Source organism: Mesorhizobium sp. M0701 (assembly GCF_040320365.1).
Classification (GTDB): Bacteria; Pseudomonadota; Alphaproteobacteria; order Rhizobiales; family Rhizobiaceae; genus Mesorhizobium.
This window is the reverse complement of the sequence record NZ_JAMYPO010000025.1, coordinates 1-57671: the sequence shown is the minus strand read 5'-3', so window position 1 is coordinate 57671 and position 57671 is coordinate 1. Positions and strand designations below refer to the sequence as shown.

Sequence of the window (57671 nt, the reverse complement as noted above, 5' to 3'; positions counted from 1 at the left end):
GCAGGGTTTTCAGCGTGGCGTTGGTGTCGAGCACGCCGCCGCAGCCGGGGCACAGAACATTCCAGGAAATGTCGAAGATGCCCACCCGCGCCGCATGGAGAAAGGCGCTTATTGCGCGCTCCTCGTCGAGGCCATGCTTGCTGGCGAAGGCTGGCGCATTGATGCGGCAAAGTTCGCGGTCCTCGCCCTCCGCGATGGTTCGCTTGATCGCGTCGATCGCCTGCGGATCGACATCGGCCGATTGTCGCAGAAGTGAGAACAGATCCTGAGCTTCGTTCATCGTGCAGGCTCCGGAAAATGCACCCCGAGGCGTTTTGACCGGACCGGTCTTTGGTCCGAGTGCTCCATCTTACTTCGAAACGGACCGTACGGCCATTCGAATGGATAAGCCTGGTGACCGTTCAATTTCCATTCGGCGGATTTTAACCGGCCGCAAGCAGCACTATGATGGTCCATGGCGCATTCATCTTTGGGATTTTCTCCCATGCCGACATCCGACAATCCGCCATTTCCCGCGGCCCTGCGCCTTTTTTCTGCGGTGGTCATCATCGTCCTGATCGTAGGCGCCGGCCTGTTTTTCATGCCTGCGCTGGTGAAACCGGGCTGGCCTTGGGCCGTCACGCCGTTCAATGCGCGCTTCCTCGGTGGCTTCTACACCGCCGAAATGGTCGTGATGGCGGCACTGCTGGTCTGGAATCGCTGGTCGCCCGGCAGGCTCGTGCTCGTCATGGCCTTCATCTTCACCGTCATCGTGTCGGTGGCTTCGTTCATCAATCTCGGCTATTTCAACTTCGAGCGCAAAGCGCCCTGGCTGTGGTTTTTGGTCTATCTTGCTTCGGTCGCGGTATCCGGGCTGTCCCTGTGGCGGGCCAGGGCCCGTCCTTCTGCAAAAGGCGTGACCTTAAATCCCGCATGGCGCGGCTACATGCCGGCGGAATCCGCGATCCTTGGGCTCTATGGCGTCGGCCTGTTGCTGTTTCCCCTGACATTCAGTGGCATCTGGCCATGGCCGATCGATGCCTTCCACGCTCAGGTCTACAGCGCCATCTTCCTCGCCGGTGCGGGCGGTATATATCTCGTCTGGAGAAGCGCGCCGCGCGAGGAACTGCTGGTGCTCGGGTTGGCGCAGTTTCTGGTTGGCCTGCTTGCCATCCTCGGCGTCGTCATCACCAACGCTGCGGTGCACCGGATCGACTGGACGGCGACCGTGACATTGTGCTGGCTCGCCCTTTTCGGCTGGATAGGCATCAGCGGCGTCTTCAAACTCTACGCTGCCTCCCGGTATTTTTAGCTCGCAATCGGCATCATAGGTCAGAGACGGCTGGATTTTCAGGTGGCGTCCGGTGCATCGTACCGGGCCGATTGCCTTCGCCGGGAACGCCATGACCAGCACGACCTCGCCACCCTCCGAGAAAATCGAGCCGCTGCTGCGGTCCGTCCGGCCAAGCGATGCGGAGGCGCTTTGCGCTATCTTCAACATGCCGGGCTTCCGCTGGGGCACGCTCAGGATGCCTTTCGAGATGGTGGAGCAGGTGGCGCGGCGCATTGCCAAGTCCGGCCAGGAAACCACCTGGATCGTTGCCGAGCTGGACGGCAAGGTCGTCGGCCATGGCAGCCTGGTCGTGCAGGGTTCACCGCGCCGTTCGCATATCGGCGAGATCAATATTGGCCTTGACGATGCCTTTGTCGGCAAAGGTATCGGCTCTGCCATACTTGGCGCGCTGCTTGACGTGGCCGACAACTGGCGCGCCCTGAAGCGGGTCGAATTGACCGTCTATGCCGACAACGAAGCGGCTCTCCGTCTCTACAAAAGCCACGGCTTTGAGGTCGAAGGCCGGCATGTGAAGGCCGGCTTTACCGACGGGCAGTACCACGACCTCCTGAGCATGGCCCGGCTGCGGTTCTAAGATCCGCTGTTTGGCGTTAGCTGTTTAGCCAGTCTGACAATTCGTGCCGAGCGAACAGGTGATTGCTCATGGAGAGCTGCGTAGGATACGGCCATTTCGTCTCACGCCATCTTAATCGAGTTGACGATCTATGTGTGGGCCGGCCGCATCCAGCAAGTCTGGTCTCGCTTGGCGTTTGCACCGCAAGCGGCTAGACGGGACCAATGACCGCCGTCTTTGATCCTACCCCTTCCCCTACCCCTACGCCTCCGGTGGAAATTCTGACTGTGCTGTCGCTGCTCTGCCCGGAGGTCGTGCGCGACATCGAGCAGAACTGGAATGCACCGGTTTCCGACTACGCCCGCCATCTTTGGCGGCCGGTGGCAAGGCCTGCATCGGGCCCGGCGATCGCTGCTCGCTCGATCCTGCGCGAAGTCCTGCACCAGCGCCTCGGTATGATCATGCAGCCTGACGAGATCGGCAAAGCCCTCGACGAGTTCGAGCACAGACCGGTGATTCAGTCCGGCCTGCACTGCCTGCTTCTGATGGACCGGATCACCTTCGATGCCCTCCTGCTTGCCTGGCTCGGCGCAGTCGAAAACGGGCTGTCGGCCTTCGTCGGCTTCATGGGAACGACGATGACCATGGAGACAGTTGGCCGGGAGGGGCCGGGATGGCTCGATGTCGGCGACGACAAGGTCAACCTGTTTGGCATGGGGCGCCACAAACTGTGCCGCAAAAGCGCCTGCGTGGCCGGTCCCGTCTCCCTCAACAAGCGCGCGCTCGAAGCGGTGGGCGATGAAACGGATGCCAGCCGCTGGCTGGGCACACTGCTTGCCAGCCAGGACAAGGTGTTTGAAACCGCCGCCGATGCGCTGACTGCCCTGAACCAGGATCTGGTCGCCAATTGGGATCGTGCCGGCATGGCCCTGCCGGTTTTCATCGATGATCGGGCCGCCGCGGCTGCCATGGCGCGGCATCTGGAATATGACGGCAGCCTTCTTTCCAGGCTGCTCATTGAACCCGCAAGACGCCAGCGTCTCGAACATGCCTGGCAAGAGGCCACATCGAGCCCATTTGGCAGATTCCTGCCCAATGCCACGGACTATTTCTGGGGCATCCGCGAGGAGCGCGTGCGCAAGCTCGTTCTCGAGAACGGGCACCTGATCGAGCCCGACAGGCCGCAAGGTCTTTCCATCCCGTTCGAGCGGCCGTATCTCAGGCAGGCGCTGCTGGACGGCGTGCTGCTGCCGAACTTGTTCCTGACGTTCCTCGTCCTTGCCATATTGCCGCGCGTGCGGGTCGTGGGGGGCCTGAGACAGATTGGCTATGTAGCGCTTTTCCACTCGATCCTTCTGGCCGTGCTAGACGAAAACGCGCCGGAAGAGCGCGATCTGGCTGCGGAGCTGCAGGTTCGGGAAAATGCCTGGGGCATGCGGGTCATCGATGAAAAGATCTCAGTCCGCGAGCAGCTTGCCGGCCTGCCGGAAGGAGCGCTCTTCCCGGACCTGCTCCGGCAATACCGATTGCGGACATTTGCCGAGACGACCGACGACCTGAAACTGGTTCGCGAAAACGCCAGATGGCGCAAGATCGGCCAGGCAGAGATCAAGCCGACCTGAGCCTAATTCGCAACCGCAAGCCACGGCGATCTATCGGGGAGCCTCTGGCGTCTGATCCGGCCGCATAGGCCTCACCTGTCATTGCACCGCACCGCCCCTTGCGGAGCCCATCCACCACGTGTTCGAAATCGACCGGTTTCTTGTAGGGCAAGACTTTGCGACGGTATTCCAACGAATAGTCGGGATTGACGCGAAGCGCCTCCTGCCATGCCGCGCGGGCTTCGGCGAAACGGCCCAGATGGCCGTAGCTGCGGGCCGGAAGCACGCGAGACGTCGGTGACAGCGTTGCGAGTCAGCCCGTTGCATCAAGAGGTCAACGGCCTCCTCATCTTCATGATAGCAGGAAGACGGAGGGTAAGAGGGAACTTTCGCAGACGACGGCCACGCAGCCGCCCGAATGGGCAGCGCTCTGCCACCGGACCCACACGGATCGCTCGCTGCCGCTTGCCCGTCGACGACTATCGGTGCATCCTTGTGAATAGCCTGGCCGTGAAGTGCGGGCGAGATCACGCCGTCACGGCCACTAGTGAGGTCTTGTTCGATGGACTGCTCGGGCTGCGGTTTCGAGATTGAGGGCGGTTACGCCTTCTGTCCGAGGTGTGGCAGGCGCCAGCCCGTGCCATGCGCCAGTTGCGGCTACACCTGCGCACCTGATTTCGAGTTCTGTCCGAAATGTGGGGCAAGCGTCGGTGCGCCCGCAAAAGCCGTCGAACGGCCTGCTCCGGCACCAAGCCGGACCATTGTGCCGCCTTCTCGAACTCCGTCGCTGCTTTCGAACATGGAAAGCGAAGAAGGGCTGCATCCCGTCTCTGACGCCGATCGCCGGACGGTAACGGTCCTGTTCGCCGACCTTTGCGGCTTTACGACACTCAGCGAGCAGCTCGACCCCGAGGTCATGCAAGCGCTGCAGAACAAACTATTCAAGGAATTGACGGCGGCCGTACGAAACTTTGGTGGTTTCGTCGACAAATTCATCGGCGATGCACTGCTCGCTTTGTTCGGTGCGCCGGTCGCGCATGAGGACGATCCGGAACGTGCGCTTCGCGCCGCTCTCGACATGATCGCCCGGACGGCGCGGCTCGGCGAAAGCACCCCCCACTCCGGCTCGCCTCTGTTACTCCACATCGGCATAAACACTGGTCCGGTCGTTACTGGCGGATTGGGCATCGGCACCGCCAGATCCTATTCCGTGACCGGCGACACAGTGAATACGGCGCAACGCCTGCAATCGCTGGCCGCACCGGGTGAGGTGCTGGTAGGCGAGCTCACTCACAGGCTGACCCGGCATGCCTTTTCTTACGAGTCGCTGGGTGATGTCGTGTTTCGCGGCAAGGCTGGCAGCGTGCTCGTTCATCGACTGGACGCACCGCTAGCGGTGCCGCGTGCAGCGCGCGGGCTCGAGGCGCTCGGCCTCAGTGCGCCGCTAATAGGTCGTGGTGCGGAGCTCAATAGAATGATGGCGAGCCTTGACCAGGCGTGCGGCGGCTCGGCCCAACTTGTCCGCCTCGTCGGAGAAGCCGGCATCGGGAAATCGCGGCTGGTGAAGGAGTTCGTCGCCCGCGTCGGCGACGAGGAGCGTTTTCGCAACGTCGCCGTGCGGCAGGCCACGTGCTCACCGCTGGGTGAACAATCTTTTGGCGCCTTGGGCGCAGTGGTGCGCAGCGCTGCCGGGATGATGCAAAACGACAATGGGGACGAAATGCGGGGGAAGCTCGCAGGCTTGCTTGCCGATCTCGGCCTGCAGGGCGAGGAGGCGAAGCGGCTGATGCCTTTGCTCTACCATGTGCTTGGCCTTGGCGACCCCGATGCCACCTTGCAGCATGTCGAGCCCGAGCAGCTGCGGCGGCAAATTCTCTACGCAGTCCGCACAATCATCGAACGGCGGCTTGCGTTGTCGCCGTTATTGATTGTCGTCGAAGACCTGCACTGGGCCGACGCCGTGTCGCTCGAGGCACTACGTTTCGTGATGGACAGGTTGGAACGCACGCGGTTGATGTTGCTGGTCACGCATCGTCCGGCGCCGGACAACGACCAGCTCGACTCAAGTCGGGTCAGTCACACAGCGCTCAGGCTTCCGCCACTCAACAATGATGACGGACGCAGCTTGCTGGCAGCGCTTTTCGGCGAGAGCTGGGTAAGCTCCGCGGGAGGGCTTCTCGACCAGATCCTCGAGCGCGCGGGCGGCAACCCCCTTTTTGTAGAGGAAATCGTTCGCGGCCTTATCGATCGCGGTGTACTGATGCGAGACGGCCAGCGATGGCGGACTGTGGCAGGCGAAGTCGCAACCGGCATCCCCGCCACTATCCAGGCAATGTTGCTTGCCCGCGTCGACCGGCTGCCCCAAGAGGTGCGCCGGTTGGCCCAGGAGGCCGCGGTAATCGGCCCGCGCTTCGATGCCACACTTCTGAAAACCGTGACAGCCGACCCCGGCCGGCTCGAAGCCGGCTGCGAACTGCTTTGCGATGCGGAAATCATCGAGGAAGTTGCCGGATCAGGCTCGGTCTCGTCTCAAAGCTACCGATTTACGCAAACATTGCTGCAGGACGTGATCTACCAGAATCTGCTCCTGCAACGCCGGACCGAAATCCACGGGCGGATCGGTGCTGCCTTGGAGCAACTGTGCGGCGACGAGCCGGAACGGCTCGAGGATTTGACCGTGCTCGGTCATCATTTCGCACAGAGCGCCGAGCGGGAGAAGGGCGCGCATTACCTGCAGGCGGCAGGCGATCGCGCTCGCATGATATATGCCAATGACGACGCCCTTCGTTTCTACGAGCGAGCACTGACTGCGTTGGGCGCGATCGGGCAAACACCGCTCAAACTGGCAATTGCAGAGCGCATTGCCGATTTGAGCGGCCCGGCAGGCCGCCGCGAGATCGCGCACCACCACTACGAGACGGTGTTGCAGGCATACCGCGAGTCGGCCAATCGCGTCGCCTCGGCGCGAGTTTTGCGTAAGATCGGTCGGCTACTCTGGGATGTCGGCAAGCGGGACAAGGCAGAACCCCGCTATGCTGAGGCGGCAGCGCTCCTCGATGGAGCGGATGCCCCGATCGAGCAGGCGCATCTGTGGCAAGAACGTGGCCGACAGGCGTTCCGTAGCGGAGATCACGCTCTCGCGGCAAAATGGGCAGACGCGGCGCTGGATTGCGTAGGCACACTGACAACGGAGCATGTCTCCGAGGTAAGGTGTGATGCCACTCTTGTGACCGCCGAGGCACTCAATACCAAGGCTGTCGCGCTGGCTCGCCTTGGGCGAAACCGTGAGGCCGTGCGTCAGGTTGAGCGTAGCATTGAATTGGCCGAAGCCGCCGGTCTGCTGGGCGCGGCCTGCCGCGGCTACACCAATCTCGGCGTGCTCTACACGACCATCGATCCCGCAAAGGCGATGGAGGTCTGTCGACGCGGTCTTGAAGTGGCGCGCCGTATTGGTGATTTGGGTTTCCAGGCGCGCCTCCTCGCCAATCTGGCGGTCGCTTGTTGTACTTTCACGGATCGCTGTCCAACGGAGGGCGTGCCTGCTGCCGAGAAGGCCATCGAGCTCGACCGGGCGCTCGACCAGCGCGAGCACCTGCCGGTGCCGTTGATCGTGCTTGGGCAGATCCACCAGTGCAACGGCCGTCCGGACCTGGCGGTTGGGTTGTTCCACGAAGCACTGGACGTAGCTCGCGAAACGGGCGAACCCCAACTGCTGTTTCCGTGTTATGATGGTCTCGCAACGCTTAATCTCGACCTCGACAATCTGGCCGAGGCCGAACGCTACTTTTCCCTGGCGCAGGGTATATGCGCCCAGCACGGGCTCGACCCGGAAGCGCTTGTGGTGCTGCCTTTTCTCGACTAGCCGGGGTTGGAGGTTGGAAATGTCCGCGCGTAGTGACTTGGTGCCGCTTCAACCGGGCGACCGTGCGCCAAACGTGGTACTCGACGCCATTACCCAGGAAGGCAAGATCGCGCTTGACGATTTTCGCGGCCAAAAACCGGTGCTGGTCGGCCTGTTTCGAGGTCTGCATTGCGCGTTTTGCCGACGCCATATCGCCGCCCAGGCGCGGCTTGATCCGGAGCTGCGCGAAAAGGGCGTGGAGAGCCTGACGGTGGTCAACACGCCGATCGAACGGGCGCGTCTCTATTTCCGCTACCATCCGATGCCGAATCTGCTTGCGGCCTCCGATCCTGAACGCGCTTCACATCGTGCTTTTGGACTGCCCAATCTCGAATTCACCCAAAACGAGACGAACTGGCCGTACAAGGTCTCGATGGCAGCGGCAAAGGATATGCGGGTCGACATACCAGGCGAGCTGCCCGGTCCTATGGATCCTCTTGCGGCCAGTGAAATCCTCAACAAGAGGGACCATTACGAGCTGACCGAAGCCGACGAGCAGATGCTAGCAACGGGACACGGACAATTGGTCGGTCAGTTCCTGCTGGACCGGCAGGGGATCGTCCGCTGGAGCTTCACGGAGGTTCCAGAGGGTGGGCGATACATGTTTGGGGCGCCAAGCCCGCAGGAGCTGATGTCAGCCGTATCCCAGGTCGCCCAATAGACTTGCGAACGAGGTAAGCGGAGCGGGACGCTGAACAAAACGCGGAACCAATTTGTTACGAATCTAGACACTGACAAGTTCACGGCTCACGCGAGCACGGCCTCGACAACGGCAACAAAGTCATCGAACGAACGATCCCCACGAATCTCGATGCGCGGAAGGTCGATGGGATCGCAATCGAGGTCCGCCGGCCCGTGTCTGCCGCCGAAGCCGATTCGATAGCCGCACTCCTTGGCCAGCCTGCCAAGCCGTCGGTCGGTGACAGAGAAGGGTGCCGCGAACGCCGCGGTTGGCCGACCGGTCCACCGTTCGATGAACATACGAGAGCGCAGGAGCTCGGCGGCCAAGTCAGAGCTCGACAGACCATCGATCGCGCGATGCGTCGCCAGATGGCTTCCGAAGAACGCACCTTCGCCGGCGAGGCGTCGCACCGTCCCGGCGTCCATAAGCTGCGTCGGCGGGCCGCTGTAGGCGTCCCACTGTGCACTTTCACCCACCAAGTCCGTCACCAGGAACACTTCCGCGGTCAGGTCGTTCGCGCGCAAGGCCGGCCAGGCATGGTCGGCAAAGTTCTGGAAGCCGTCATCGAAGGTGATGAGCACTGGGCGGCCAACGAAAGGCTGGCGCTTGGCGATGAACCATTCCAGCTGCTCGGAGCTAATCGCGTGAAAGCCATTGGCGCGCAGCCATGTCATTTGGCTGGCGAATGCGGCGGGCGCGAGCCGAAAACGGGCGAGCGCGGCCGGACCTTCATCGGAGACGCTGTGATACATGAGGACAGGGATACGCTGCCGCCGCTCGCTATGTGCGACGTCGCGGCGCAAGGCCCGCGCCCCGCCCCAGACGATATTTCGCGCGACTCCGATTTCGACGGGGGCGCGGATTGGCACATGATCTATCGTCGGTTCCGTCGCCACGTCGCCTGGTGACAGGCGGCCGAAGCGGTCTATGCGGTAGAGCTCGGTCTGGATCGATTGCTCGAGAACGAGGCCGTGGGTCGCTGCCAGCGTCTCTGAGATCGCTTGTGCACCGAATGTGTTCCAGTCGAAGCCCGTCCTTTCAACATTGTCTCGTAGCACGAATGCGTGTGCGCTGATGAAACTGCCGCCAGGCGCCAACGCCTCAACGAGTTTTTTGGCGATGCGCCGCAACTCGGTGAGATCGTCCAGGTAGTAGAGCACTTCCGAACACACGATCAGATCCATCTCGCCCGGCAGCGTGTCCGCAGAAAAATCCAGTACGCCGAACTCAACGTTCGGCTGATCGCTGCATCGCGCGCGCGCCCGCCCGACGGCTACGGCGGAGATGTCAGTTGCGGTCAAATGGCCCACGCGCGGCGCCAGCTGCCGCGTGAAGTGGCCCTCCGCGCAGGCCAGCTCAAGCGCCCGTCCGATGGGACCGGCAGGCAGAATTTCGAGCTGCCGCTCATATTTTTCCTGCTCATAGGGCGAACCGTAGTTCCAGGGATCCTCGATCGCAAAATGGCGATTCCAGAAAGATGTGCGATCATTGTCGCGCCCATCCGCGGCCCGTGCACGGCGCGGCGCTGCAAAAGGCTCTTTAGTTTCGGCGCTCGACCGAACCAGCGCCTGCGCTTCCGCGGCCAATCCCGCGAGTTTGCCGAAATGGCTGTCCCGATCAGACCGGCGTCCCGCCATGGACAACAATGCCTCGGCTGCAGACATGTTTGACTTGTCGGCACCGGCGCCCTTTTGCGGTGCATCTACAGGCGATCGCCTCGCAAGTCGCGCGGCACTGTGCATAGGCCGCTCAGAGGGCAGGAAATTCAGGATCAATTCAATCCAATGACGCCTCGTCACTCTCCCGAGTACGCCGAACTGCACGAGAGCCTCGATCTGGCCATCCATCATCAGATGGGCATAGATTTGATCGATTCCTTCCGGTACTTCGATCGAGGCCGGATTTCGCGCGTCGACACGAATTCCAAGTGTCCGCGCCAGCCTGCGCGGCGCGGCAAGATCGTCGACATCGAGCAGCATTTGCTCAAAGTGATACTGCACGCGGCGAGCCGCGTCGGGATTATTCCAGACCTTGCCGAGTTCGAGGATCAACTCGGTGAGGGAAGCGCCGAACCTGTCCCACCTGGCAGCCAATTGCGCTGGCACCGACAGGCTTCCTACCATAAGGCCATCGACGGCCACCTTGGCGATCTCACGCGCCCACTTACGTCCTGCCGGGAGCGCGCGCAGGGACTGCGGGTTGATCGAGCGCGAGCCGCAGCCGCAATCCGATGCGGCGTTCCACAACGCGAACCACGCGAGTGCTTCTGAAGCGGTGTGGCCGTTCGCGTCGGTCGCTCCATTGGCGTGAGCCGATGCCGGGTGTTTGACCCTCGGATCGGCGGAAAAGCCGCGAGCGATCACGACTTCGCCATCTGCCAGCATCTGCGCCGAATTGCGGCTGAGCGCGTTGGGGCTGGCCCGATAGAAAGCGAGCGGCGCGTCGACCATCACCCAATTTTTGCCTAGACGTGCGAGGCGCTGCCACAGATCCCAGTCCTCACAGGTGCGCAGCGACACGTCGAAACCGCCTAACTCGACAATTATCTCCCGATCGACCAGCAGCGCGTGAGTGCGGACGGCACACCGGCGCGCGAATGTTTCGAAGGGTTGAATCGCAACCTCCGTTGCGATGCTCGACGCCGTGAGTTCGCCATCGGGCATCACGCGTCGGGAACCGCAATAGGCAGCCACTGCATCGGGAGCGGATTTCAGTGCGGCCAGCATTTTGGCAAGGAAGCTGGAATCCACCCAATCGTCCGCATCCAGAAACATGAGCCAGTGGCCGCGCGCCGTCGACATCCCGCTATTGCGCGCGCCGGCGGGGCTATGCGCGCAAGAGCTCAACATCCGAAATCGGGCATCGTGCTCCACATAACCGGCGATGATCGCAGGGGTGCGGTCCGTGGAGGCGTCGTCGACGATGATCGCCTCCCAATCCATTATTTCCTGATCGAGAAGGCTATCGAGTGAGCGCGCCAGCGTTACCTCCGCGTTGTGCGCAGGAACCACGATTGAAACCAAGGGATCATGCGCCACGCCGTGTAACCCGCGCGTTGGTTCGAAGGTAGAACAAGAGTCCCGAAACATAGCCGGCGATTTCCTGCCAAAGGAAACGGTCCTCAGGGACGCTGCGTCCAAACAGTCTCCTGCGAACTCTTCCGAGCCGCCGCGACGCCGCCATTTGGCTGCAGAGCGAGCTTGCTCCTGTCGTGCTACCGAAGTTGGAAGCCTGGCGCAGCATTCGCATCCGTGCCGCCGAGCTTGGGCGCCAGCTGTCGCAGATGCACGTCAAAGCCAAGCATGCCGCATATTCATGTCGATCCCCGGAGTCGGCGCCATGACCACAGGCGGCGGTCCCGGGCGCCGTATGAGTGCAATAGCTATGGCAACCTGACGTCTTTTGCAATTGGGGGCGCAACAAATGCCGCCCACTGAAGCTTTGGTGTGAATGACTGCAGTTATTGGGACTTTCGCTCCCCTCCTATCGACCGAAACGCCTCGATTCCGAGGTGCATTCTCGAACAGCCATTCTCCGTGCGAAAGAAGACCTTCCTTCTACCGTGGAGCCCGCATCGGAAGCTGATCGTCGCAGTATACAGCCGGGTGCGAGACGGTACGTGCACCGCCAGACTAGCTACTTTAGGCACTTCTAATGAATCTGCGCTACTTAATTGCGCTCCAGTAGCTATAGCCTGACATTGTATTACTCATTTCGATAGTAGATTGCGTCCAATGATCGATTAGATTAGCCGGTTATGGCTGCTATCACAAAGAGATGCGAGAGCGACATCAATCGGAACTCGTGCATTTGCTGCTAGTTCAAGAGATGTAAAAGGGAGGCACGAATTGGCTTACGTCAAGAAGATTCCGGCTTGCGAGCCGGGTATTTTGCTGGCATGCTTGCTGGTTTCTGAGTGATGCACTGTGGCAATTGTTCAAAGAAGGGGGCATAAAGATGGCCAAGGAATCTTCGAATACCGCTTCTTCAGCAAATAAAGCGGACGCAAATCTGATAAGTAATGCAGACGGAAGCGGGCTGACCTTCATGGCGGGCCAGGCTCGCGAGAGCGGGGCCCCCGGCGACGCTGTAGGTGTCGACAAGATACGTGATCTGCTGTTCGGCAACCAGATGCAGGACTATGACCGCCGCTTTTCCAAGCTTGAAGAACGGGTCTTGCAGCGCTTCAAGGATGTCGAATCCGAGGCCAAGCGCAATCTTGAAATGTACGAGTCAAATGCAAAGAAGCAGGTCGACTCGCTTGCGGCGCAATTGCGGAACGAAAAAGACGCGCGAGCCGACGCCGATAAGGAGATTGATCGGAATCTTCGCGAGCAAAATCAGGCGCTCGAAAAGCAGGTGCGCGCGTTGTCGGATCAGTTGAGCGAGCTTGAGCGGGAAGTTGCGGACCGGATAAATCGAAACGATCATTTGCTGCGTGAGGAAATCAAGCAAAAGAATGAAAGCATTCAGATGCTGATGGAGAAGATGTTTTCCGATCTCGGCAATGTCAAGACCGACCGAAATCTTTTGGCTGGCCTGTTTGTCGAGGTTGCAAAATGTCTAAATCAGGATCCCGTCGGCAGCAAGAACAACTCGGAGCGTACCTGGAAAGTGAGTTGATCGGAACTTGACGTCGACTGTCGACCCAACCAGCCTCCCTCAAAGAGCAGCTTCGAACGATACAGAGATTGATCGCGAGGCTCTGGCTCGCCTTTTGATCGAAATTGCCCGGAACGTTGATCCGGACTATCGTGCGCGTCTCGACGGAATCCCAACCGCCGACCCTCGCATGGAAACGCTGCGCCAGTTGCTGGTCGGCCGCGAAATTTCGGAGCTTTCACGAGTTAGGCACCTGCTCGACGAACCCGAGCAGCTTGCGGCTGCAGTGGGGAGCGTTCTCCCCAGTGCAGCCGCACGTGCGCCTCATGCGCAACTCGGAGAGGCCCTTGCGCCAGCTGTCGAGAGGGCCGTGCAACGGTCCATCCAGAAGAGCCCGCGCACACTGACGGATATATTGTACCCGGTGTTTCTGCCGGCTATTCGCAAGTCGATCGGCGAAAAGATCGATCAGACCTTTCAATCGCTGAATGAAACTTTAAGACATATATTTACCTGGCATGGGCTCAAGTGGAGATTTGAAGCTTGGAGAACAGGTGCAAGCTTCTCAGAAGTTGTTCTTAAGCATTCTCTTGTCTATCGTGTGGAACATGTGTTTCTCATCAATCGCAATTCCGGGCTTTTGATATCGCATGTAACTGCCGATAATGCAACTAGCGAAGATCCGCAACTAATTTCTTCTATGCTTAGTGCAATTCAAGATTTTGTAAAAGACTCATTTAACGAGAAAGAGCAGAGTGGCCTGGACACTATTCGTTTCGGAGAGCTTCGTCTCTGGTCGGAAGTTGGACCGTTTGCGACCTTGGTTGCGGTGATCCGGGGAAATCCGCCGGAGGAATTACATGAAATAATTCGCGATGTATTGCTTCGCATCCATGGTGAATGCTCACAGGCTCTAGAGCAGTTTGACGGCGACAGTTCGCAGTTGGCCGGCGTAGAGACGCAGTTGCAGACCTGCGTTGAACTGAAGCAGGAGGAATCAAACCAGGGATTTCCGTGGCTGGTAGTCGCTGCAGTCCTGCTGGTTTTGATTCCGGCAGGCGGTTGGTTCTTTCTTTCCTGGCAATCCGGGCAGCGCTGGCAGGCCTATGTGTCGCGACTGGGGGCCCAGCCGGGCATCATCGTTGCCGAACAAAAGGTGCGCGATGGCCAATTCTATATTGCCGGCCTGAGAGACCCGCTTGCCGTCGACCCGCAGGTTCTGCTGTCCGGAACAGGTGTCGACCCCGCCCGCGTTCATTCGCAGTGGCAATTCTATCAGAGCCTTGAGCCGGAGTTCGTGTTGAAGCGCCTGATGGCGTCGCTGGTTCCTCCGGATTCAGTACGACTTTCGATCGTCAATGATCGCATCGTTGCCGAGGGGGAGGCTCCCGACACCTGGATAGATCGCGCACGTGCAGCGGCCCAACAACTTTCGGCAGGCGGACCGGAATTCGACATTTCCAGGGTTCGTGATGTGAGCCCCGAAGCACGCGCGGCGGAGCACTGGCAGGCCTATGTGTCGCGACTGGGGACCCAGCCGGGCATCATCGTTGCTGAACAAAAGGTTCGCGATGGCCAATTCTATGTTGCCGGCCTGAGAGACCCGCTTGCCGCCGACCCGCAGGCTCTGCTGTCCGGAACGGAGGTAGATCCCGCCCGCGTTCATTCGCAGTGGCAATTCTATCAGAGCCTTGATCCGAAGTTCGTCCTGAAGCGGCTGATGGTGTCGCTGGTTCCGCCGGATTCAGTACGACTTTCGATCGTCAATGATCGCATCGTTGCCGAGGGTGAGGCTCCCGACACCTGGATAGATCGCGCACGCGCAGCGGCCCGACAGCTTTCGGCAGGCGGACCGGAATTCGACATCTCCAAGGTTCGTGATGTGAGCCCCGAAGCACGCGTGGCGGAGCACTGGCAGACTTATGTGTCGCGACTGGAGGCCCAAGCGGGAATCATCATCGGCCAACAAACGGCGAGGGGCGGACATTTCTATATTTCCGGCCTGAGAGACCCGCAGGCCGCCGACCCGAAGGCTCTGCTGTCCGGAACAGGGGTCGATCCTGCTCGCGTTCATTCACAGTGGCAATTCTATCAAAGCCTTGATCCGAAGTTCGTGGTGAAGCGGCTGATGGCGTCGCTGACTCCGCCGGATTCAGTACGGCTTTCGATCATCAAGGATCGCATCGTTGCCCAGGGTGAAGCTCCTGCCGCCTGGATAGATCGGGCGCGGGTCGCCGCCCAACAGCTGTCCGCGGACGGACTCTCTCTAGAAATCTCCGAGCTGCGTGAGTTGACCCCTCCGCAACTCACTCATTTGAGGGAGGCTATTCAAGCGGTCGACATTTTGTTCGATTCTGGCAAGGCTGTACCGGGACCAGAGCAACTGCCGGTTCTCGACAAATTGGCGAATCAGTTGAAGGAATTGGCCAAGGACGCCCGCAAGGCAGGCGTAACAGCACAGTTCATGTTGACCGGCCATTCGGACGAGACGGGCCGTGAAACGGCCAAGTTGTCGATCAGCGCCGCGCGCGCGGAAACAGTTCGTGCGCTTCTCAAGAAGCGCGGCGTCGATCCGGAGTTGCTCTTGGTTCGCGGCGCGGGCACCTTTGAGCCAGCGGAGATTGAAAATAGCCGAACCGGGAACTCCGCCAACCGCAGAGTTTCGGTTACGGTAAACTTCCACTAGGCGGAGCCCAGGATATTGCAAAAGAAGATCTGCATGTTGGGCGGGTTCGCTGTCGGAAAGACCAGTCTGGTTCGCAGGTTTGTGCAAAGCATCTTTTCAGAAACCTACTTGACCACGGTGGGAGTGAAAATCGACAAGAAGAGTGTCGCATTCCCGGACAAAACCGTGGATCTGATTTTGTGGGATTTGGCCGGCGAAGACGATATCGGCTCATTCCGCGTCAGCTATGTGCGAGGTGCGAGTGGGCTCGTGCTTGTCGTCGATGGAACACGCGCTGCTACTCTTGCCGTGGCGCTCACGTTGCGCGAGCGGGCCGAGGCTGAATTCGGCGCTATGCCGTTTGTATTGCTGTTCAACAAATCCGATCTGGCCGATCGGTGGGCAATATCGGATAGTGAAATTGACGAACTGAGGCAACTTGGATGGCAAATCTATCTAACAAGTGCGCTTTCGGGTGAACATGTTGATGATGCGTTTCGTCAACTTGCTTCGATGGTTAGCAAATAAACCATGCATATCTTGCCAAGAGAAGTTAGAAGCTGGATTTACGACTTCTTCTACAACGAGCGCTCGGTCGCATATCTGAAAATCGACGCCCAGCTTTGCATAGCTGCGAAGGGCGGTAACGTTAACCATTACGGACTCTCGTCCGTTCGCATAGGTGAGCCTGTTACCGAGCAGCTTGAATTCATGGAAGGTTTGTTGCCCTGCCCGGAGCTTCCATATGACATGGCCATGGTCGAACTGCCCAGCGGACGTGTCGCGGACCTCCATCTTTTTGCTGACAATGCCTGCGTGTGGCTGCTCTTTCTTGACGCCAATGCCGAACGCGACAATAGGCAGCGGCTTCAACAGAAGGCTTATGAAATGACGCTCCTGCAAGAGAGGGAGCGTCAACTCAACGAGAAATTACAATCGACAAACGAGGCGTTGAGGGCGAGCCAAGAGGGATTGTCGCGTGAATACCAGCGCGCCGAAGCCCTACTCCTCAACATTCTTCCGGCGTCGATCGCGGAGCGGCTAAAAGCGCACGAACAAATTGCAGACAACCACGCGGAGGTGAGTGTGCTTTTTGCCGACATCGTCGGTTTTACGGAAAGAGCGCGGAGCGTCGGAGCCGTGACGACGCTCGCTATTTTAAATTACTTCTTCAAGGCGGCGGATCTGCTCTCGGAGCGATACGGCTGCGAAAAGATCAAGACAATCGGCGATTGTGTGATGGTGGTCGCTGGCCTGCCCGCCGCGCGATCCGATCATGCGGAAGCCCTTGCGCACTATGCACTTGAACTGCGGAAGGCGGTTAAGCGCGAACGCTTCGCAGGAGAACCGATAAGACTCAGAATTGGAATTCACTCAGGACCAATCGTGGCGGGCGTCATAGGCAAAAGGCGGTTTGCCTATGACCTATGGGGCGACACCGTTAATCTCGCCGCACGTATCCAAACGTCCGCGGAGCCCGATGAAATCCGTATTTCGGATGCAACTCATCAACTGCTTGGACCAAATTTTGCTTGCGACCCGCTCGAGGAAACGGAATTGCGTGGTACAGGTCGTGTGCGAATGTGGCGGCTCCCGGCCTGATTTGCCGCATGGTAGTGCCGACCCGGAAGCGCATTGCATCTCAAGCAACATCATGGTTTCGAATGTCGGCAGCGGTGCGCGAAGCAGTTGACCACCGAGCGACCGCCAAAGGTCTGTCCTGGTCAACTCAGGAAATCAGTTCCTGAGATTTAACGTCGATGCCCAGTTCATAGAACGGCCGGAGGCTGGGCCGAGGTCGGAATGCCCTGCCCCCGCGGCTAAATAAACACCGCCAAGTACCCGGCGCAACGGTCTGGCTCGGAACGATGACGTCTTGCACCGCAACATCGGTTTCTTCAAGGTAGGGCAACAACGGACATAGATGTCGTTGCTCGCCGATCTGACCGGAAGGTTAACAGCACGATGCCACTTATGACTCGACGATTGGGAGCCAGGAACCTGGCGCGCCCGGCACGGCGTCTCGGAGACCTGACTGCGATGTTTGCCCTGATTGCCAGGCCGCTCGTCTTTGGGATCGCCCTTTTGTTGGCTGGTCAGGCGCAGGCGCAGGCGCCGGCGACCGTCCCGCCTGAAAGGGTCAAACAGCTGTTCGAGGTTCTCGACGATCCGTCAGTGAAGGCCTGGGTGGCCGAACAGCGAAATCAGGACGCCGGGTCAACGGGAGCGCCCGCCGAGAGAGGGGCTTCGCCGACCGACGCATCGTCCGGCGCCGTGGCCGCACCCGGCCAGATGAATACGATGGCATCCTCGACGCTCGATGGGATCAGGCATCATATCGAAAGAATCGTGCGAACTTTGCCCTTGCTGCCAGGCCAGTTCGCGCGCGTTCGGGCAGAGACGATGGAGGATATGTCCAGCAAGGGGCCTGCCGGCGTATTTGTGCTGATTGCAATGTTCATCGCTGCCGGCCTGGCACTCACTTGGGCAACGTTCAAGCTCACCCGTCCATTTCGTCTTTGGATTATCGCGCAACCGAAGGATACGCCCGTTGGGCGAGCCAAGAAGATTGGTGGCCGCCTGCTTTATTCCAGCATGCTGATAGTCTCTTTCGCACTGGGCAGCGCCGGCGCGTTCATGTTGTTCGACTGGCCGATGCTTATCCGCGAGATTGTACTGACATTTCTGATGGCGGCAGTCGTTACATGGGGTGTGCGCATGTACGTCATGGCCATGCTCGTCCCTTCCTTCATGAACGTCGAGAACGCCGTCGAGGTTCGTGCTTTGCCGATCACCAACGAAGCGGCTGACCATTGGTCCTATTGGCTACCCCGGATCGTCGGCGTCTTCGCCTTCTTCGGCGCCGCGTTTATCCTCTTGCCAGGTCTCGGCATCGATCAGGACGGAATGATGGTCCTGTCACTGGGCGCCGATTTCGTGCTGCTGTTGCTCCTGCTGCTCGCCATTTGGCGTCGGCCAAGAACGCAGCGAGACGGTGCGCGCCACATCGGTCACACAGAAGCGACATGGCTATTGACTGCTTATTTCGTCGTCCTGTTCCTGCAGCGTATCGCCGGCCTTTATACATACTTCTGGTTCACCTTCGCCGCATTCTTCCTGCCTTTGGCAATCGTGGTGACGCAGCGCGGGGTTAATTTCGTTCTGCGGCCAGGTTCGGAAGATGTCGGCCGGCCCACGATCCCGGCGGTGACGATCGCTGTCATCGATCGCGGAATCCGAATGATTTTCATCCTGGCGGCGGCTTACCTTCTCGCACGTGTCTGGGGTCTGGACATGCAATCCATGCGGGACAGCGATACGACGACGACGTTCATATTGCGCGGCTTGATCAATGTCGTGGTCATTGCCCTCGCCGCCGACTTCGGCTGGTCGATCATCAAAGCTTTGATCGAACGAAAGCTGGGCATCGAAACACCGCACCCTGTGATCAGCGACGAGGACGTCCCGATCCTCGATCCGCAGCAGGCACGGCTGCACACGCTCTTGCCGATCCTCCAGAATATTCTGCTCGCATCGATCATCGTGATGGCGGTGCTTATGATGCTCGCCTCGCTGGGTATCCAGATCGGCCCATTGATCGCCGGCGCTGGCGTCGTCGGCGTCGCCGTGGGCTTTGGGGCACAAACCATTGTCAAGGACGTCATTTCAGGCGTGTTTTTTCTGCTCGATGATGCGTTCCGTGTTGGCGAATACATTTCATCGGGCAATTACAAGGGTACTGTGGAAAGCTTTTCGCTGCGCTCGGTGAAGCTGCGCCACCATCGTGGTCCGCTGTTCACAATACCTTTCGGTGAACTCGGGGCAGTCCAGAACCAGAGCCGTGACTGGGTTATCGACAAATTCAACATCACCGTTGGTTATGACACCGATATCGACTTCGCTCGCAAGCTGATCAAGCGGATCGGCCTCGAACTGGCGGAAGATCCCGAGTTCAAACACTGGGTGCTCGACCCGATCAAGATGCAGGGCGTACAGGAGTTCGGCGAATACGGCATCGTATTGAGGGTCAAGGCGACAACCAAGCCGGGAGGCGCCTTCGGTATGAAACGCAAATTCTATGTACGCCTCCGCCAGGTCTTCAAGGAGCAGGGCATCGAACTCCCATTTCCGACCGTCCAGGTCCAGGGGCTACAGAACCAACATGGGGCAGAGAATGCACCGTTGGAGATCACGCCCGAGTTGAAAATGGCCGTCGCGCAGTCGCACACTATTCGGCGCAGAAAAAAAGCTAGCACAACGGAATAGAAAAGCTGCGACACCTGCTGGTCACAGCGCGGCTTTCCGCGCATCGCCATGGCAGGGACACTCTTTTCGCCACGTAAGCAGGCGCCCCGAAAGGCGCCTCTTAATCGCTTGATTCCCCTCAAGGAAACTGGAGCGGGTGAAGCGATTCGAACGCTCGACCCCAACCTTGGCAAGTGTATGCTCCAAGGGTCACCCACGGTTAGCGAGGATTATGGAGGCCCGCAATGGCGCGGAAAAGCAATGGCTTAATGGCGTACTGCGGGTTATAGTGGGGTACGCCGGTTCACGCAATCGGTGCTGCCCATGTGCTGCCCCGAGAGATACCCGTGCTTTCCAAGACCAAGCTGACCGACGCCGTTGTTGCCCGCGCCACGCTGCCGCCTGGGAAATCGGAGGCTGTCATTTGGGACACCGAAGTCACCGGGTTCGGCCTGCGGCTCCGTGGTGGCGCCCGCACCTACATCGTCGCATATCGGCCAGCCGGACAGGGCAGGGCCGCCAACACCAAACGCATCAGGCTCGGCACGCCCGAAACCATTCGGACGGCTGCGGATGCCCGGAAGCTTGCGTTTGCGACGTTGGGCAAGGTGGCAGCGGGCGGCGATCCCGCAAAGGACCGTGCAGAGGAAAAGCGCCGCGACAAAGCGCGGGTGTCGACGCTGCTCGATCGCTATGAGGCCGATTTGAAGCGGCGCAACTATGTCGCCCACAAGATGGTCATGAGCCTCCTGCGGCGCCGGCTTAAGAAGCACGCCGACAAGGACATCGCGGAGCTTAAGGGCACGGATTTCGCTGCAGTCATTGAGGCGCTGGAGCGCGCCGGCATGCAGGGCGCAGCCGACGAATTCCGCTCGAGGTGCCGGGCGTTCCTAGCCTTTTGCCAGGTGAAGGCGAAGGTGATCGATACCAACCCGCTCTACGGCTACCGCCGGCAGCGAGCCACCCGATCTGACCGCCTAGCAACGAAGCAGCATGGCCGGGCTCTGCCAGACGACGAACTGGTGAAGGTTTGGAACGCGGCGAAGCCCGAAACGGTGTTCGGGCGCTTCGTTCGTTTCCTGATCCTCACGGGGTGTCGCCGCGGCGAGGGCGCGGGGCTCGAGCGAAAAATGGTCGACCGGACGGATCCAAAAGACGCCGCCATCAATCTGCCCGCGATATTCGTCAAGCAAGGGCGTGGGCACTCCATCGGCGTGGCGAAGCAGTTAGACGCTCTGTTTGCCCTCTGCCCGGTCGACGCGCGGTCCGACCTGATGTTCCCATCTATGCGCACGGGCGGGGCAATGAGCGGTTGGAACAAGATGACGGCGGCTCTCGTGAAGGATAGCGGTGTCGACTTCAGCTTCCACGATCTGCGCCGGACATTCCGCACCGGTCTGAGCCGCCTTGGGATCGACACGGAGACTGCCGAATTGGCGCTAGGTCATGCGCGGGAAAACCTGATCGAAATTTACGACAGGGACAACGGTGCGGAGCGGGTTCGCACGGCGTTCGAAGCATGGTCGAATCATGTCGATCGCGTCGTGAGGGCAGCACAAGCAGCAACCGGAGCATTTGGTTGATGGTCAGCTTTGGTGACGCCGTTCGAAACAAGAAGCTGGTAGATCAGCCCCCGACCGACGGCTTCGACATGCTGGTTGCGCTGGCCGCGCGCTACGAAGTCGATCCGGCCGACCTTTTAGAACGCCTTTCCGGATCGGACGTGCTGGCCAAAATCTGCCGGGATGTGCTCGGCCTTCCTGGCGCGGAGAAACGTCGCGGGCGCTCGCGGGACGAGGGCACGAACTGGCGGCTGTTCCGCTTCGTGGTCGAGTATCGTCTTCGGCACAATGCAGGTCTGAATGAGGCGATTCGCGAATGGGTAGCGGCCAATGGCGGCGACAACGAAAAAGGATCTGCCGAAGGCACCTGGCTAAAGCGCTACAAGAGACAGGCGAAACGATGGAGTGGCATCAGCACACTTCAGATGTTGTACATGGAGCGGCCGCCAGAGGGGACATAATTCAACGGGATTTGTGTCTCTGCTACTGAGGGTTCCCGTTGGCTACCGTTGATCAATCAACAAACGATCAACTGGACCGCCTCCATGCCATCTCCATCACCAAGCACTCCCAATCTCGCCGTCTTGCCGCCGGATGCCTTGCTGACCCGCAAACAGATGTCGGCTCTGTCAGGTTTCACGGAACAGGCATTTAAGAAGTGGGCCCGCGAACGTCGCGGCCCCCACATCACCGTAATTGAAGGCCGCCCGCGCTATCGCGTTGCCGATGCACGTGCCTGGCTCGGCGCCAGCCAATGAGCTTGCTGCAACGTGCGCTCACGGACCTTGATCGCGGCCCCGATGACATCGTTGAACTATTCGGACCCGAGAGGGTGCGTGATATCGCGATTGCCATGCTTCGCGGTTGCGGATGCAAACTCGACGGCTCTACAGTCGACGTCGAGCGCCTACTCGGATACGCAACGAAAGTCGATGTCCAGCCCTGGCTGCGGGAGTGGCGGAAGTCCTTTGAGCCGGCTAAATCCGGCCGCCCAACGACCAATCTGTTTGAGATCATGCTCTACACGGCCGCGCTCTACCGCTTCAGGGGCAAGGTCAAGAATCCGGCTGCAGCCGCAGCGAAGTGGCTTGGCCATCCCGCGACCAAAGACAAGGTCGAGAAGCGCGACAAGGCTTTCCGCCGTATCTTTGGGCGGGTCTACGAGCATATCGGCGTACCGCGTGCCATCGGCCTGGAGCGGTCCGCTGAACTCTTGGTCGACGTGACCCTCGACCTTGAGAAGCTGGACGCCAAGATGGCCGAAGAGCGAGCCGCTGGGTTTCGCGCCAAAAAGGGCACCCGACACGCGTCTTTTTCGGCGCAACTATCGCCGGCAAGTTGATCGCCCTCAACAAGGAAGGCGACCATCATGCAGATCCAAAAAACCGAATATGTGCCCTGGCGCGATCGCGCTTTCGTCTCGATCGTGGAAGCCGGCGAGATCGTCGCACGATCTTCCGATTGGGTTCGAAACCGTGTTGCTGAAGGGCGGCTCCACGGCTGCCGCGTGACAGCAGGCGGGCCGCTTGTAGTGACGGTGCGAAGCCTCGTCGTTCTCGTTGACACTGCCTTGCTAGCGGCACCGGCAGCCCGCGGACCTCGCCTCTATCTCGCTGTCGACAACACCCTAGAAATGTAAAGGCCGGCCCCGCGCCAACGGGAACCGGCCAAGAAGGTATCAGCCCCGTGAACATAGCCCAAAAGCCGCCTTCCGCGCAACCGAGTGTCTTCGGCGATATCCTGAAGGCGCACGCCCCAGAACGGCAGCAAGACAAAATTCGTGAGTTGTTTCCGGCTGCTCTCGCTCCCATTGAGCAGAAGGAAATCTCGTTCTCGGTCTTGGAGAGCAGCGGTGCGCTGGCGAAAACGTTCAGCGTCGATCCCGCGACTGGGAAACCTGTCAGTTCGCGCAGCCCCGGCGTGACAACCGGGATCGCCCGCCGCATAACGCTCGCCGGCAGCGCGCCAGAGATCGCCGCTGCATTTGCGAAGCAGTTGACGACGCTTAGCCCTCGCGAAGCCCTCGTCTTAGTTCCACCGCCGGCGGGAGCGGAAACCGCGCAGATCGTCACCGCGGCGATGCTGGACGCCCGGTCAGATGCGATCTCGCGAAGCAAGAGCTTCTTCGTGCACCAGGACGGTCCGGCCGTGCTCGGTCTAGACTTCGATGTGAAGGACTGGCCCGCCACGATCAGGGACCGTGTGGCCACAACGCCAGGTCAAATTACCGGCGTTCTCGCGTCGGTGTTTCCCGAGTTCGGAGCAGTCTGCACTGTTCTTCGGCCTTCATCATCGACGGGGGTCATCAACTCACAGAATGGTCAGACGACCGGCGCCAACAGCGGCCAGCATCGCTACATCGTCGTTACCGACGGTTCCGACATCGCGCCTTTTGCGGACAGGCTCTTTGCCCGACTGGTGCTTGCCGGATTTGGCTTTCCCTTCATCACCAAGAATGGCGCTGTGTCGGTCCGCACGCTTATCGACAAGGTGGCGACGAAAGGACCGGAGCGGCTATGGTATGAGGCAGACGCCCTGCTCGACGATGTGCGGCTTGCCTATCAGCCAGGCGCTCGCGAGCCCCGCTTAATCAATCCCAACGGAAGTTTCTTGGACACTCGAAAATTCGCGGCGCTCTCCCCGGAAGAAGACGCGGAGTTTGCTCGGCGGGTCGACGAGATCAAGCGATATTGCGCGTCAGAGGCTCAGGCAATTGCCGGCCGCTATCGCGCCGACGAGGTTGAGAGGTACGTTGACGCAGGTCAGACGCGCGTCACCGCAGAGAGAATCGTTTCGGCCGCGTTGGAACGGTCGGACCTGATAGGTTGCTTTCAGATCAATCTTGACGAGGGGCGGCGTGTCACGGTCGCCGACATTCTGGCAGATCCTGAGCAGTTCCACCGCAAGACCTGTGCGGACCCGATCGAGCCCGAGTACGGCGGCGGCCGGAACAAGGCGATCATTTATACCGACGGTGCCTACCCCCACATTGCCAGCCAGGCGCACGGTGGCGCGGATTATCGATTGGTGCCGGACTTCGCCGCGCTCTACTTCGAAAAGCCCGCTCGAGGCGGGCTGAGCGTCGTCACAGGATTGGTCGATCCCAAGGCCCTACCGGTGCGCGCTTTCCTGGTTGAGCCGCGATTGCCGATCGGCGACGTGACGCAGTGCGTGGGCGAACCAGGCATCAGCAAATCAACCTTCGCTATTCGGGACGCGGTGATCGTGGCGACAGGCAAGCGTGATGTTCTTCGCGGCGCCAACGGCGAAAGCCACGAGTTGCTGCACAAGGCTGGCGCCGTCCTGGTCTACAATGCCGAAGACCGACTGAGCGAGATGGAGCGCCGTCTGGCGGCTTGCCAGCAATATCTGCGCTTGAAGCCCGAAGACATGAAGCACCCAATTATCCTGTGGTCTGGTGTTGATGGCGAAACGCTGACGATCATGCACAAGCCGCATGATCACAAGCCGCTATGCCGCGCGCCAGGTGCGGATCTGTTGGAGGCGAGAATTGTCGAGCACAAGCCGCTTCTTGTGGTTCTCGACCCGCAGGTGAGCCTGATGTCGGGCGGCACCGAAAACAGCAATGACGACGTCAACGCGCTTTTGCAGGAGATCGCCAACATAGCCGCCAAGCACGGCTGCTGCATTGAGATACTGCACCATACGAGCAAGGCCAGCCGCGATCACCGGGGCGACATGGGTGCCGGCCGTGGCGCCTTTGCTGCCGTCGGCAAGGTGCGCAGTGCCTTCACGCTGACGAATGTCACCGGCGAGGACGACGAGAAGGTTTGGGGCGTGTCGTCCGCCGATCAGCTGATCCGGCTCGACTACGCCAAGGTGTCTCACAATCGGAAGCCAACAGAGCCAACTGTGTTTCGCCGGTTGAGCATGCCCGTGAACAATGGATCGGGTATTTCCAGCGGTGCAGCGGCGGAGCTCTTTCAAGACGACCCGGCCGAACGCCTGAAGGCCGAAGGCGACTTTGCCCCGGTATTGGAATTGGTCGACGTGAAGAGTCGCGTTGGCGCGGTACGCGACGTTTCCGACGACGAAGCGATGAATGTCGCCCGAATAGTTGACTCGGTGATGGCTGGTTTCGACGAGTGCAATCTTTCCGGCATCTGGGCGACGGTTGGCGAACATCTTCGGCGGGAGGGCCTGATCAAGGCCAAACAGCGGCCGGCTATTATGGGGTACGTGACCGCAATCATTACGGGAGCCGGGCGCGTAATCCAGCGCGGTGGACAAGATGTCCGACTTCGCGTGTTCAAAAAGAAGGATGGCGATACAGCCCCATGGTTTGTGCGCCGTGAGCCCGTCGAGGCGGGTGCGCGATGAAGATGCTTGTCGGTCCTTATCGCCAGCTTATAGGCGACAAGCAAAACAAGCAGCGAAATCAAAGCCTTAACGTATATGTCGCCAGCTTATCGGCGCTTGTTTTCTGGAAACAAGAAATAAGACGCCGAAAAACCCAACGATTTCAATGCTTGTTTGCTTGTCGGTGCTTGTCGCTACTACGTAGGGGGTTGTCGGACCGACAAGCCCGACCCCCGTACGGTAGACGGTCGGTTCTCGGAATACCTCATGAACGCTTCATAGGAATCCAGCCATGAAGAGAAAGCGGCCACAGAAGGCGCCGACAGCGTGGCAGTCGTCCGCGCAGTGGCGGGCGATCGGGTCGGCGGCCATCCGCGGATGGAACGCCGGACGTTCCAATCTTCCGAAATGCAATGCCGCTCGGAAGAGCGACCGTCAGCCGTGCCAGCAAGTTGCGATGGAAAACGGCAAGTGCTTCATCCACGGCGGCCGGACGCCGCGCGGCGAGCACTGGCATCGAACGCAGTGGCCCGACGGGAAATCGCCAGATGCCGAAAAGAAGCTCCGGCGTAAGCTGGCCGAAGGTGCACGGGCAGCGAAGAAGCGCGACGCTCGTCTAGCTGCAATGTCGCCCGAGGAACGCAAGCGGCATGAAGCCTGGCAAGATGCCCGCAAACCCGGCAGCGCAGCGGCGCGCCAGCGCACGCGGAGTGAACGGATGCAGGCTGCAGAGGTGCGCGCCATGTTGTCAGCGCCCCGGGCGGCGCCGACCGGCGAAGCGTCCGAACTTGAAGGCCAGATAGCGGCGCTGCGTGCCGAGCTCGAGGCGCGCCGCCTAGATCAACAAAAACCGACGGGAGCATTCGCATGAGCGAGTTCGACGACGATGAATTCGATGATGACGAGCAGCGGCGCCGCGCCGACATCATCAGGCGCGCTCGCGTTGAGGGCATAGAAGCCGCTTTCGAATCTGCTCTGATCGTCTGCCGTGACCTAAAGGCGCCGGCGCAGGCGCGCGCCAGCGCGCAACGAACGTTGCTTCAGATCGGCGGCATGCTCGACCGAGCGGATCGGAACGCCAGCGTTGCAAAAGACCCGGCAGAGATGGACGGCGCAGAATTGCAGAAAGCTGCCCAGGAGGCGATGCGTAAGCAGCGCCGCGCAAAGGCCGCTTCGTCAAAGCCGACTGGCGGCGCTTTCGATTAGTTCGGTTCCTACGCTGCCACGCTCCAATCGCGTAGGTAGGTTTTGATCGACGTTTCCATCAGAGATGCAGGCAGGATCATCGCAAAGATGTGGAGCGCGGACGGGCTCGGCGGGTTCAAGCGATGATCAATCCTTGCGTCCCAAATCCGCGCGAGATCCATTCCCGGCGTGTCCGAAAATTGGGATCTGAACTCTCTCGCCAGCCCACGATAGCGCGCAAGCTGGTCCGCAGAAAACACTAGCTGCACCAGCATCATCGGCACGGCCGCTTCAGGGACTTGGGACGGGCGGAGCAAGTCCCATTGAGCCGTTCCGGGTTTATGCATCACGAGACGTGATAACTCAGGCATTTTGGTACTCCCCACGCTTACAAACAACGTTGAGGCCCGCTGCGAGAAGCAGCGAGCCTTTGGGCCTTTTCTGAAGGGTGCTGGACTAGCTCGCAGCATTGGCCATGCGCTGTGTTGCTGCCTTCTCAGCGCGGCACCGCTGGATGAATTTGTCCCATGCGAAAAACCACTGGTCTTCCAACCCCGCGGCGGCGCTTGCCTCCACCACCATGGTGATTTTCATCATGCCCGAGAAGTCGGGGTGTTGCTCCGCAAAGCACTCCCAATCGCAGTCATGCTGTACAGGTGCCGGTGTTTCGCGGAGGGTCCGGCGGGTGGCGAAATCAATGATCTTCGACATCGGTTGCTTTCCTTCTGCCGTTTTCAGCGGCGACTAGAGGATTCCGGGATTGAAAAGATCGAAAGCATGATCCTCGCTGATTTTAGAGTTTCCTCTTGGACATCGCAGCGAACCCCGGAAATGTGAAATCTTCGATTGCTTTCTAGCTATTCAGACTAGGCTCATGACGAGCCGTATACCGATGTCCGTCAAGAACTATTTTGTGTTGATTTTGTTGACCGTTCTTGATTGTGCCATACGATGCAATCGACACTTACAAAGTGCTGATTTCAACGCACTATTCCTGATCGGCAGTGGCTAAATGTTGATCGTGGTGCTAGGTCGTTGATTGCAGTTGTTGATCGGGGGATACCTTGGCCGTCACGGAACCGACTTTTTACGTGCCGATAGGGCTCTGCGTCGCGTATGTGGCGTGGCGATTCTTCGCGCCGTCGTTCTTCATGAAGCGCGAGCTCGCGCGCTACGCTCGGATGGATGCGCGGCGCGAATACGAGCGCGGCCGGCTGGCTGAGGCGCTGGCGCCACTCGAGGCAAAGGTCGCCTCCGGCGAGATCGAAGCGGCGATCGAGCGCTATCTGGACGGGCGCTAAGCGTCCATTTTAGGCCGAAAACAGGGTGCCGCTTGCAAGTCGCTACCATGCGGACCAGCTAAGCCGCTGAGATCATTAGCCCGCGAACAGTATCAATAATGCAGTGGACACGCTTTTGCCGCCCCCTTGGGGCGGAGAAAGCAGCGCCCGGCTAAGCCCTAACTATTATGCGGGAGCGAAGGGACGCGCGCGGAGCCCGCAGCGCTGGCGGGCTAGACCCTGGCCGACATGAAGCCGCCGACCCGGTACCCACCCCGCGGCACACTCGCAATCGTGCGGCCGAAACCCCGGCGAACGCGCGTTGGAATTTGCGGCCGTTTCAAACTTTGGACCGCAAAACCCCGCCGAAAGTCGCCCGAAATATCAGATTTTTCCGCGCCGCCGCGCGCCGTACCGTCAGCAACGACGAACTGGATCCGCGCCATGCCGACCGAATTCCTGATGCCCCTCGCCGATGAGCACTACGACGTCGATCCGCCGACGCAGGCGGAAATCGACTTTGACGGTGAGATCGATCGCTTCATCTTTGCTTTTTGGAAGGTCACGCTGTCGCACATCGACGTCACCTTCGAACTGCCGCTGGCCTTGGGCTCGCTTCGCAAGTTCCGGCCTGCGTTCCAACTTGACGGTGAGCGGCGGGACAAGCTGATCAGGTCAATTGCCGACGCCGCGGTCGCCGTAGTTCAAAAACTGCCAGCCTACAGTCCGCCCATGGTCGTGATCTGCCTGAGTGCCGCGACGATCATCGTGCGGCATTGGGCCCAAGACGAGCAGGAGAGGGCTGCACATCACCCTCACCGCCTCGTAGACGCCAGGATGTACGTGCGGATGCTCGAGCGCGATCTGCGCAACATCTCTGACTTTACATGGCTGCAGCAGCGCAAGGCGCAGCGCCAGCAGGAAGTCGTCCGTTCGATGCTGACGCTGCCAGACACCCTCGCGGCCGAACAGGTGGCCGCATGATGCTGGTTTCCCGTCGAGCACCGGTGTATATTCGCATCGCCGGAACACACGCGGACCTCGGGCAGCCGCTCCGCCACGGGCTCGCCCGCAAGTTCAACCGAACACATCCAGATCGCGTCTTCCGCAGAGCATTGCTCGCACGCGCCGATGGTTCGATTTGACGGAGTGTCCCCGTGGCCGGTCCTTGGGAAAAATATCAAACGACGCCTGCCGTGCCGCCTGGCTTCCGCATCATATCGCAGCCCGCGCAAAACAAGCCGCGATTCCCAGGTGTCCCTGCAGAAGATCCATGGGCCGCTTTTCCTGACGCCCCGGCACTCAGCCAGCCGCCCGCGAGCCCGATAGGCCCTTTTCCCGGCCTGATGGAGCGGGGCAACATCGACCTGAACGCGCGCCCGATCGTCAAAAATGAAGATGGTTCCTACAGCACCGTGCGGTCGATGTCGTTTGAGAACAACGGCGGCCAGGAAGTGCTTGTGCCGACCGTCTCACCAGACGGCAAGATCATGGATGATCAGGCCGCCATGGAACTCTACGGCAAGACCGGGCAGAACCTTGGCAAGTTTGACAACCCGGCCCATGCCGACATTTACGCCGAAGCGCTCCACAAGGCGCAGGACCAGCACTATGGCGCAGCAGCGCAGTCGACTGCGGCACCGGCGATCCCGCCAGGCTTCAAAGTAGTGCAGCCAGCCATCATGTCAGCTAAGGGCGACCGAGTAGGGAAGGGTTCGTTTGGGGCGCCATCCGCCCCGGCGAATGGACCTTGGACGAAATATCAGGCCGCTGCCGCCCAATCTCCGAATGTCTTCGATCAATTCGATCAGCCGGTGGAGAATGGTCCTTGGGCCGGTTTTCCCGACGCAAGCCCGATCGAAGTCAACGCGCCTGATGGGACGACCGTAAGGTTCCCTGCGGGAACGTCCGATGATGTGATGACCAAAGCTATGCGAGAGACGTTCGGTGGTCCGGCCGCACCGGCACTGCCGCCGGGCTTCAAAGTCGTGCCGCCCGCTGGCGGCAACAACATCGAAAGCCTGATTCGCGGCACGGAACAGGCGCCCGCCGACCAGCCGTCAGCCGCGAAAGACTTCGTCTACTCGCTCGGGGCCGGCGTGCCGCGCGGCGCTGTCGAAATGGGCATGCTGCCGGTCACGGCGGCCCGTGCCGTCAAGGAAGGCGGTCAGTGGCTGCAGGGCAAGGTCGAAGACCCGATCCGTTCCGTGTTCGGCTACGACCCCGTCACGCCAGAGGAAAAGGCGCAGCGCGAGGCCGACGACAAGGATTCCTATCTCGGCGGCTTTCTCAATCGCATGTTCGAAGGCCAAGACGCCATCCGCGGCAAGATGGATGAAACGCTGTATGAGCCGCGCACCCGCGCCGGCAAGTTCGGCCGCACGATCGGCGAGTTCGTCGCGCCTGGCGGCTTGGCTACTGAGGCCGGCGCAGCGGCAACGACCGGGCGCGAGATTGTCCGCAACGGCGTCGAAAACGCTCTTGGCAACGTCGTGCTGCCGGCTGTCGCTTCGGAAGGCGCCGGCCAGTTGGCGGAAGGCTCGAAATACGAGGGCCTGTCGCGCTTTCTCGGCGCGCTGTTCGGCAACGCAGGGACCGCTTTCGGCCGCTCCTACAACGCGCCTGAGAGTGTCGTGCGGCGCGCAACCAGCGAAATGAGTGACGACGACTGGCGACGTGCGCTCGGGCTTCAAAACAACACGACCGGAGTACGGCTCACCGGGCCGGAGGCCATCGCCCAAGCCACCAATGGCGCAAGCGCGCTGCCAAACATCCTCCGGGTGGTGGAGGGCTCGGTAGATGGGCGCGCGCGCACCGCGCCGTTCCTTGCCCAACGCCCCGCCCAGGTCGACACAGCCGTCGGCAACGTCCTCGACCAGATCGCACCGCCGAGCGCGCAGCCATCCACACTTGGCCCGCGTGCCGCAGAAGTCGCCAGCAATGTGATCGGCAGCACACGGCAAGACATCAACGCACAGACACGCCCGCTCTACGATGCCGCGCAACATGAAACCATTCCGCAGGCACAGTTCGGGCCGATCGCCGCCGATCCCCGATTCGTCGCCGGACTGGCGCGGCTGCGCGGAAATGCCGAGCTAGCCCCGGATTACGCGCATTTGCCTGACAATTCAATCGGCGTCGTTGATGCGGTGACGAAGGATCTGAACGCACGCGGCGAAGCGCTTTCTAGCGTCGCGAACCCACTCTACGGCCCGGAGCTTGCCAGCCGCAGCACAGGCAGCGCTGTAGCCGCTCGCAATGCGGCAACAAACCATTCGCCTGCCTATGCCCAGGCGCTGGCCGAGCAGGAAGCGTTACGCCGCTCGCAGTTGAACCCACTCGAGCAAGGGCCGGTGGGACGCGTCGCAGCCGCAACGGATACGGCGGGAGCAGGAAACGCGATCTTGCCACAGAACCCGCTCACGGGCTCCGCTGGCGAGGCAACGGTAGCTGCCCGGCGCCTGGTGGCAGAAGATCCGGCTACGACGGCCGCTCTCGTGCGTCAGAACTTGGCTGACAGGTTTTCCAAAGCCAACACCGAAACGCAGGAAGGGCTCCGGGATTTCGCCGGCGCCAAGTTCCACAAGGACGTTGCCGGCAACGACGTTCGGCAGGAGGTGCTCAACGCGGTGCTGCGTGAGATCCCTGGCGGGCAAGCGGCTGCATCAATGCCGGAGTTGCTGGACGTGCTTCAGGCCACCGGACGGCGCAAGCAGATCGGGAGCGCCACCGAGTTCAATCGCTCGATGAATGCGGACCTGGGCGGCGCCGCGTCGCCTGTCGGCGTTGCCGTCAGTCTCGTGAAGTCGTTGGGGACTTCGGTGATCAAGGCCGGCGACGTCGCCAAGCGTGCTGCGCTGCGCAGCAATCTCAAGACATTGGCGGATATGTTCATCGATCCGCGATCGGTCGAACTCATTCGAGATGCGAACGGCCGCGGTTTCCGGAGCGGGTTGGGCGAAGCTTTGGCGCGGACCGGCGCCGAGACGGGCGGGACGCTTTTTGACCCCGCGGGTGGTCGCTACTCGGGCTTATGATTCAGTATGTGGCAAATGGGTCCTTTTGAGCCGGAGCCGCAACATCTCCAGCGAACGGATCGCTTCCGGTCCCACCTCCATTCTTCCGCCCGAGATATGCGTCAACTTGGTTTTGGCAGTTGCCCATCTCCAGAAGAGCTGCGTTGGAACCGCGCAAGCTCAAATTCAGGATCTGATTTCCATTAAAAAATACGCGCAGGGAGTGCTTCCGCATCAGTTGGTCAACAAATGCCGTCTGGTTCGTTCCGACGATAAGCGCAGGCATCGAGCCGAAGCGATACCCGGTCGCGGGCGACGGCCAGCCGGGCTCGTTGTCAACCTGTAGGATCAGATCGTAGTCTTTACCGGCTTCTATTGATGTCCAATTTGAGTTTGCTAAAGCCACATAAAGGCCAGCTTTGGAATTCGGCGCCTCGAAGTCAATCCTGAATATCGTATTATCTTCATACAGCGTAGTGATAAAACATTGATACTTAGTAGTCTTATCGACGTAGACCGCCCAAGTACCTACGTTTCTCCATAGGGCCGTCTCCTGATTGGATTCCGACATCGCTTCTGTTGTCGGACCAAGCAGCAGTCCCGCGACACTCAAAGCAACAACGCGAAAGAACATCACCGCCTCCCCTAATCCCATCGGGATGATTGCGCTTTTTGGGAGTTGTGTCGAGGGTTTAGCGGGTCCGATCTACGCCATGGTTAGCAGAAGCGCCGTGTTGGTTGACTCTATGCATTCCGCGGCAAATGAATTATAAACACACCGCCGGAACAGAGCAGAACTCGGGCCTCTGCACCAACCGCTTCGGATCCCACCGGGGCTGACGTCAACGGTCTTCCAATCAGCATCTGATCCTGTGCGCGCCGATGCTATCTGGAAGACGACGTTCTGGTGCATCAAATGGCTGCTCCCGAAAAGCCCGTCATCGATTTCAGCTACCAGTACTACCTGCCCTACGGCACGCAGCTTGACAATGATCTTGCCGAACTCGTCACCAGCATCGACGAGACAATCGACGCTTTGGCCGACGTACGCCGCAGTGACGGCGCGCTGCCGAACGAAAAGGTCACGCTCGACAGCCTTTCCCCTTCCGTCCTGGCGCTGCTGCGCGGCGACGGCCCAACCGGACCCACAGGGGCGACCGGCCCGACTGGTGTCGGGGCCGCCGGCCCTACAGGGCCGACTGGCATCACCGGTGCTACCGGCCCCACGGGCGTTGTCGGAGCGACCGGCGTTGGCGAGACAGGTCCGACCGGCGTCACCGGAGCAACCGGTCCGACAGGTCCAACCGGCGTCGTCGGCGCAACCGGTCCTGCTGGTGGCCCGACCGGCGCGACGGGTGTCGCAGGCCCGACTGGACTTACGGGTGCAACAGGTCCAACTGGCGTTACCGGAGCAACGGGCGTGACCGGCCCCACTGGCCTCAGCGGCCGCGATGCCGGACTGCGCTTTCTGTGGGACACTGGCACGACAGCGGCCGACCCGACGACCGGCAAGCTGCGCATCAATAACGCCACCCTGACATCGGCAACGGCGCTCTACATTTCCGAGAACGACAACGACGGCAACGCCATTGCGACGTCGATCGCGCTTTGGGGTGACAGCACGACCACGGCGACGCGTGGCCTGGTGACGATCCGCAAGATCGGCACGCCTGCGACTTTCCTCCAGGTTCAGATCACGGCCGCGCTGACAGACAGCGGCACTTGGGATCAATTCACAGTGGCCCATGTAGCGTCCGGCGGCACGTTTTCGGACAGCGATCCCGTCGCCGTGTCGTTCGAGCGCACCGGGAACGTCGGGGCGACCGGACCGACTGGCGTTACGGGACCGACCGGCATCACCGGACCGACAGGCATCACCGGTGCAACCGGCGTGACTGGTGCGACGGGGCCAAGCGGCAGCCCTCTGCCTCGGATTGCCAGTACCGCCAGTTCGGCGACGCCTACGCCGGATTCGACCAACACCGATGAATATATTTTGACCGCGCAGGCGGCCGCTGCGGCTTTCGGTGCGCCGACCGGCACGCCAGCTAACGGCCAGAAACTGATCATTCGCGTCAAGGACAACGGCACCGCCCGCGCCTTGACGTGGGATTCCATTTATCGCGCGGGCACCGATGTCGCACTCCCCGCAACGACCGTCCTCAGCAAGACCATGTATCTCGGCTTTATCTACAACACGACTGACACGAAGTGGGACTTGGTCGCCAAGGTGAATAATATCTGATGCCGTACTCCCAGACGATTGCACTCACTTCTGGCACATCCTGGGTTGTCCCTGGGGACTGGAACAGCGCGGATAACCAGATCGTGGTTATCGGTGGCGGTGGCGGTGGCGGTGGCGGTGCGTTCGGCGGCGGCGGCGGCGGCGGCGGCGGTGGCGCCTGCTGCTTCAAGACTAATTATGCCCTGAGCGGGGCCGGCCCCATCTCTTACGCGCTTGGTGACGCCGGTGCGGCGGGTTCGGCGGGTGGAGACACCACGTTTGATGCCAGTGCCTTCATCGCCAAAGGCGGCACGGCTGGCGCCAGCGCGACGACATCGGCAGGCACCGGCGGCACCGCGGCAGCGTCGACGGTTCCCGCCGGCGGTTCGAAATTCAATGGCGGTAACGGCGGTACGGGTGAGTCCGCCGGGTCTAAGCGTGGCGCGGGCGGTGGCGGTGCCGGGGGCACGAATGGAGCCGGTAACACTGGCGTCACCCCGGCTTCAGGCGGCACCGGTGGATCCGGCGATGCGGGATCAGGTGGCGCAGGCGGCACATTTACTAACCCAGGGGGCGCTGGTGGTGCCGGTAGCGAATTCTCCATTACTGCAGGCGGCTCGGCTGGCTCTGGCGGTGGCGGCGGTGGTGCGTCAGGCAATTCAGGCGGCGGCGCTGGCGGGAACTATGGCGCTGGCGGCGGCGGGCGAGGAAATGGTCTAGGCACCAGCGGCGCGGGCACCGGCGGCCTTATCATCATTGAGTATAATCCGGCGGTTTCGACCGACACGTCTGGCATGTTTCTGGTGTTTTAACCGATCGCCACCATTGGCCGTGACGACGGCAACGGTCAGTTCCGTGGGAGCTTGTGAATCTCCAGTCTGACCGGACCGCCTCTGTCGCAGCTTGTGCAGAACAGAGCCCGCTCGACCGTGCTGAACAGCGCATCCTTGCCATAACGCCGGATCAGACCGGCCGGCTTCACCTCGGCATGATGCGAACAGTTTTTGCACCAGGCACGCAGCTTGTGCCATTCGCGCAGATCGCCAAGAGACACATCGAGCCCGGCATGCACGCTGCCTTCCACTATCGCTTGCGGTGGCACCATGGGCTCGCCTGGCGTGATAATTTTCTCCATCACATGTCGGCCGTTGTAGTGGATCAGCAGCATCCCCGGCCGGCGCCGAATGGCGGCTTGCCATGCGGCTTGGCTGACGCTTGAATCCGGCGATCGACAGATGGTTTCGACAAGGGCCTTTTCCTCCCGATCCCAAACCTCGATCCGGAAATTGTCCTCCGCAGTTTTTGCCATAGCTTCGCCGGCCAGCGTCCATTTTGGCGCTTCGCCATCGCTCCTTCCCGCATCAGATTGAAACAGAAATAAGGAACATTTTCCTCTCTGGTCAAGGCGCTCTTGACAATTTTGTTCTCATTCCGTTCACTGTGTCCAAAGATCGCAAGAGAAGCCCGGCGTGCCGCACCTAAACCCGTCCCGATGAGCGATGAACCTATCCGCCTGCCGGATGCAATAGAGCCCGTCACGCGGCCTGGCGTTCAGCACCATAGGTGCGAGCATCCCGGCTGTGGCAAGGATGCAGGATGGGGCTTCGCGAAGCCGCGGCAGCCATCGCACTGGTTCTGCTTTGAACACCGTTCTGATGGCGAAGCATATCTCTAGGAGCGGGGGAAAGGATGATCAGAGCGCCGAAACGACAGGATGAGTATGTCGACCGGGAGATCGACTGCCAGGAGGCGATGGAACCGGGCTTTCAGGTGATCGTCGATTGCATGCTGGAGGCCGGCTGGACGCGCGGGGAGATCATGCGGTCGCTTCGGCGGCTGGTCGCGGCGGACAACATGACGCAGAAGGAAAACGCCAAGGTCGAGGCGCAGCTCGCCATCGCTCGGGCCATGATGCGTGCCGGCCGGCCTTGACGATCGCAGGACGGGCGCCAGTATCCTGGCGATGGATGAGAACTACATCTACGGGGAAAGAACTGGCCTGCAGCTCGTTCGCATGGCGATCGAACTCACCTGTCCAGCCGGCGTTCTGCCGAGCGAGGAGGCAGTGAACCTGCTCTATGGACCGCTGCCGGTGCATGAGGGCGAGGCGCTGGCAAAGGCGATTATTGAGACGGTTGAGAGGCTGACGCGCGAGTAGGCTGCTATGCCACCCACGCGTTATGCACGCTCTAGTCGTCGGGGCGCCTGAGAACTCTGAAATCGCCCGAACGTGCGCTTGGCTCTGCATCATAATCCTTTGCCATGAGCCCGCGTTGAAGCAACGCCCGTACTGCCTCAGCACGGTTCGGCAGTCTGTTCTCAAACCGCCAAGCATCCAGGACAGCGAGTTCCTCGGCATTGAGCATGAACTGCAGACGATATGTTCGCTTGAGGGCATCCATTTTTTCAGCTCTCTCAACGTCGGCAAACAGTTTCTGGGTCAGTTCGCTCACCGAGATGACGTCTGTGCCGACGGTATCCGGCAGGTGTTCTGCCATCCATTTGTCGAGGAAGTTTATCCCGCGTGTGCTCATATCGCCACAAGCTGGGAGATGGCGTTAAGTTCCTGCGACATCTCAACTATCCTCCTCGCCGAAGCCAAGCAGCGAGGCATGGCGTATATACTTATGTTCACCACGAAGATGCTTGATCCGCAGCTTCACGCCTGGCCCAACCCACTGCGTTGCCGGTCGCTTCTTGACGCCCTGCGGAGGTTGGCCGGCATGTTCCTTGACCCGCTTCCACAGCCGTTCCTTCATGTCGCGGCCCAGACTGATGAACGCCGAACCGACATACTTCCCGGTGCCTGGCTCGGCCAGTAAGGCGAATGCCGCCTTGCCCGGCTCACGCTCGACGCCCAGCAGTTCGTACTCCTGGACCGTGAAGCTCTTCGTCTTCAGCCAATTCGACGTCGGGCCACTCCGATATGGGCTGTCGGCGCGCTTGGAGACGATCCCTTCAAGCCCAGCCTGGTCAGCGAGGTAGAAAATCGACTTGGCATCACCGGGTAGAGCCTCGCTGAACTGGATGCGGCTGTTCGGCTTGATGATGCCAAATAGAATTTCCCGGCGCGCCTTGCATCCGATGTCGCGCAGATCGTGGCCGTCAAGATGCATGATGTCGAAGGCGCCGAGGATCGTGGCGTAGGGATCGCTGTGGACGGCTTTCTGTAGTGCGTCGAAATCGGGCAGGCCATTCACGCCCGTGACGACCGCCTCGCCCTCAAAGATCGCGCTCTTGACGTCGAGATCCCGCGCCGCCTCGATGATGCCGGTGTATTTCCGCGTCCAATCCGCTCCGCTGCTGCTGAAGGCGCGAATATCGTCAGGGCTGCTTATGACGATCTGGGTGCGGTAGCCGTCGAGCTTGATCTCGTGAATCCAGTGTTCACCCTCGGGCGGCTTTGCGACCAGCTTCGGGATCATCGGACGGATAAACGCCAGCCTCGCCCCGCTCATACAAGCTCCACGCCACACCGACCCGATTCAATAAACTTTGAACGTTTCGGTTCCGCGAAGCTCAAAGCCCGCGTCTCTGGAGGGAGGAGACGCGGGCAGATCGGATGCCATTACCGATCTTGCAGCAATATCGTGTTAGGGGAAGGATTTGCTGCGCGCACCGAACCTTCCCCGCGCGCCCGTGTTCCAACTGACCGCAAAAAATCCCGCCGCACTGCCAGAACGGCGGGACCGATCAAGCGCTTTGCACCAGGCGGGGTGGGCGTGGGTCGGGCTTTGCCAGGTGCGCGCGGAGACCTAAAGTGACCTTAGGGCAACAGCGGCAACGCGTCTACCAACCGCCGGTTGGCACGGCGAAGGACGGAATTCGGCCGCCGACAAATCAGGCGTGTCCGGGCAGCTAATCGCTCCCAACCAGACGGTAGCGAAAGTTGTTGCGGATGTGGTCGTTGAAGTAGCGACCCTTCGCGAAGGCGGCTCGGAATTCGGCGTAAGTGTCCGGTGGCACGTCCTCGAATTCGTACCGTTTGCCGCTGGCGACGAACCACACCGAGAGAGTTTTGCTGTCCGGGTCGTATTCCGTTTTGCGTATCGAGGTTGATGGCATGCCATTTGGCCGCAGAGCTCCCGGCACAGGCCGTCGAAGCAGCTATCGGGCTTTACGGGCCGGGCGCGGCAACCGCCGCAGCAGATTGCCAGCCTCACGCCAGGACACTGCTCAATCCTTCAAGGCATCTCGGATTGCATCCTTTGTCTTGCCAACGCCTTTCTGAAGGCTGCCCTCCGCCTTGTCAGCGGCTCCGTCAGCGCGAAGCTTGTCGTCCCCCGTTGCCTTGCCGACCTTGTCCTTCACCTCGCCGCGCAGTTTCTTAGCTGAGCCCTTAACTTCGTCCTTGTGCATCGTTCGTCTCCTTTTGAGCAGAACCAACGTGAGCGGAACCTGAATGTTCCAAAGTGAGCAGGATCGGCGTAGCTATGGGCTGGCGCCCATTCATGAGACCGAGGCACTGGAAAAGGCGATAGTCGCAACCGGAGAAGCTGACCGTACACGACAGCCATAACTCGCCTCTGCCCAGAGCATAGAAAACAAAAGTTGTAGACACGCACCACGAAAAGCCCTCAGTATTCGCCGGGGGGATAAATCAATGAAGGCGAAGGTATTTCTTGCGAGCGCGGCCGTGTTCATCGGCGGCTGCTCAACAAACCCAAATGTTTCCGACGGCGATCTTACGGCTCAGAACACCACAGCGCTTTGTCATGCTCTGGCTAGCAGCACTGACGAGCAATATCGAAGTCGAGTCGCCGCACTTCTTGCCCGGAGGGGTGCAACGGCAGAGAAATGCACCAGGCTGATACAAACCGACAACGCGGTTGCGACTGGAATAGCGGTGGCCGCTGTAGGTGGCGCGGCGGTTGCGGTTGCCGCCAACAACGGCTACGGCGGTGGGTATTACCGCCCGCCTCCTACGGCCTACGGCGTCGCCTGGGACCAGTTCTACGGACAGAACTACAGTGTGATCTGGCGCTGCCGAGACAGGGCTACGGGGCGGTTCGTTGACGACTACTACTGCGCCGGCACGCCGATGATCGATACAACATGGCCCGGCTGGTCGGCGTAGGCGGAATTATGGACAGATCACGGCACGACAATCGGTCCGACCAGTGGCGAAAGCGCACTGGCGCGAAGCTGCGGCGTGCGCGCCTGGTGGCAGGCATCCCGAAGCGGCTGATCTTCGTGACGGTGGCGGCGCTCGCCGCTTACGTGACGCAGTTCGTTGTGCAGCATAGTGAAGGCGCCTCCGACCTGAACGTATCCCATTGGATTGGTCGATCGCCGGAGCCGATCGCCGGCCTCGCTTCGGTCATCGACGGCGACACGATTGAGATCCATGGGGAGCGCATCCGCTTCAACGGCATCGACGCGCCCGAGAGCCGGCAGCATTGCAACGACGCCAAGGGCTTTGAATATCCATGCGGTCGTCGATCGGCCGAAGCGCTGGACAGTTTCTTGGCGGTCTCGAGGCCGATTCAATGCACCTTCGTAAGTTGGGATCGCTACGGCCGCTTTGTGGGCGACTGCCGGCGGGCGGACGGCTCCAGTGTCGCCTCATGGATGGTCGAGCACGGCCAGGCCCTCGACTGGCCGCGCTACAGCCACGGCGCGTATGCGGAGCAGCAAGCAAAGGCAGAGGCTGCGAAGGTCGGTCTGTGGGTCGGAACGTTTCAGGCGCCCTGGGAATGGCGGGCGGCGCACGCCGATGGCGCGACGCCGTCGAGTCAGCCGCTCGGCATGACCAGCAGCCGGCAAGTGGCGCAGAGCTACTCATGCCAGCCTCGGCGAACGTGCTCGCAAATCAGTTCGTGCGACGAGGCTCGATGGTATCTCAGCAACTGTCCATAGGGCCGCAAGCTGGATCGGGACGGCGATGGGGTAGCTTGCGAGACGCTTTGTTAGGAGGCTAGTCGAGCGCGGGCGGTAGGGGCGAAGGATGGATAGCAACGGCGGTGGAATGCTCATTGTGATTGCCGTAGTGGGCGGATGGTTCGCTTTCGGCGATCCGCCGCGCACAGTCGCGGGCTGGTGGTGGCCGGAGACTTCGGCTCCGTGGGAGACTGTCGATGCATTCTTCTACCCCGACCGCAACAACCTGTATCTGGTGCAAGAGCAGGTCGGGTTGAAGAACCTTCAGGCATGCCGAGATTGGGTCAGCTCGGCCGCATACGCCAACAACGACCCGACCATGAGCCGATCGGACTATGAGTGTGGGCTTGGAACGTCGAAACCTTACGGAACGCTGAAAGTCTATCGAAACACGGTCCGATGATGGCAGTCAGTGCGGCGCACCGCCCGCCAAGAGATATCGATAGCCGTTCGTGGTCATCCACCGAGCGCCCACCCTTGAAAGCTCGACCCGCATCGATATGCAGAACGATCTTGCGGCCTCGAGACGAGGGATGCTGATACAAAAATTGAGGCGCAGAAGACGGTCTGACATCTCAAAAGTATTGACTCTCCGTCATAAATATCTAGTTGCGTGTGCCAGACCCATTTTCACGAAGAAAAGTCTTGACTCGTGTGTTACGGTTGCGAATCAGACACTAGGAGGGATCGATGCAAGGAATCCTGATCGGCGCAGCGGTGCTGGCGGCCGGGTCGCTTCTGTTTGCGTCCGCCACCTTATTTCGTGCTGCCGTGATACACTTGACTGCGCGATCGGACGTAATCCGCGACGCGGAGGCTCACTCGCCTAGGTCGCCCGCTCGTGTGATGAAGGGCGAGGTTGAAACCTACAAGTCGAACAATCGACGCGACGCTTCGATCGCGGCCGGGATGGCTCGCGATCGACGCGCCAATCGAATTGTGCTGCAGGGGCGCGTGTCAGATGAGGTTCTTGAGACACTAGTCTAAGTCTAGCCGGGGGGCAGGTGGGGGCACATTTCGGTTGGATCCCGAACGTCGCGGGGAAGCTTTCGTTCACCCTGAGCGGGACGTCAGCGTACCCGCGGCAGTTCCACCATTCCACAAACATCGGGTCGGGCGGGCGCCATTTCGTTGGGTTCCAGCACCGCAATCTCTCGGACACGACGATTCCCTTCCTGACGGACTGGCCAGCCCTCCGGAGTTTGGTCGACAGTTGGGTTTTCAATAAAGACGGAAACTTCGTCTTCCTCTGCCTATTTAAGGTCGCTGACGATCGCGAGTCGGCAAAGGGCCGAATTTACGCGTTCGAACGAAAGGTTTGGCGCGAAGTCCGCGGAAGCTTCGACCAGCCGTTGAACGAGCTCCCTGCCTCGTGGGACGATGTCACGGTCTTGCACGATCAGTTCAGCGAAGCGAGTCTAGGCAAGGCTGGCTACAGCGCTCGCTTCGCTATCAATAGGAATGGCGTCACCGAGATCAGCACGCTTTCAATAGCTCCTGATGCACGACAGGAAGTCGGCCTAGACCGACTTGAACACGCGTTCGCCGCTCAATCGTATTTTTGTTTGCGGGATCTTCTCCACACCCACCGGTTCCACTCACCGTCGTCCGATACAATCATCGATGTCTACGATGACATGAATCACCTTAAGCGCCAGGTGAATTTTGGCTTGATGCGGAGAGCCCTTTCTGCACGCCGCGTGCAGACCGTGGAAGCCCAACACCGAGCGGTAGGAATAATCGCGTACTTGCGGGCATTCCGCGCGAATGTAATGACCTCTGAGGAGCGACAGCAGATCAGTTTTTCGTTGGACGAAACTCTGGCTGCAATAAATGCTTCTATCCCGCTGATCGCTGCCAAAGAGTTCTACTCTCCAAAAAACGCTCTTGACCGAATGAGACTGAAGGTCATCGCTGGCATCTCAATCCTGTTCGGCTACGCGGCTCTGATAAAAGACAGCAAAGTGCTCGTGCCACCACAACTGTCTTGGGTCCGCACGCTCTTTACGTTCGTGCAGGAGAGAATCGGAATAGCCTTCTTGGGGACCGTGTTTCTTATCTGGTTTCTTCAGGTCTTACTGTCCCTAAGGCACAGCCAACGTGACGACATTGTGCGAAACACGTCACGCGTGGCGCTGGCCTTTCGAGTTCGAAGATTCGCACTATTCGAAATAGTTTTGGCGACCGGCATGCTGATTGGCGCCCTGCTATTGATCACCTGGATTTTCGAAGTGCTGCTCTCTGGACCCATCCCGCGACAATGAAGCCTGAATGAACAGGTTGTGCTGCCCAGGTGCTGCCCCGCACAAACGAAAAAGGCCGGATCAAACCGGCCCACTTCATAACTGCTTAATTTCCTTGAGGAAACTGGAGCGGGTGAAGCGATTCGAACGCTCGACCCCAACCTTGGCAAGGTTGTGCTCTACCCCTGAGCTACACCCGCTCGCGCGGCTTTTGGGCCGCAAGCCGCGCCTATATGGCTGAAGAGCGCGGCGATTGCAACAGGGAATTCGCAGGCCTTTTGCTTCGCCGGCAATGCGGAGAAGCGCTCCTCGGGACGTCGCAAGGCAATCACCCCCGCGTTGCGCGACGGGCTTGTCTTGGCCGCATCATTGGCCGTAAACGGCGTTAGCCGAACAAGCCGTTGAAAGCGGGCCATCAGAAGAAAGACCCATGCCGAAGACCGAAGCCGAACTTTTCGCCTTTCTCGCCGGACTCGGGATCGAGGTATCGACGCGGCGGCATTCGCCGCTGTTCACGGTCGCCGATTCGCAGGCGCTGCGCGGCGAGATTGCCGGCGGCCATACCAAGAATCTGTTCCTCAAGGACAAGAAGGACAATTTCTTCCTGGTCAGCGTCGGCGAGGAGGCGGTGGTCGATCTCAAGCATATCCACCATCTGATCGGCGCTGCCGGGCGCGTGTCCTTCGGCCGGCCGGAGATGCTGATGGAGCTTCTCGGCGTCGTCCCGGGCGCGGTCACGGTGTTCGGGCTGATCAACGACACCGAGCGAAGGATCAAGGTCGTGTTGGACGAGGAGCTGATGAGCCATGCGGTGGTCAATGCCCACCCGCTGACCAACGAAGCGACGACTTCCATCGCTGCCGCGGACCTGGTCAAATTCGTCGAGGCAACCGGACATGATGCTGTTATCTTGAAAGTCTCGGCATGATCGCCACATGGGTGACTGAAACCGGGTTCTAAAGAAGGATGTTGCGCCCGTCCCTTGGCCGGCGGCGCGACCGAAAGGCGACGAGATGAGTGATAGCAACCCCTTTGGCGGCCCATTTGGCAGCAATGGCGGCCGGTATGCCACCACCGTGCAATATGGCGGCACCGATGCCGCGCGTGAGAAGGTCGCGCTTGCGGAGGCGCCGGCCGACGTCATCAAGGACACAACGACCGCTGGATTTGCCGCCGACGTGATCCAGGAATCGCGTCACCAGCCGGTGCTGGTCGATTTCTGGGCGCCGTGGTGCGGCCCTTGCAAGCAATTGACGCCGCTGCTGGAGAAGGCGGTGAAAGCCGCCGGTGGCAAGGTCAAGCTGGTCAAGATGAATATCGACGACCATCCATCGATCGCCGGCCAGCTTGGCATCCAGTCGATACCGGCGGTCATTGCCTTCAAGGACGGCCAGCCGGTCGACGGCTTCATGGGCGCCATTCCCGAGAGCCAGATCACGCAATTCATCCAGAAGGTCGGCGGCAAGAACGGCGGTGCGCCGCAAGTTGCCGAGGCGCTGGCCGCGGCCGCCGAAGCGCGCGACGCCGGGGACGTGCAGACGGCGGCCGACATTTACGATGCCATCCTGGAACAGGCGCCGGAGACGATCGAGGCGATCGCTGGCTTGGGCGATCTGCTGTTCGAGGCCGGCGATGCCGAAGGTGCCGAGGCGGTGCTGGCGCGGGCGCCGGAAGCAAAGAAGGATGCGCCCCAGCTCGCCGCGCTGCGGGCCAAGATGGCGCTCGCCGCGCAAGCAGCAGTGCTCGGCAATCCGGCGGAACTGGAACGGCGGCTGGCCGAAAATCCCGGGGATCACCAGGCACGGTTCGAGCTTGCCATGATCCAGAACGCCAAGGGTGATCGCATGGCGGCGGCCGACAATCTGCTGGCGATCATCAAGGCCGACCGCTCGTGGAACGACGACGGCGCCAGAACCCAGTTGCTGCAGCTCTTCGAGGCATGGGGCATAACCGACGAAGCAACGCTGTCGGCACGGCGCAAACTGTCGTCGCTGCTGTTTTCCTGAGCCGGCCCAGACTGTTTTGTCGCGCGGGCTTGCGGTGGGCCGCGGCTGCGCCAGATTAGGTTTTCGGATGGCGTTCGATTTCAGGTTTCCGGTGTTGCGCCTTGTGCCGGCCGGGAGGAGACGGATTTGGTGCGCTTCCTGACAAAGCGATCGGAGGATTGAGGTGCAGGCGGGAAACGCGCATTACCGACTCGCTGCGGACTTACCGTCGACCATGCCGATCTTTCCGCTTGAGGGCGCATTGCTGCTGCCGGGAGGCCGCATGCCGCTCAACATTTTCGAGCCGCGCTATCTGCAGATGGTCGACGAGGCGATCGCCGGGCCGCGGCTGATCGGCATGATCCAGCCCAGCCTTGACGGTGCGCTGCGTCCCAACGGCGAGCCGGAGCTCTGCAATGTCGGCTGCGCCGGGCGCATCATTGCGCTGTCCGAGAGCGGCGACGGCCGTTACTTGATTTCGCTGCAGGGCGTGTGCCGGTTCCGTATTGTCCAGGAGCTCACGGTCAAAACACCGTTCCGGCAGTGCCGGTTGGCACCCTTTCTCGCCGATCTCGACGAGGAGCAGGCAGACGCCGAGATCGACCGGCCGGCGCTGCTCAAAGCGTTTCGCGCCTATCTGCAGGCTAACGATCTGGAGGCCGACTGGGAAAGCGTCAGCCGCGCCGAAAACGCCATGCTGGTCAACGCACTGTCGATGATGGCGCCCTACGGGCCGGCCGAGAAACAGGCGCTGCTCGAAGCGGCCGATCTGAAGACACGCGCCGAGACCCTGATCGCCATCACCGAAATGGCGCTGGCGCGCGACAATGAGGATTTCGGTTCGAGTTTGCAGTAGGCTCTTGCCTTCTCCCCTTGTGGGAGAAGGTGGATCGGCGCGCAGCGCCGAGACGGTTGAGGGGTGTTGGAAGGATCGCCGTCGGTGCCAAGCTGGAACACCCCCTCATCCGACCAAGCTTCGCTCGGCCACCTTCTCCCACAAGGGGAAGGGGAAGTCCGCGCTCGAAACCTTAACCGATTGCCTTGTGAAAAGGATGGATCGAATGGCGGATGGACGTGACGGGAACAGGACTGTCGACCCCAAGCTGCTGGAACTCTTGGCCTGCCCGCTGACCAAGGGGCCGCTTGCCTGGGATCCGGAGCGCGGCGAGCTTATCTCGCGGGTGGCAAAGCTTGCCTATCCGGTGCGGGACGGCATTCCGATCATGCTGCCATCGGAAGCGCGTGTCATCACCATAGATGATGCCATGCCACCGCCGCCGCGCCTGGCTGGCTCAGAATAGAGGCCGCTCCGCAGCAATCCTTCGCGCCCCCCTCTGTCCCGCCGGCATCAAATTCTCCACCGCAACGCTCTGACGAAGACAGGGGACCTATTGAAAATTGCGTCCCTTGGGCATGACCTTCTCCGCCTTTCCCAATAATTCCGCTTGCGCGGTGCTATCGGACTGGTCCTCCTCTGGGCCGCTCGAAGGCTCATCCGCAGGCCTTGCCTGCTCAAGCAGCACCGACAGCCACGGCGTCAGATCCTCGACCTTCTCGGCGACGATATGGATAACGTCCGATTCCGATTGCAGCTTGCCGGTGACGCGGATGAGACGCGCGCCCATGACGATGGGGCGGAAGCGGTCAAAAGTCCTTTCCCAGAAAATGATGTTGGCGACCGCATTCTCGTCTTCCAGCGTCAGGAAAATCGCCTTGCCATTGCCCGGCCGCTGCCGCACCAGCACGAGGCCGGCGACCGAAACGCGCCGGCCGTCCCGCACCTGGCCGAGCCGCACATTGGGCGTGACGCCGGAACGATCCAGCCTTTGACGCAGGAAGGCGACCGGGTGCGCCTTCAGCGACAGGCCAAGCGAGCGGTAGTCGTGGACGACGTGCTCGCCGAGCGGCATTGTCGGGAGCCTGGTTGCAGGCTCCAGATCGCGCAAGCGGATCGCCGGCTGGTCGAACAGCGGCAGCTTTTCGGCGGCACTCTTGCCGTCGAGCGCGCGGACCGCCCATAGAGCGTCGCGACGGTTCAATCCAAGCGACCGGAAAGCGTCGGCCTGCGCCAGTTTTTCGATCTCGTCGACGTTGAGGCCCGAGCGCAGCCAGACGTCGCGTACGGATGCATAGCCGGCGCCGCGCCTCGACACAAACGCTTCCATGCGCTCCTTCGACAGGCCCTTGACCTGGCGAAAGCCGAGCCGGACGGCATGGCTGGTCCGGATGACGCCGCGCATCTGGGCATGGCGGTCAAGGATACGATCCGGATCGAAAGGCGATTTCTCCAAGGCGCAATCCCAGCCGGAAAAATTGACGTCGACCTCGCGGATTTCGACGCCGTGGTCATGCGCGTCGCGGACAAGCTGGGCCGGCTGGTAAAACCCCATCGGCTGGGAATTCAGGATCGCGGCGCAGAACACGTCGGGATAGAAGGTCTTGAACCAGCAGGAGGCATAGACCAGCAGGGCGAAGGAGGCGGCGTGGCTCTCGGGAAAGCCGTATTCGCCAAAACCCTCGATCTGCTTGAAGCAGCGCTCGGCGAAGTCTTTTTCGTAGCCCTTGGCGACCATGCCGTCGACCATTCTCTTGCGGTAATTGCCGATCGTGCCGGTGCGCTTGAATGTCGCCATGGCGCGGCGCAGTTCATCGGCCTCGCCCGGCCTGAAGCCGCCAGCAACGATGGCGATCTTCATCGCCTGCTCCTGGAACAGCGGCACGCCCAGCGTCCTGCCGAGTATTTTTTCCAGTTCCGGCTTGGGATATTCGGGTTTTTCCTTGCCTTGCCGGCGGCGCAGATAAGGGTGGACCATGTCGCCTTGGATCGGGCCGGGCCGCACGATCGCCACCTCGATGACGAGGTCGTAAAAGCTTTTCGGCCGCAGCCGCGGCAGCATCGACATCTGCGCGCGCGATTCGATCTGGAAGACGCCGATCGTGTCGGCACGGCAGATCATGTCGTAGACATGCTTGTCCTCGGCAGGCAGAGTGGCCAGCACATAGGGCAGGCCGTACTCGTCCCGCGCCTGCGGATAATGATCCTGGAGCAGGGTGAAGGCGCGCTGCAGGCAGGTCAGCATGCCGAGCGCCAGCACGTCCACTTTGAGGATTTTCACCGCGTCGAGATCGTCCTTGTCCCACTCGACCATCTTGCGCTCGTCCATCGCCGTCTTGACGATGGGCACGATCTCGTCGAGCCGGTCCCGGGTGATGACGAAACCGCCAACATGCTGCGACAAATGACGGGGAAAGCCCATGATCTCGTTGGCGCATTCGATCACATGCCTTGTCGATGGATCAGTCTGATCGAGGCCGCCGGCCTTTGTCTCCTTTTCGCCAAGCTCCGAGGTCGACCAGCCCCAGATCGAACTGGACAGCGCGCCCCGGACGTCGTCCGACAGGCCCATCGCCTTGGCCACTTCGCGCATCGCCGAGCGGCCCCGGTAGCTGACGACGGCGGCGGCCAGCGCGGTGCGCTTCGTGCTGTATTTGGAATAGATGTACTGGATGACCTCCTCGCGCTTTTCATGCTCGAAATCGACGTCGATGTCGGGCGGCTCGTTTCTTTCCTCGGAAATGAAGCGCTCGAAAAGCGTTTCGATCTTGTCCGGGCCGACTTCGGTGATGCCAATGCAGAAGCAGACGATCGAGTTGGCGGCAGAGCCGCGCCCCTGGCAGAGAATGTTCTGGCTGCGGGCGAATTTGACGATGTCGTGGACAGTCAGGAAATAGCGCGCGTAGTTCAGGCGCTCGATCAGAGCGAGCTCCTCCTCGATGCGCTGCGTCACAAAAGCGGGCACGCCCGAGGGGTAGCGGATGGCGGCTCCCTCCTTGGCCAGCCTTTCCAGTTCGGCCTGCGGCCCAAGACCCGATTCCGTCGGCTCGTCGGGATAGTTGTATTGCAGGTCACTGAGCGAGAAGGTCAGCTCGCCGGCAAAACGCAGCGTTTCCGCCAGCGCTTGCGGATGCCTGCGGAAAAGCCGTGCCATCTCCAGCGGCGGCTTTAAGTGACGCTCGGCATTGGCCGCCAGCTCCAGCCCCACCTCGGCGACGGGCACATTGAGGCGGATCGCCGTCAGCACGTCCTGCAGCGGGCGCCGTTCAGACGTATGGTAGAGAACATCGTTGGTCGCCATCAACGGGATGCCGGCCAGCTCCGCCATCGCCGCCGCCTGCTCGATACGGAAGCGGTCGTTGCCGCGGTAATCCGGCGAAACCGCAAGCCGCAGGTTTTCACCGAAACGATCCTTGAGCCGGCTAAGGAGTGCGAGGCTGGTTTCCGCGTCCGCCGACACATCCGGCAGTATGGCGAGCGACAGGAGATCGCCCCATTCGAGAAGATCGCTCTGTTTGAGGAGCGTCGCCCCTTTTTCGTTCTCGTCACGCAGATTGGCCTGCGTCAGCATGCGGCAGAGATGCCCCCAGCCCTTGCGATCCTGCGGGTAGGCGAGGATGTCCGGCGTGCCGTCGCAAAAAACCAGGCGGCAGCCGGGATGATAGGAAGCACCCTCCACCTTGGCCTGCTGCCAGGCGCGCACCACGCCCGCCACCGTGTTGCGGTCGGCGAGACCGATCGCCGAAAACCCCAGGAATTTTGCCGCGACCACCAGCTCCTCCGGTTTCGACGCACCGCGCAGAAACGAGAAGTTCGACTGGATGCCGAATTCGGCATAGGGGTTGGCCGTCAGCGCATTCATGCGAAGATCCCATGCATGAACCAGCGCGGCGAGGGCTGCGAGGCGCCGTAAAGGCCCTGGCGATAGAGCCAGTAACGGCGGCCGTCGGCATCCTCGATGCGGAAATAATCCCGGGTCGGGGCATCTTCTCGTCCCGCCGCCCCTCGCCACCATTCCGGCGCGATGCGCTCCGGCCCTTCGGCGCGCGCGACCCGATAGAGCGCGCGCCGCCAGCGGAAGTTCAAAGGCGGGCCTTCCGGCATTTCGGTGGCCGGCACCTCGATCGGCTCGGGCGAACGGAAAAGCCGGATCGGCCGTTCCGGCTGGAAGACAGTCGTGGGAGCGTCCTTCGCCTTGTCCGGCTGCTTCGGCGGCGAGCTTCTCTGCGGCGCTTCCGTGAAGGGAAGGGTGGCGACGGCGCGCTCCGGCAAATGGCTCTCGACGGCGACCGGCTTCAAGACCGCGCCTTCGCCGAGCCGGGCGCGAATGCGGTCGGCAAAAAGCGCGATATCGGCACCGTCGTCGCTCGTCTCGCCGGCAAGGTCGGCCTGCTGCATGTCGAAGGCGGCGGCGGTCAGCACCGAAAGGCGCACGAGATCGAAGCCGTAGCCGGCGTCGATATCCTGTTCGAGCACGGTAAGCCTTTCGTGGAACAATTTCTGGATCAGCCGCGGCTCGCGCAGAGGCCGCGAGGTGCCGGCGGCGATGCGGCTGACGCCGCCATCGACGCGGAAAAGCAGCAGCGCCAGCCGCCTTGCGCCCTCGCCGCGACGCTCGAGGTCGCTCTTCAAGGTGGTCGCCAGCATGCCGGTCAGCCGCTCGATGTCCTCGGTCAGCATGATCGGCTCGGCAAGGTGACGCTCGACCGAAAGCGGTGCCACCGGCAGGCGCGGCGACACGGCCTCCTCGAGGCGGCCAAGCGCCTGGTCGAGGCGCAAGAGCAGCGATGCGCCGAAGCGGCGGGCCAGCGGCGCGCGCGGTGCCGCCATGACAGCGCCCGCCGTGCGCAGGCCGACGCTTTCGAGGCTGGCGCGTACCTCCGGGTCGATGCGCAGCGCCGCCAGCGGCAAGGGCGCGAGAAGCGCTTCCTCCTCACCATCGGGCACGATGCGGTCGCCAGCAAACCGCGCAGCCGCCCAGGCAGCACCAGGCGTGGCGGCAAGCCCGGCGTGGACATCGAAGCCCTGATGGAAAAAACGCGACAGGATATCGTCCAGCATCGAGCGTTCGCCGCCGAAAAGATGGGTGCAGCCGGTGACGTCGAGATAGAGGCCGTCGGTCCCGTCAAGCGCCACCAGCGGGGTGTAGCGGTCGCACCAGTCGGCGAGGCCTTCGAGCAGGCGCCGGTCGGCCTCCGGATCGGCCTCCACGATGTCGATCGAGGGATGCATGGCGCGTGCGTCGGCTATGCCCATGCCGCGCTTCAGATTAAGCGCCTCAGCCCGTTCGTCGAGGGCGGCGATGCGCTGGGTGTTCCCTTGGCGATGGCTGATCACCAGCGGCAGGTGATCCGACGGCCGGGAACGCCAGGACCGCCCCAGATGCTGCCGCAGGATCCTCTCGGCGGCGAGATGCGGAAACCACAGGGATAGGATTCTTTGGCCGTTCTGGGGCCCATTCCTGAGACCTTCCTTGCTCGCCCCGTCTTTCTTCGAATATGCGTTCATCGGGGTTCCACTCCAGTGTGAATTTTCCGGGCAAGGCCGTGCGGCTCTTGCCGATGGCGACGGTGAAGGCGGGCCGGCCGATCGAGCCGGCGAGCGGCCCGGCAAGCGTCTTACGCGTTGCCGCCGGTGCCGCCGACAGGATGAGGCGGACGGGCGCTGCCGTCGGTTCGGGCTCGCCGGCCTGGCGCAGCAGGAACAGCGGCCGGCCCGCACTCTGCGCGCGGGCGTGCAGCCGCCGCGTCGCGGTGAGGTCAAGCCGCTGCGGGCTGCCGCGGATTTCGAGGATGACGGCGGCCAGTGCCGTCATCCGGGCAGCCTCCTCGGCGATCCACAGCGCATCGAGCAGCCTTGGCGCCTCGGAAAACAGCAATTGCTCCGGCTCGATGCCGAAGAAGGCGTGAAGCCCCCTGGCATAGGGAAAGCCGGCCTCGCGGAAAACCTCGGATGTGCCGATCCACAGCACCGGCAATCGCGGCCCCTGGCTGAGGATCAGGCTGACGAGCGACAAGGCAAAACCGGCAACGGCCCCGGCATCGCGGGTCGCGGCGCCATGAAACTCGCTCACCGCCGCCTTCGGCAGGCCGCCGCTCAGCGCAGCATCGAGGCGCTCGGCGCCGGTGCGCAAAAACGCATCGGGCGGCGCCACGGCGAGGCCGCGCCGGACAATGGTCAGATTCCGAGCGGGTGTCGGATGCCGAGAGGGTGTCAGACTCTGACGAGGGACATCCGCGTCAAACGACGAACTGGCCGGCGCCTCCAGGCGCTCGGGCAAGGTCCCTTCGATCTTCGCGATCTGGCGGCGCAGGGCAAAAACAGTCTCCCGCGCCACGGCGGTCATCGCCATGACGATCAGCTTCCACTCACAATTGTTCCTGTTATGTTCCCTATAGATTCCAGAGGCCGCCCGAAGAGTCAAGCGGAGTCATGGGGAATTTATTCCTGTAGTGGGGCATGGCACGGGCGCTCCAGCCCCGCTATTTGCCGAGTCCGGCCTGAAAGCCTATATGCCGGGATCAAAGGACAAAGCATGGCTCGCATCTACCAAACACGCATCTGGCACGACCAGCTTTCGCCAACGATGGAGGAAATCGAGCTCCTGGCGCTGGAGGCCTATGCCCATCTGCCGGAGGACTTTCGCAAGTTGACCGGCGAGATCGTCATTCAGATCGCCGAATTCCCGACCGACGAGATCATGGACGACCTTTCGCTGGAAACGCCCTTCGACCTGCTCGGCCTGTTCGAGGGGCGCGGCATCGCCGAGCGCTGGAATCCGCAGACCGGCGAGGGGCCGAACCGCATCACGCTCTATCGTCGCGCCATCCTCGACTATTGGGCCGAGAACGAGGAAACGCTGGGCGACATCGTCACCCATGTGCTGATCCACGAGATCGGCCACCATTTCGGCCTTTCGGACGACGATATGGAGAAGATCGAAGAGGCAGCAGAGTGAGCGACCCCGCTCCTCGTCATCCTGGGGCGGAGCAAGGAGCGAAGCGACGCGGCGCAGACCCCAGGATCCATGCCGTGATAGTGATGCAGTGCGCCGGCGGTGCAGAACCGAACGCTCATCATCCCGTTCTGGGTAACGGGGCTATCCCGATCGGTGGTAGATCACACTAATCCTGATCCGCCGTGCCCTTCGGCAGAGGTAACGGCATGGATCCTAGGGTACTCCGCGACGTCGCTTCGCGACTGCTACGCCCTAGGATGACGAAGGACGAGCGCTTCAGCGAACCTCCCTACCAGTCGCTGAGCTTGGTGTCGGGGCCGTATTCCTGGCCCTCGATGTCCTTCACCACCGCCTGGCCGCAGCGCATGGTCTTGGCCTCCTTGTCATAGGCATAGGTCGGCGAGCCGAACAGGTGCCAGCCCTTGTTCAGCGCCGCCGTCACCTTGTGGCAGAAGCTGGCATCGTCCGGGCCGGACAGAAAGCGGTAGAGTTTCATTCTTCAATCCTGTCGTCAGTTACGTTAGTCATGCGCGAACAGCGGCGGCCTTCGCCAGCAGTTTTTCGGCCTGCGCCAGATGCAGCCGCTCGACCATCTTGCCGTTCAGCGCAACTACCGCCCTACCGATATTTTCGGCGAGCGCGAAGGCATCCTTGACCGCGCGCGCCTCGGCTATTGCTTCGGGCGACGGTGCAAAGGCGCGGTTCGCGGCTTCGATCTGGGCCGGATGGATCAGCGACTTGCCGTCAAAACCCATGGCGGCCGCTTCCGTGCACTCGCGCGCAAACCCGTCCATATCGCGAAAATCATTGAAGACGCCATCGAGCAGGTCGAGGCCGCCGGCACGCGCGGCGAGCACCATTTGCATCAGCCATGGAACGAGATAGCGCCGATCGGGCGTGGCGAGAATTCCGGTGTCCTTGACCAGGTCGTTCGTTCCGGCAACGAAACAAGCCAGTCGAGAGGCCGGATCGCGGCCCAGCTCGGCAATCGGCCCGATATTGAGCAGCGCCTTGGGCGTCTCGATCATCGCCCACAGCTTGACTTCGTCGGCGATAAAATTGTCGTCGAGCACGTCGCCGGCCTCGAGAATGTCGCGCGGCGTGTCGACCTTGGGCAGCAGGATGGCGTCGGGCGTGCATTTTGCCGCGGCCAGCAGGTCGGCGCCGCCCCATTCGCTCGACAGCGCATTGATGCGCACCACCATCTCGCAGCGCCGGTTGGAACGGCCGGCGAAAATCGCCGCCAGTTTTTCGCGCGCGGAAGACTTGTCGGCCGGGGCGACGGCGTCCTCGAGATCGATGACGACGGTATCGCAGGCCAGCGATTGGATCTTGGCCAGCGCCTTGTCGTTCGAAGCCGGGACGTAAAGCACCGAGCGGCGCGGGCGGTAGCTTTCGCTGGTCATCTCCGATCTATGCCGTCTGCAGCCGGCCGAGGCAAGCCGTGCATAAAAACTGCACGCAATTTCGGAAAATCTCCTCGTCTCCGCCCCGCTTGCCACCCGACCGAATGCGACAAGGGCGGCATGCAAGAGCAAACGAACTCCCGTTGGTCCCTGCCGTACCGGCTTCGCCGCGAAAGCTGGTGGCTCGTCGATCCGCCCCGGACTTCGGTAAACCTCCTCCCTTTCGTCCGGAAATCCCCGCCCACCGGCCGCATCAAAGCCGCCGAGAAAGCCCGATCATGATAGTATTCCTCTCGGCGGCGCCGAGCTATTGCAACCGCTTCGGCGTTGCCGTCCTGCTCGCCGCGCTGGCCGATTTTTTCTTCTATGGCCAACCGGCGGGCATCACGCTTTTCCTGTTCGGCGTTGCGATTGCCGCAGCGAGCATGGCTGTCCATCCTCTCGGTGCCTTCAACGATGGCAGGTTCTGGTTCAAGCCGGTTGCGCTGTTTATGGCGCTGCTGCCGCTTGTGGAAAATGTCAGCGCACTGTCCGTCTCGATCGCGCTGGCGGCGACGGCCATCTTCGCGCTTTCACTGGTCGGACGGTTGCGGCGCGGCCTTGCCCGTATTGCCGGCCAACTCTCGCTGTTCCTGCTTGCAACGCCATTTCGGCTCGTCCTTGATTTCTTCCGCTGGCGCAGGGCGGCGCGGCGGCTTGGCCGGCGGCGCGTGCGCCTTGGTTCTCGCTGATCGACCTGATGGCACTGCTCGAACTCGTCCAGCTGCCACGTCTCGCCTTCTGGCTGTTCGTGCTTGCCTGCGTCTGGGCCTTTCTGCGGCCGCGCCTGCCGCGCTTTCTCCGCCGCCGCAGGGTGTCGCCAGCCAGCGCACCGGCGACGCCGGCCACCAGGACCACCATCGAGGACATCGTCTTCGGCAAGGCCGCTATCCTCCGCGCGCTCGTCGTCTTCAACATCCTGTTCGCGGTGCAGAGCGCACTCGACGCCACCTATCTGTGGGGCGGCATCGCGCTTCCCGACGGGCTGACCTATGCCGCCTACGCGCATCGCGGCGCCTATCCGCTGATCGTCACGGCGCTGCTGGCCGCCGGCTTCGTGCTGGCGGCGCTGCGGCCGGGAAGTGCGACCTCCGGCGATCCGCTCATCCGCCGGCTGGTTTATGCCTGGGTGGCGCAGAACATCCTCCTGGTGATCTCGTCGATCCTGCGGCTCGATCTCTATATCGGTATCTATGCGCTGACCTATTGGCGTGTCGCTGCGTTCGTCTGGATGGGGCTGGTGGCGGCGGGCCTTGTCCTGATCATGGCCCGCATCGCGCGCGAAAAGTCCAACGAATGGCTGCTTTCCGCCAATCTTCTGACGCTATCGGCGACGCTCTATGCCTGCTCGTTCATCAACTTTGCCGCGCTGATCGCCAACTACAATGTCGACCATTGCTTCGAAATGACCGGCCAAGGCACCCAGCTCGACGTCTGGTACCTGCGCTCGCTCGGGCCCGGCGCCTTGCCGGCGGTCGATCGCTTCGTCCAGCACCAGAGCAGGACGGTTTCCGCGGAGGATGCCTCCATCCGCGAACTCGCCGGCTGGTATGCACAGGACGAAGCACGCTTCCGCGCCGGCCAGGAAAACTGGCGGGGCTGGAGCTTTCGTGACTGGCGGCTCAACCGCGCCCTCGACAGGCGTGGCCCGTTCGTGGTTCCTCCGATGTCCGAACCCTTCATGCCGGGCCGCTGATTTGATGCCGCACCACATACTGGTCGCCGACGACGACCCGCACATTCGCGAAATCATCTGCTTCGCGCTGGAAAAGGCCGGCATGAAAACGCTGGCGGTGCCGGACGGCGCGGCTGCCTTGCAGGCGATAGAGCGCCATGCGCCCGATCTCGTCGTGCTCGACATCGGCATGCCGGAAATGGACGGGCTGGAAGTGTGCCGGCGGCTGCGCCACACATCCGACCTGCCGGTGCTGTTCCTGTCCGCCGCGCGCGGCCCACGCCGGAACCAGCCGACGACCGGCAATTCTCGCATGGCAGACTGTTGCTGGTTCCGGCAAGCCATACAGCCAGCTTCGACGGCAAGCCGCTGGCGCTGACGTCGATCGAATTCGCGATCCTGAAAGGCTTTTTGGCGCGGCCGGCGTATGTGCTTGGCCGCGACATGGTGATGGCCAACGCCTATGCGGCCAATATCCATGTCGCAGACCGCACCGTCGACAGCCATATCCGCAATATCCGCGCCAAGCTAGCGGCCGTCGGCTGCGTCGATGCGATCGAGACCGTGCACGGCGTCGGTTTTCGGCTGGGCGGATGCGGCGCGTGAGCGCCCAAGGACTGATTGGCAGCAAATGGCGGCCTCGCCTCGCCACGGTCGTCATCGCCATCCTGATCATGGTGATGGCGCTGCCGCTGGCCGGCCTGTTTTTCTTCCGGCTCTACGAGAACCAGCTGATCCGGCAGACCGAGGCCGAGCTGATCGCCCAAGGCGCCGCCCTTGGCGCGATCTATGCGCAAGAGGTTCGCGAGGCCGGCATTGCCCCGGAAAAGCTAGGCGCACCCGTGCCTTCACCCAACACCAGCGATCGGGCCTCTCCCTACCAGCCGATCGAACCGGGCCTCGATCTTGCGTCCGACGGGATCCTGCCGACCCGGCCCGCGGCCACCGCGGCCAGCGCCGATCCCGCCTTCGCTTCAATCGGCGCACGCCTGTCGGGCATTCTTGCCGAGACGCAGAAGACCACGCTCGCCGGCTTCCGGCTGCTCGATCCCAGAGGCGTGGTCATCGCCGGCCGTGAGGAGGCCGGCCTGTCGCTCGCGGCTGTCGAAGAGGTTCGCGCAGCGCTTGCCGGCCGCTACGCCAGCGCGCTCAGGCTGCGGGTTCCCGACCAGCCGTCGCCGCCGCTCTATTCGGTCAGCCGCGGCACCAAGGTTCGCGTCTTTGTCGCCATGCCGGTTGCGGTCTCCGGCAAGGTCGCCGGCGTCGTCTATCTGTCGCGGACGCCGAACAACATCGTCAAGCATCTCTATGGCGAGCGCGGCAAGGTGGCGCTGGCGGCAATCGCCATCCTCGGCGGCGCGCTGCTGATCGGGCTGGTCTTCCTGCGCGCCGTCAGCCGTCCGATCTATGCGCTGATGGAACGCACGAAACGCATCGCCGCCGGCGACCGCGCGGCGATCAGGCCGCTCGATCACCACGGCACGCGCGAAATGGGTGAACTCTCTGCTGCTTTCCTCGACATGGCCGAAAAGCTGCACGCACGCTCCGACGGCATCCAGACCTTTGCCACCCACGTCTCGCACGAGCTCAAATCGCCGCTGACGGCGATCCAGGGGGCCGCCGAACTGCTGCGCGATTCAGGCAGCGCGATGGACGAGGCCGAGCGGCGGCGGTTTTCGGACAATATCGTCACCGATGCCGGCCGGCTCAATCTGCTGGTGCGCCGCCTGCTCGACCTGGCGCGCGCCGAAAATCTCGAGCCCAGCGGCGAAAGCACGTCGCTCACTGCTGCGCTGGCGCTGCTGCCGGCCGACGACAGGCTGGCGGTGCGCGTCGAGGCGGGCACCGAGATCGGGCTGCGCATATCGGCCGAAAACGCGGCGATCGTGCTGGCCAATCTCATCGACAATTCGGCGCGGCACGGCACGACGCTGGTATCGGTCACAGCCGCAAAAGCAGACGGCAAGGCCACCATCGTGGTCGCTGACGACGGCGCCGGCATCTCGCCCAGCAACCGAGGCCGCATCTTCGAGCCGTTCTTCACCACGCGCCGCGATTCCGGCGGCACCGGCATGGGCCTCGGCATCGTGCTGGCCCTCCTGAAAGCGCATGATGGCACGATCCGGCTGGTTGACTCGGCGAGCGGCACGCGCTTCGAGATCATCCTGCCGGCGGCGTGACTCGGCGGTTCAGATCGGAAGGGCCAAAAGGTGCATTACGACATCGTCATCATCGGCGGAGCCATCGTCGGCTCCTCGGTCGCCTATTATCTGCGCGAGGAAGGGTTTTCGGGCTCGATCGCGCTTGTCGAGCGCGACCCGCAATTTTCTCATGCCGCGACGACGCTGTCCTGCGCCTCCATCCGCCAGCAGTTTTCGATCCCGGAAAACATCCGGCTGTCGCAATTCACGCTGAAACTGTTCCGGCGGCTCAGGGAAGAGTTTGGCGCGGACGCCGATATCGGCTTTCGCGAAGGCGGCT

At 61.5% G+C, this 57671-nt stretch carries 52 protein-coding genes, 1 tRNA gene and 5 pseudogenes (1 of these 58 running past the window's edge); 41 read left to right on the top strand and 17 right to left on the bottom strand.

Translation table 11 applies throughout. The features are described from left to right. Positions 1-280, bottom strand: the start of a protein-coding gene (locus NKI24_RS22165) for an adenylate/guanylate cyclase domain-containing protein (protein WP_352450249.1). Its footprint begins 1136 nt before the window's first position; the window shows 280 of its 1416 coding nt (coding positions 1-280); the start codon lies at positions 278-280; its stop codon lies beyond the left edge, outside the window. A gap of 204 nt (positions 281-484) precedes the next feature. Here NKI24_RS22165 and NKI24_RS22160 point away from each other — a divergent pair, with 204 nt between their 5' ends. The 3 genes from NKI24_RS22160 (at position 485) to NKI24_RS22150 (ending at position 3508) form a co-directional block, all read left to right on the top strand. Further along, complete coding sequence (locus tag NKI24_RS22160) at positions 485-1291, top strand: hypothetical protein (protein ID WP_352450248.1); 807 nt, start codon at positions 485-487, stop codon at positions 1289-1291. Positions 1292-1382: 91 nt separating this feature from the next. Further along, positions 1383-1907, top strand: coding sequence for a GNAT family N-acetyltransferase (locus tag NKI24_RS22155; RefSeq protein WP_352450247.1), 525 nt, complete (start codon positions 1383-1385; stop codon positions 1905-1907). Positions 1908-2158: 251 nt separating this feature from the next. Beyond that, positions 2159-3508 carry a hypothetical protein gene (locus NKI24_RS22150; protein WP_352748281.1) on the top strand — a complete coding sequence of 450 codons (1350 nt, stop codon included), beginning with the start codon at positions 2159-2161 and terminating at the stop codon, positions 3506-3508. A gap of 97 nt (positions 3509-3605) precedes the next feature. Here the strand turns inward: NKI24_RS22150 and NKI24_RS22145 are convergent. Further along, positions 3606-3835: pseudogene (locus tag NKI24_RS22145) on the bottom strand (adenylate/guanylate cyclase domain-containing protein); the annotation flags it as partial. A gap of 214 nt (positions 3836-4049) precedes the next feature. On the opposite strand from NKI24_RS22145, the gene NKI24_RS22140 reads away from it, so the two are divergent. Together NKI24_RS22140 and NKI24_RS22135 are read left to right on the top strand one after the other, a co-directional pair. Continuing rightward, positions 4050-7349 (top strand): adenylate/guanylate cyclase domain-containing protein, encoded by a 3300-nt coding sequence (locus NKI24_RS22140; protein ID WP_352450245.1) that lies wholly within the window; start codon positions 4050-4052, stop codon positions 7347-7349. Positions 7350-7368: 19 nt separating this feature from the next. Continuing rightward, positions 7369-8049, top strand: coding sequence for a redoxin domain-containing protein (locus NKI24_RS22135; RefSeq protein ID WP_023675975.1), 681 nt, complete (start codon positions 7369-7371; stop codon positions 8047-8049). Positions 8050-8135: 86 nt separating this feature from the next. Here the strand turns inward: NKI24_RS22135 and NKI24_RS22130 are convergent, their stop codons facing one another. Beyond that, entirely contained in the window at positions 8136-11108 is a 2973-nt protein-coding gene (locus NKI24_RS22130) for a trifunctional glycosyltransferase/class I SAM-dependent methyltransferase/polysaccharide deacetylase (protein ID WP_352450244.1), read from the bottom strand. A gap of 161 nt (positions 11109-11269) precedes the next feature. Between NKI24_RS22130 and NKI24_RS22125 the strand changes: the two are divergent. From NKI24_RS22125 to NKI24_RS22060, 14 genes and pseudogenes are all read left to right on the top strand, one after another. Then, positions 11270-11415: pseudogene (locus tag NKI24_RS22125) on the top strand (IS110 family transposase); the annotation flags it as partial. Between the two features lie 612 nt (positions 11416-12027). Further along, on the top strand, positions 12028-12693 hold the full coding sequence (locus NKI24_RS22120) for a DUF3450 domain-containing protein (RefSeq protein ID WP_031211579.1): 666 nt from the start codon (positions 12028-12030) through the stop codon (positions 12691-12693). Positions 12694-12787: 94 nt separating this feature from the next. After that, positions 12788-15358, top strand: coding sequence for an OmpA family protein (locus NKI24_RS22115; RefSeq protein ID WP_352450243.1), 2571 nt, complete (start codon positions 12788-12790; stop codon positions 15356-15358). Between the two features lie 15 nt (positions 15359-15373). Beyond that, entirely contained in the window at positions 15374-15865 is a 492-nt protein-coding gene (locus tag NKI24_RS22110; protein ID WP_254818889.1) for a Rab family GTPase, read from the top strand. 3 nt (positions 15866-15868) lie between these two features. After that, on the top strand, positions 15869-16939 hold the full coding sequence (locus NKI24_RS22105; protein WP_352450242.1) for an adenylate/guanylate cyclase domain-containing protein: 1071 nt from the start codon (positions 15869-15871) through the stop codon (positions 16937-16939). A 438-nt stretch (positions 16940-17377) separates the two neighbouring features. Then, positions 17378-19603 carry a mechanosensitive ion channel family protein gene (locus NKI24_RS22100; RefSeq protein WP_352450241.1) on the top strand — a complete coding sequence of 742 codons (2226 nt, stop codon included), beginning with the start codon at positions 17378-17380 and terminating at the stop codon, positions 19601-19603. Positions 19604-19908: 305 nt separating this feature from the next. Continuing rightward, positions 19909-21165, top strand: a complete 1257-nt coding sequence (locus NKI24_RS22095) for a tyrosine-type recombinase/integrase (RefSeq protein ID WP_352748275.1) — start codon at positions 19909-19911, stop codon at positions 21163-21165. After that, entirely contained in the window at positions 21162-21605 is a 444-nt protein-coding gene (locus NKI24_RS22090; RefSeq protein ID WP_352748274.1) for a hypothetical protein, read from the top strand. Before NKI24_RS22095 ends, NKI24_RS22090 begins: the two co-directional genes overlap by 4 nt. Before the next feature lie 48 nt (positions 21606-21653). Beyond that, complete coding sequence (locus NKI24_RS22085) at positions 21654-21902, top strand: hypothetical protein (RefSeq protein WP_352748271.1); 249 nt, start codon at positions 21654-21656, stop codon at positions 21900-21902. 2 nt (positions 21903-21904) lie between these two features. Continuing rightward, on the top strand, positions 21905-22486 hold the full coding sequence (locus NKI24_RS22080) for a hypothetical protein (RefSeq protein ID WP_352748270.1): 582 nt from the start codon (positions 21905-21907) through the stop codon (positions 22484-22486). A gap of 27 nt (positions 22487-22513) precedes the next feature. Next, a complete protein-coding gene (locus NKI24_RS22075; protein WP_352748267.1) occupies positions 22514-22783 on the top strand; it encodes a hypothetical protein in 270 nt (89 codons plus the stop codon). A gap of 47 nt (positions 22784-22830) precedes the next feature. Continuing rightward, positions 22831-25485, top strand: coding sequence for an AAA family ATPase (locus NKI24_RS22070; RefSeq protein WP_352748265.1), 2655 nt, complete (start codon positions 22831-22833; stop codon positions 25483-25485). A 436-nt stretch (positions 25486-25921) separates the two neighbouring features. Beyond that, positions 25922-26335, top strand: a complete 414-nt coding sequence (locus NKI24_RS22065) for a hypothetical protein (RefSeq protein ID WP_352748262.1) — start codon at positions 25922-25924, stop codon at positions 26333-26335. Further along, complete coding sequence (locus NKI24_RS22060) at positions 26332-26670, top strand: hypothetical protein (RefSeq protein ID WP_352610697.1); 339 nt, start codon at positions 26332-26334, stop codon at positions 26668-26670. The genes NKI24_RS22065 and NKI24_RS22060 overlap by 4 nt, the downstream gene beginning before the upstream one ends. Before the next feature lie 8 nt (positions 26671-26678). Here NKI24_RS22060 and NKI24_RS22055 read toward each other — a convergent pair whose 3' ends face one another. Both NKI24_RS22055 and NKI24_RS22050 read right to left on the bottom strand, forming a co-directional pair. Beyond that, complete coding sequence (locus NKI24_RS22055; RefSeq protein ID WP_352748260.1) at positions 26679-27020, bottom strand: hypothetical protein; 342 nt, start codon at positions 27018-27020, stop codon at positions 26679-26681. Positions 27021-27105: 85 nt separating this feature from the next. After that, a complete protein-coding gene (locus NKI24_RS22050) occupies positions 27106-27360 on the bottom strand; it encodes a hypothetical protein (protein WP_352748258.1) in 255 nt (84 codons plus the stop codon). Between the two features lie 353 nt (positions 27361-27713). On the opposite strand from NKI24_RS22050, the gene NKI24_RS22045 reads away from it, so the two are divergent. From NKI24_RS22045 to NKI24_RS22035, 3 genes are all read left to right on the top strand, one after another. Beyond that, positions 27714-27950: a hypothetical protein gene (locus NKI24_RS22045; RefSeq protein ID WP_352748256.1), complete on the top strand. Its 237-nt coding sequence runs from the start codon at positions 27714-27716 to the stop codon at positions 27948-27950. A gap of 423 nt (positions 27951-28373) precedes the next feature. Beyond that, on the top strand, positions 28374-28913 hold the full coding sequence (locus NKI24_RS22040) for a hypothetical protein (RefSeq protein ID WP_352748255.1): 540 nt from the start codon (positions 28374-28376) through the stop codon (positions 28911-28913). A 440-nt stretch (positions 28914-29353) separates the two neighbouring features. Next, positions 29354-31966, top strand: coding sequence for a hypothetical protein (locus tag NKI24_RS22035; protein ID WP_352748253.1), 2613 nt, complete (start codon positions 29354-29356; stop codon positions 31964-31966). Between the two features lies 1 nt (position 31967). On the opposite strand, the gene NKI24_RS22030 is transcribed toward NKI24_RS22035, so the two are convergent. After that, positions 31968-32579 carry a DUF1176 domain-containing protein gene (locus tag NKI24_RS22030; RefSeq protein WP_352748250.1) on the bottom strand — a complete coding sequence of 204 codons (612 nt, stop codon included), beginning with the start codon at positions 32577-32579 and terminating at the stop codon, positions 31968-31970. Positions 32580-32861: 282 nt separating this feature from the next. Between NKI24_RS22030 and NKI24_RS22025 the strand changes: the two genes are divergently transcribed. Continuing rightward, positions 32862-34190 (top strand): hypothetical protein, encoded by a 1329-nt coding sequence (locus NKI24_RS22025; RefSeq protein ID WP_352748247.1) that lies wholly within the window; start codon positions 32862-32864, stop codon positions 34188-34190. 396 nt (positions 34191-34586) lie between these two features. Beyond that, complete coding sequence (locus NKI24_RS35985; RefSeq protein ID WP_502901483.1) at positions 34587-34889, top strand: hypothetical protein; 303 nt, start codon at positions 34587-34589, stop codon at positions 34887-34889. 127 nt (positions 34890-35016) lie between these two features. Here NKI24_RS35985 and NKI24_RS22015 read toward each other — a convergent pair whose 3' ends face one another. Then, positions 35017-35337 (bottom strand): hypothetical protein, encoded by a 321-nt coding sequence (locus NKI24_RS22015; protein WP_352748242.1) that lies wholly within the window; start codon positions 35335-35337, stop codon positions 35017-35019. A 521-nt stretch (positions 35338-35858) separates the two neighbouring features. Here NKI24_RS22015 and NKI24_RS22010 point away from each other — a divergent pair. Continuing rightward, complete coding sequence (locus NKI24_RS22010; protein WP_352748240.1) at positions 35859-36101, top strand: hypothetical protein; 243 nt, start codon at positions 35859-35861, stop codon at positions 36099-36101. Continuing rightward, on the top strand, positions 36085-36327 hold the full coding sequence (locus NKI24_RS22005) for a hypothetical protein (protein ID WP_502901482.1): 243 nt from the start codon (positions 36085-36087) through the stop codon (positions 36325-36327). Before NKI24_RS22010 ends, NKI24_RS22005 begins: the two co-directional genes overlap by 17 nt. A gap of 31 nt (positions 36328-36358) precedes the next feature. On the opposite strand, the gene NKI24_RS22000 is transcribed toward NKI24_RS22005, so the two are convergent. The 4 genes from NKI24_RS22000 to NKI24_RS21985 all read right to left on the bottom strand — a co-directional run bounded on the left by NKI24_RS22000 (position 36359) and on the right by NKI24_RS21985 (position 38528). Further along, on the bottom strand, positions 36359-36667 hold the full coding sequence (locus tag NKI24_RS22000; RefSeq protein ID WP_352748238.1) for a hypothetical protein: 309 nt from the start codon (positions 36665-36667) through the stop codon (positions 36359-36361). Between the two features lie 78 nt (positions 36668-36745). After that, positions 36746-37627, bottom strand: a complete 882-nt coding sequence (locus NKI24_RS21995) for an ATP-dependent DNA ligase (protein WP_352748235.1) — start codon at positions 37625-37627, stop codon at positions 36746-36748. Positions 37628-38027: 400 nt separating this feature from the next. Beyond that, positions 38028-38234: a KTSC domain-containing protein gene (locus tag NKI24_RS21990; RefSeq protein ID WP_352748233.1), complete on the bottom strand. Its 207-nt coding sequence runs from the start codon at positions 38232-38234 to the stop codon at positions 38028-38030. 111 nt (positions 38235-38345) lie between these two features. After that, entirely contained in the window at positions 38346-38528 is a 183-nt protein-coding gene (locus tag NKI24_RS21985) for a CsbD family protein (RefSeq protein ID WP_352748231.1), read from the bottom strand. A 244-nt stretch (positions 38529-38772) separates the two neighbouring features. Between NKI24_RS21985 and NKI24_RS21980 the strand changes: the two genes are divergently transcribed. The 6 genes and pseudogenes from NKI24_RS21980 to NKI24_RS21955 all read left to right on the top strand — a co-directional run bounded on the left by NKI24_RS21980 (position 38773) and on the right by NKI24_RS21955 (position 42313). After that, positions 38773-39246: a hypothetical protein gene (locus NKI24_RS21980; protein ID WP_352748229.1), complete on the top strand. Its 474-nt coding sequence runs from the start codon at positions 38773-38775 to the stop codon at positions 39244-39246. Further along, on the top strand, positions 39225-40028 hold the full coding sequence (locus NKI24_RS21975) for a thermonuclease family protein (protein ID WP_352748227.1): 804 nt from the start codon (positions 39225-39227) through the stop codon (positions 40026-40028). Before NKI24_RS21980 ends, NKI24_RS21975 begins: the two co-directional genes overlap by 22 nt. 3 nt (positions 40029-40031) lie before the next feature. After that, positions 40032-40082: pseudogene (locus tag NKI24_RS21970) on the top strand (excalibur calcium-binding domain-containing protein); the annotation flags it as partial. A gap of 34 nt (positions 40083-40116) precedes the next feature. Beyond that, positions 40117-40452: a hypothetical protein gene (locus NKI24_RS21965; RefSeq protein ID WP_352748224.1), complete on the top strand. Its 336-nt coding sequence runs from the start codon at positions 40117-40119 to the stop codon at positions 40450-40452. 287 nt (positions 40453-40739) lie between these two features. Continuing rightward, positions 40740-41036: a hypothetical protein gene (locus tag NKI24_RS21960; protein ID WP_352748222.1), complete on the top strand. Its 297-nt coding sequence runs from the start codon at positions 40740-40742 to the stop codon at positions 41034-41036. Positions 41037-41053: 17 nt separating this feature from the next. Then, a complete protein-coding gene (locus NKI24_RS21955; RefSeq protein ID WP_352748220.1) occupies positions 41054-42313 on the top strand; it encodes a hypothetical protein in 1260 nt (419 codons plus the stop codon). A 104-nt stretch (positions 42314-42417) separates the two neighbouring features. On the opposite strand, the gene NKI24_RS21950 is transcribed toward NKI24_RS21955, so the two are convergent. Then, a tRNA-Gly gene (locus tag NKI24_RS21950) sits at positions 42418-42492 on the bottom strand. 230 nt (positions 42493-42722) lie between these two features. On the opposite strand from NKI24_RS21950, the gene NKI24_RS21945 reads away from it, so the two are divergent. The 4 genes from NKI24_RS21945 to NKI24_RS21930 all read left to right on the top strand — a co-directional run bounded on the left by NKI24_RS21945 (position 42723) and on the right by NKI24_RS21930 (position 45578). Further along, positions 42723-43220: a prolyl-tRNA synthetase associated domain-containing protein gene (locus NKI24_RS21945; protein ID WP_352450240.1), complete on the top strand. Its 498-nt coding sequence runs from the start codon at positions 42723-42725 to the stop codon at positions 43218-43220. An 85-nt stretch (positions 43221-43305) separates the two neighbouring features. Then, positions 43306-44298 (top strand): thioredoxin, encoded by a 993-nt coding sequence (gene trxA, locus NKI24_RS21940; RefSeq protein ID WP_352450239.1) that lies wholly within the window; start codon positions 43306-43308, stop codon positions 44296-44298. Positions 44299-44461: 163 nt separating this feature from the next. Then, entirely contained in the window at positions 44462-45133 is a 672-nt protein-coding gene (locus NKI24_RS21935; protein WP_352450238.1) for an LON peptidase substrate-binding domain-containing protein, read from the top strand. 205 nt (positions 45134-45338) lie between these two features. Further along, positions 45339-45578: a Trm112 family protein gene (locus tag NKI24_RS21930; RefSeq protein WP_352450237.1), complete on the top strand. Its 240-nt coding sequence runs from the start codon at positions 45339-45341 to the stop codon at positions 45576-45578. Between the two features lie 87 nt (positions 45579-45665). On the opposite strand, the gene NKI24_RS21925 is transcribed toward NKI24_RS21930, so the two are convergent. From NKI24_RS21925 to NKI24_RS21915, 3 genes are read right to left on the bottom strand one after another with little or no spacing between them, the layout of a single operon-like run. Beyond that, positions 45666-48974: an error-prone DNA polymerase gene (locus NKI24_RS21925; protein WP_352450236.1), complete on the bottom strand. Its 3309-nt coding sequence runs from the start codon at positions 48972-48974 to the stop codon at positions 45666-45668. After that, a complete protein-coding gene (locus tag NKI24_RS21920; protein WP_352748215.1) occupies positions 48971-50449 on the bottom strand; it encodes a DUF6504 family protein in 1479 nt (492 codons plus the stop codon). Before NKI24_RS21920 ends, NKI24_RS21925 begins: the two co-directional genes overlap by 4 nt. Then, positions 50391-51464, bottom strand: a complete 1074-nt coding sequence (locus NKI24_RS21915; RefSeq protein ID WP_352450234.1) for an ImuA family protein — start codon at positions 51462-51464, stop codon at positions 50391-50393. The genes NKI24_RS21920 and NKI24_RS21915 overlap by 59 nt, the downstream gene beginning before the upstream one ends. 183 nt (positions 51465-51647) lie before the next feature. Between NKI24_RS21915 and NKI24_RS21910 the strand changes: the two genes are divergently transcribed. Further along, positions 51648-52070, top strand: coding sequence for a metallopeptidase family protein (locus NKI24_RS21910; RefSeq protein ID WP_023680515.1), 423 nt, complete (start codon positions 51648-51650; stop codon positions 52068-52070). Between the two features lie 289 nt (positions 52071-52359). Here the strand turns inward: NKI24_RS21910 and NKI24_RS21905 are convergent, their stop codons facing one another. Then, the gene (locus NKI24_RS21905; RefSeq protein ID WP_352458330.1) at positions 52360-52566 is read right to left on the bottom strand and encodes a DUF1737 domain-containing protein; all 207 of its coding nucleotides are present in this window, start codon (positions 52564-52566) and stop codon (positions 52360-52362) included. A 28-nt stretch (positions 52567-52594) separates the two neighbouring features. Beyond that, on the bottom strand, positions 52595-53476 hold the full coding sequence (locus tag NKI24_RS21900) for an HpcH/HpaI aldolase/citrate lyase family protein (protein ID WP_352458329.1): 882 nt from the start codon (positions 53474-53476) through the stop codon (positions 52595-52597). A gap of 278 nt (positions 53477-53754) precedes the next feature. On the opposite strand from NKI24_RS21900, the pseudogene NKI24_RS21890 reads away from it, so the two are divergent. The 4 genes and pseudogenes from NKI24_RS21890 to NKI24_RS21875 all read left to right on the top strand — a co-directional run. After that, positions 53755-55211: pseudogene (locus NKI24_RS21890) on the top strand (DUF4153 domain-containing protein). A 4-nt stretch (positions 55212-55215) separates the two neighbouring features. Beyond that, positions 55216-55796: pseudogene (locus tag NKI24_RS21885) on the top strand (response regulator transcription factor). Continuing rightward, positions 55784-57370 carry an ATP-binding protein gene (locus tag NKI24_RS21880; RefSeq protein ID WP_352450229.1) on the top strand — a complete coding sequence of 529 codons (1587 nt, stop codon included), beginning with the start codon at positions 55784-55786 and terminating at the stop codon, positions 57368-57370. Before NKI24_RS21885 ends, NKI24_RS21880 begins: the two are co-directional and overlap by 13 nt. 30 nt (positions 57371-57400) lie before the next feature. Continuing rightward, positions 57401-57671 (top strand): FAD-dependent oxidoreductase (locus tag NKI24_RS21875; protein ID WP_352748206.1); only part of this gene is annotated, 271 nt, incomplete at its 3' end.

Bases quoted from the DNA above. Each gene is read 5' to 3' on its own strand.
- NKI24_RS22010 (WP_352748240.1), top strand. From the start codon at position 35,859: ATGATCAGAGCGCCGAAACGACAGGATGAGTATGTCGACCGGGAGATC.
- NKI24_RS22025 (WP_352748247.1), top strand. From the start codon at position 32,862: ATGGCTGCTCCCGAAAAGCCCGTCATCGATTTCAGCTACCAGTACTAC.
- NKI24_RS22135 (WP_023675975.1), top strand. From the start codon at position 7,369: ATGTCCGCGCGTAGTGACTTGGTGCCGCTTCAACCGGGCGACCGTGCG.
- NKI24_RS21985 (WP_352748231.1), bottom strand. From the start codon at position 38,528: ATGCACAAGGACGAAGTTAAGGGCTCAGCTAAGAAACTGCGCGGCGAG.
- NKI24_RS21905 (WP_352458330.1), bottom strand. From the start codon at position 52,566: ATGAAACTCTACCGCTTTCTGTCCGGCCCGGACGATGCCAGCTTCTGC.
- NKI24_RS21975 (WP_352748227.1), top strand. From the start codon at position 39,225: ATGGCCCGGCTGGTCGGCGTAGGCGGAATTATGGACAGATCACGGCAC.
- NKI24_RS21915 (WP_352450234.1), bottom strand. From the start codon at position 51,464: ATGGCGATGACCGCCGTGGCGCGGGAGACTGTTTTTGCCCTGCGCCGC.
- NKI24_RS22000 (WP_352748238.1), bottom strand. From the start codon at position 36,667: ATGGCAGAACACCTGCCGGATACCGTCGGCACAGACGTCATCTCGGTG.
- NKI24_RS22030 (WP_352748250.1), bottom strand. From the start codon at position 32,579: ATGTTCTTTCGCGTTGTTGCTTTGAGTGTCGCGGGACTGCTGCTTGGT.
- NKI24_RS21900 (WP_352458329.1), bottom strand. From the start codon at position 53,476: ATGACCAGCGAAAGCTACCGCCCGCGCCGCTCGGTGCTTTACGTCCCG.
- NKI24_RS21930 (WP_352450237.1), top strand. From the start codon at position 45,339: ATGGCGGATGGACGTGACGGGAACAGGACTGTCGACCCCAAGCTGCTG.
- NKI24_RS22140 (WP_352450245.1), top strand. From the start codon at position 4,050: ATGGACTGCTCGGGCTGCGGTTTCGAGATTGAGGGCGGTTACGCCTTC.
- NKI24_RS22055 (WP_352748260.1), bottom strand. From the start codon at position 27,020: ATGCCTGAGTTATCACGTCTCGTGATGCATAAACCCGGAACGGCTCAA.
- NKI24_RS21990 (WP_352748233.1), bottom strand. From the start codon at position 38,234: ATGCCATCAACCTCGATACGCAAAACGGAATACGACCCGGACAGCAAA.
- NKI24_RS21980 (WP_352748229.1), top strand. From the start codon at position 38,773: ATGAAGGCGAAGGTATTTCTTGCGAGCGCGGCCGTGTTCATCGGCGGC.
- NKI24_RS22035 (WP_352748253.1), top strand. From the start codon at position 29,354: ATGTCGTTTGAGAACAACGGCGGCCAGGAAGTGCTTGTGCCGACCGTC.
- NKI24_RS22120 (WP_031211579.1), top strand. From the start codon at position 12,028: ATGGCCAAGGAATCTTCGAATACCGCTTCTTCAGCAAATAAAGCGGAC.
- NKI24_RS22155 (WP_352450247.1), top strand. From the start codon at position 1,383: ATGACCAGCACGACCTCGCCACCCTCCGAGAAAATCGAGCCGCTGCTG.
- NKI24_RS21910 (WP_023680515.1), top strand. From the start codon at position 51,648: ATGGCTCGCATCTACCAAACACGCATCTGGCACGACCAGCTTTCGCCA.
- NKI24_RS22105 (WP_352450242.1), top strand. From the start codon at position 15,869: ATGCATATCTTGCCAAGAGAAGTTAGAAGCTGGATTTACGACTTCTTC.
- NKI24_RS21960 (WP_352748222.1), top strand. From the start codon at position 40,740: ATGCAAGGAATCCTGATCGGCGCAGCGGTGCTGGCGGCCGGGTCGCTT.
- trxA (WP_352450239.1), top strand. From the start codon at position 43,306: ATGAGTGATAGCAACCCCTTTGGCGGCCCATTTGGCAGCAATGGCGGC.
- NKI24_RS22100 (WP_352450241.1), top strand. From the start codon at position 17,378: ATGTTTGCCCTGATTGCCAGGCCGCTCGTCTTTGGGATCGCCCTTTTG.
- NKI24_RS21880 (WP_352450229.1), top strand. From the start codon at position 55,784: ATGCGGCGCGTGAGCGCCCAAGGACTGATTGGCAGCAAATGGCGGCCT.
- NKI24_RS22060 (WP_352610697.1), top strand. From the start codon at position 26,332: ATGAGCGAGTTCGACGACGATGAATTCGATGATGACGAGCAGCGGCGC.
- NKI24_RS22065 (WP_352748262.1), top strand. From the start codon at position 25,922: ATGGAAAACGGCAAGTGCTTCATCCACGGCGGCCGGACGCCGCGCGGC.
- NKI24_RS22160 (WP_352450248.1), top strand. From the start codon at position 485: ATGCCGACATCCGACAATCCGCCATTTCCCGCGGCCCTGCGCCTTTTT.
- NKI24_RS21965 (WP_352748224.1), top strand. From the start codon at position 40,117: ATGGATAGCAACGGCGGTGGAATGCTCATTGTGATTGCCGTAGTGGGC.
- NKI24_RS22040 (WP_352748255.1), top strand. From the start codon at position 28,374: ATGCCGACCGAATTCCTGATGCCCCTCGCCGATGAGCACTACGACGTC.
- NKI24_RS21925 (WP_352450236.1), bottom strand. From the start codon at position 48,974: ATGAATGCGCTGACGGCCAACCCCTATGCCGAATTCGGCATCCAGTCG.
- NKI24_RS22015 (WP_352748242.1), bottom strand. From the start codon at position 35,337: ATGCTGCTGATCCACTACAACGGCCGACATGTGATGGAGAAAATTATC.
- NKI24_RS21945 (WP_352450240.1), top strand. From the start codon at position 42,723: ATGCCGAAGACCGAAGCCGAACTTTTCGCCTTTCTCGCCGGACTCGGG.
- NKI24_RS22075 (WP_352748267.1), top strand. From the start codon at position 22,514: ATGCAGATCCAAAAAACCGAATATGTGCCCTGGCGCGATCGCGCTTTC.
- NKI24_RS21995 (WP_352748235.1), bottom strand. From the start codon at position 37,627: ATGAGCGGGGCGAGGCTGGCGTTTATCCGTCCGATGATCCCGAAGCTG.
- NKI24_RS22050 (WP_352748258.1), bottom strand. From the start codon at position 27,360: ATGTCGAAGATCATTGATTTCGCCACCCGCCGGACCCTCCGCGAAACA.